This is a genomic window from Sutcliffiella horikoshii, assembly GCF_020524325.1.
Lineage (GTDB): Bacteria > Bacillota > Bacilli > Bacillales > Bacillaceae_I > Sutcliffiella_A > Sutcliffiella_A horikoshii_D.
Map to the genome: position 1 here is coordinate 1 of NZ_JAIVKY010000010.1, position 45,089 is coordinate 45,089.

The 45,089-nt window shown below is 40.7% G+C and carries 45 protein-coding genes; 31 read left to right on the forward strand and 14 right to left on the reverse strand.

The window, feature by feature from the left end; genetic code table 11:
* Positions 1-432 precede the first annotated feature (432 nt).
* Positions 433-1,644 (reverse strand): cytochrome P450, encoded by a 1,212-nt coding sequence (locus LC091_RS16365; protein ID WP_226683106.1) that lies wholly within the window; start codon positions 1,642-1,644, stop codon positions 433-435.
* 204 nt (positions 1,645-1,848) lie between these two features.
* Here LC091_RS16365 and LC091_RS16370 point away from each other — a divergent pair, with 204 nt between their 5' ends.
* Together LC091_RS16370 and LC091_RS16375 are read left to right on the forward strand one after the other, a co-directional pair.
* Entirely contained in the window at positions 1,849-3,030 is a 1,182-nt protein-coding gene (locus LC091_RS16370) for an FxLYD domain-containing protein (protein WP_226683107.1), read from the forward strand.
* Positions 3,031-3,070: 40 nt separating this feature from the next.
* Positions 3,071-4,201 carry a S1C family serine protease gene (locus LC091_RS16375; RefSeq protein WP_226683108.1) on the forward strand — a complete coding sequence of 377 codons (1,131 nt, stop codon included), beginning with the start codon at positions 3,071-3,073 and terminating at the stop codon, positions 4,199-4,201.
* A gap of 199 nt (positions 4,202-4,400) precedes the next feature.
* Here the strand turns inward: LC091_RS16375 and LC091_RS16380 are convergent, their stop codons facing one another.
* Positions 4,401-4,805 (reverse strand): C40 family peptidase, encoded by a 405-nt coding sequence (locus LC091_RS16380; RefSeq protein ID WP_226683109.1) that lies wholly within the window; start codon positions 4,803-4,805, stop codon positions 4,401-4,403.
* Between the two features lie 99 nt (positions 4,806-4,904).
* Here LC091_RS16380 and LC091_RS16385 point away from each other — a divergent pair, with 99 nt between their 5' ends.
* The gene (locus LC091_RS16385) at positions 4,905-5,684 is read left to right on the forward strand and encodes an arylamine N-acetyltransferase (RefSeq protein ID WP_226683110.1); all 780 of its coding nucleotides are present in this window, start codon (positions 4,905-4,907) and stop codon (positions 5,682-5,684) included.
* Positions 5,685-5,737: 53 nt separating this feature from the next.
* Here the strand turns inward: LC091_RS16385 and LC091_RS16390 are convergent, their stop codons facing one another.
* Entirely contained in the window at positions 5,738-6,466 is a 729-nt protein-coding gene (locus LC091_RS16390; RefSeq protein ID WP_226683111.1) for a TspO/MBR family protein, read from the reverse strand.
* 190 nt (positions 6,467-6,656) lie between these two features.
* Here LC091_RS16390 and LC091_RS16395 point away from each other — a divergent pair, with 190 nt between their 5' ends.
* The 3 genes from LC091_RS16395 (at position 6,657) to LC091_RS16405 (ending at position 10,501) form a co-directional block, all read left to right on the forward strand.
* Positions 6,657-7,985: a polysaccharide biosynthesis protein gene (locus tag LC091_RS16395; RefSeq protein ID WP_226683112.1), complete on the forward strand. Its 1,329-nt coding sequence runs from the start codon at positions 6,657-6,659 to the stop codon at positions 7,983-7,985.
* A 434-nt stretch (positions 7,986-8,419) separates the two neighbouring features.
* Complete coding sequence (locus LC091_RS16400) at positions 8,420-9,274, forward strand: YitT family protein (protein ID WP_226683113.1); 855 nt, start codon at positions 8,420-8,422, stop codon at positions 9,272-9,274.
* A gap of 135 nt (positions 9,275-9,409) precedes the next feature.
* Positions 9,410-10,501: a nitric oxide synthase oxygenase gene (locus LC091_RS16405; protein ID WP_226683114.1), complete on the forward strand. Its 1,092-nt coding sequence runs from the start codon at positions 9,410-9,412 to the stop codon at positions 10,499-10,501.
* A gap of 489 nt (positions 10,502-10,990) precedes the next feature.
* Here the strand turns inward: LC091_RS16405 and mreBH are convergent, their stop codons facing one another.
* A complete protein-coding gene (gene mreBH, locus LC091_RS16410) occupies positions 10,991-11,998 on the reverse strand; it encodes a rod-share determining protein MreBH (protein WP_060664306.1) in 1,008 nt (335 codons plus the stop codon).
* 214 nt (positions 11,999-12,212) lie between these two features.
* Between mreBH and LC091_RS16415 the strand changes: the two genes are divergently transcribed.
* Entirely contained in the window at positions 12,213-12,785 is a 573-nt protein-coding gene (locus tag LC091_RS16415; protein WP_226683115.1) for a hypothetical protein, read from the forward strand.
* Between the two features lie 33 nt (positions 12,786-12,818).
* On the opposite strand, the gene LC091_RS16420 is transcribed toward LC091_RS16415, so the two are convergent.
* Both LC091_RS16420 and LC091_RS16425 read right to left on the reverse strand, forming a co-directional pair.
* Positions 12,819-13,490: a class F sortase gene (locus LC091_RS16420; RefSeq protein ID WP_226683116.1), complete on the reverse strand. Its 672-nt coding sequence runs from the start codon at positions 13,488-13,490 to the stop codon at positions 12,819-12,821.
* Positions 13,474-14,274: a DUF4397 domain-containing protein gene (locus LC091_RS16425; protein WP_226683117.1), complete on the reverse strand. Its 801-nt coding sequence runs from the start codon at positions 14,272-14,274 to the stop codon at positions 13,474-13,476. The genes LC091_RS16420 and LC091_RS16425 overlap by 17 nt, the downstream gene beginning before the upstream one ends.
* Before the next feature lie 333 nt (positions 14,275-14,607).
* Here LC091_RS16425 and LC091_RS16430 point away from each other — a divergent pair, with 333 nt between their 5' ends.
* Entirely contained in the window at positions 14,608-14,925 is a 318-nt protein-coding gene (locus LC091_RS16430; protein ID WP_169290613.1) for a hypothetical protein, read from the forward strand.
* Positions 14,926-15,107: 182 nt separating this feature from the next.
* Complete coding sequence (locus LC091_RS16435; protein WP_223492304.1) at positions 15,108-15,557, forward strand: NUDIX domain-containing protein; 450 nt, start codon at positions 15,108-15,110, stop codon at positions 15,555-15,557.
* A 137-nt stretch (positions 15,558-15,694) separates the two neighbouring features.
* On the opposite strand, the gene LC091_RS16440 is transcribed toward LC091_RS16435, so the two are convergent.
* Complete coding sequence (locus LC091_RS16440; RefSeq protein ID WP_226683118.1) at positions 15,695-16,990, reverse strand: NCS2 family permease; 1,296 nt, start codon at positions 16,988-16,990, stop codon at positions 15,695-15,697.
* 171 nt (positions 16,991-17,161) lie between these two features.
* Between LC091_RS16440 and LC091_RS16445 the strand changes: the two genes are divergently transcribed.
* The 5 genes from LC091_RS16445 to LC091_RS20440 all read left to right on the forward strand — a co-directional run bounded on the left by LC091_RS16445 (position 17,162) and on the right by LC091_RS20440 (position 21,572).
* Entirely contained in the window at positions 17,162-17,554 is a 393-nt protein-coding gene (locus LC091_RS16445; RefSeq protein WP_226683119.1) for a DnaJ family domain-containing protein, read from the forward strand.
* A 371-nt stretch (positions 17,555-17,925) separates the two neighbouring features.
* Positions 17,926-18,603, forward strand: coding sequence for a response regulator transcription factor (locus LC091_RS16450; protein WP_226683120.1), 678 nt, complete (start codon positions 17,926-17,928; stop codon positions 18,601-18,603).
* On the forward strand, positions 18,600-20,027 hold the full coding sequence (locus tag LC091_RS16455) for a HAMP domain-containing sensor histidine kinase (protein WP_226683121.1): 1,428 nt from the start codon (positions 18,600-18,602) through the stop codon (positions 20,025-20,027). Before LC091_RS16450 ends, LC091_RS16455 begins: the two co-directional genes overlap by 4 nt.
* 103 nt (positions 20,028-20,130) lie before the next feature.
* The gene (locus LC091_RS16460; protein WP_226683122.1) at positions 20,131-21,372 is read left to right on the forward strand and encodes a S1C family serine protease; all 1,242 of its coding nucleotides are present in this window, start codon (positions 20,131-20,133) and stop codon (positions 21,370-21,372) included.
* Positions 21,373-21,437: 65 nt separating this feature from the next.
* Positions 21,438-21,572 (forward strand): hypothetical protein, encoded by a 135-nt coding sequence (locus tag LC091_RS20440; RefSeq protein WP_010191666.1) that lies wholly within the window; start codon positions 21,438-21,440, stop codon positions 21,570-21,572.
* A gap of 142 nt (positions 21,573-21,714) precedes the next feature.
* Here LC091_RS20440 and LC091_RS16465 read toward each other — a convergent pair whose 3' ends face one another.
* The 4 genes from LC091_RS16465 to LC091_RS16480 form a co-directional block, all read right to left on the reverse strand.
* Positions 21,715-21,879, reverse strand: coding sequence for a hypothetical protein (locus LC091_RS16465; RefSeq protein ID WP_226683123.1), 165 nt, complete (start codon positions 21,877-21,879; stop codon positions 21,715-21,717).
* Between the two features lie 451 nt (positions 21,880-22,330).
* Entirely contained in the window at positions 22,331-23,197 is an 867-nt protein-coding gene (locus LC091_RS16470; protein ID WP_226683124.1) for a metal-dependent hydrolase, read from the reverse strand.
* 88 nt (positions 23,198-23,285) lie between these two features.
* Complete coding sequence (locus LC091_RS16475; protein WP_168865934.1) at positions 23,286-23,453, reverse strand: hypothetical protein; 168 nt, start codon at positions 23,451-23,453, stop codon at positions 23,286-23,288.
* Between the two features lie 279 nt (positions 23,454-23,732).
* Positions 23,733-23,957, reverse strand: coding sequence for a DUF1128 domain-containing protein (locus LC091_RS16480; protein ID WP_010191662.1), 225 nt, complete (start codon positions 23,955-23,957; stop codon positions 23,733-23,735).
* A 192-nt stretch (positions 23,958-24,149) separates the two neighbouring features.
* Between LC091_RS16480 and LC091_RS16485 the strand changes: the two genes are divergently transcribed.
* Positions 24,150-24,506 (forward strand): YtxH domain-containing protein, encoded by a 357-nt coding sequence (locus LC091_RS16485; RefSeq protein ID WP_226683125.1) that lies wholly within the window; start codon positions 24,150-24,152, stop codon positions 24,504-24,506.
* A gap of 54 nt (positions 24,507-24,560) precedes the next feature.
* Positions 24,561-25,385 (forward strand): YihY/virulence factor BrkB family protein, encoded by an 825-nt coding sequence (locus LC091_RS16490; RefSeq protein ID WP_223492312.1) that lies wholly within the window; start codon positions 24,561-24,563, stop codon positions 25,383-25,385.
* Between the two features lie 233 nt (positions 25,386-25,618).
* Here the strand turns inward: LC091_RS16490 and LC091_RS16495 are convergent, their stop codons facing one another.
* On the reverse strand, positions 25,619-27,520 hold the full coding sequence (locus LC091_RS16495; RefSeq protein ID WP_226683126.1) for a heavy metal translocating P-type ATPase: 1,902 nt from the start codon (positions 27,518-27,520) through the stop codon (positions 25,619-25,621).
* A 268-nt stretch (positions 27,521-27,788) separates the two neighbouring features.
* On the opposite strand from LC091_RS16495, the gene LC091_RS16500 reads away from it, so the two are divergent.
* Positions 27,789-28,742 (forward strand): DMT family transporter, encoded by a 954-nt coding sequence (locus LC091_RS16500; protein WP_226683127.1) that lies wholly within the window; start codon positions 27,789-27,791, stop codon positions 28,740-28,742.
* Positions 28,743-28,770: 28 nt separating this feature from the next.
* Here the strand turns inward: LC091_RS16500 and LC091_RS16505 are convergent, their stop codons facing one another.
* Both LC091_RS16505 and LC091_RS16510 read right to left on the reverse strand, forming a co-directional pair.
* Complete coding sequence (locus LC091_RS16505) at positions 28,771-28,920, reverse strand: BH0509 family protein (protein WP_010191652.1); 150 nt, start codon at positions 28,918-28,920, stop codon at positions 28,771-28,773.
* Positions 28,921-29,084: 164 nt separating this feature from the next.
* The gene (locus LC091_RS16510) at positions 29,085-30,248 is read right to left on the reverse strand and encodes an MFS transporter (RefSeq protein ID WP_226683128.1); all 1,164 of its coding nucleotides are present in this window, start codon (positions 30,246-30,248) and stop codon (positions 29,085-29,087) included.
* A 150-nt stretch (positions 30,249-30,398) separates the two neighbouring features.
* On the opposite strand from LC091_RS16510, the gene LC091_RS16515 reads away from it, so the two are divergent.
* The 14 genes from LC091_RS16515 (at position 30,399) to anmK (ending at position 44,796) form a co-directional block, all read left to right on the forward strand.
* Positions 30,399-30,779: an OsmC family protein gene (locus tag LC091_RS16515; RefSeq protein WP_226683129.1), complete on the forward strand. Its 381-nt coding sequence runs from the start codon at positions 30,399-30,401 to the stop codon at positions 30,777-30,779.
* 531 nt (positions 30,780-31,310) lie between these two features.
* Positions 31,311-32,057 (forward strand): type I methionyl aminopeptidase, encoded by a 747-nt coding sequence (gene map / locus LC091_RS16520; RefSeq protein WP_226683130.1) that lies wholly within the window; start codon positions 31,311-31,313, stop codon positions 32,055-32,057.
* Positions 32,058-32,085: 28 nt separating this feature from the next.
* The gene (locus tag LC091_RS16525; protein ID WP_226683131.1) at positions 32,086-32,796 is read left to right on the forward strand and encodes a hypothetical protein; all 711 of its coding nucleotides are present in this window, start codon (positions 32,086-32,088) and stop codon (positions 32,794-32,796) included.
* 137 nt (positions 32,797-32,933) lie between these two features.
* The gene (locus LC091_RS16530) at positions 32,934-33,929 is read left to right on the forward strand and encodes an N-acetylglucosamine kinase (RefSeq protein ID WP_226683132.1); all 996 of its coding nucleotides are present in this window, start codon (positions 32,934-32,936) and stop codon (positions 33,927-33,929) included.
* A 6-nt stretch (positions 33,930-33,935) separates the two neighbouring features.
* Positions 33,936-34,787, forward strand: coding sequence for a MurR/RpiR family transcriptional regulator (locus LC091_RS16535; RefSeq protein WP_226683133.1), 852 nt, complete (start codon positions 33,936-33,938; stop codon positions 34,785-34,787).
* 33 nt (positions 34,788-34,820) lie between these two features.
* Positions 34,821-35,732, forward strand: coding sequence for an N-acetylmuramic acid 6-phosphate etherase (gene murQ / locus LC091_RS16540; protein ID WP_226683142.1), 912 nt, complete (start codon positions 34,821-34,823; stop codon positions 35,730-35,732).
* Positions 35,733-35,755: 23 nt separating this feature from the next.
* Positions 35,756-37,078 (forward strand): ABC transporter substrate-binding protein, encoded by a 1,323-nt coding sequence (locus LC091_RS16545; protein ID WP_226683134.1) that lies wholly within the window; start codon positions 35,756-35,758, stop codon positions 37,076-37,078.
* A 61-nt stretch (positions 37,079-37,139) separates the two neighbouring features.
* The gene (locus LC091_RS16550) at positions 37,140-38,060 is read left to right on the forward strand and encodes a carbohydrate ABC transporter permease (RefSeq protein WP_226683135.1); all 921 of its coding nucleotides are present in this window, start codon (positions 37,140-37,142) and stop codon (positions 38,058-38,060) included.
* Between the two features lie 108 nt (positions 38,061-38,168).
* Positions 38,169-38,972 (forward strand): carbohydrate ABC transporter permease, encoded by an 804-nt coding sequence (locus tag LC091_RS16555; protein WP_404819697.1) that lies wholly within the window; start codon positions 38,169-38,171, stop codon positions 38,970-38,972.
* A 9-nt stretch (positions 38,973-38,981) separates the two neighbouring features.
* Positions 38,982-40,091, forward strand: a complete 1,110-nt coding sequence (locus LC091_RS16560) for an ABC transporter ATP-binding protein (RefSeq protein WP_226683137.1) — start codon at positions 38,982-38,984, stop codon at positions 40,089-40,091.
* A gap of 49 nt (positions 40,092-40,140) precedes the next feature.
* On the forward strand, positions 40,141-40,815 hold the full coding sequence (locus LC091_RS16565) for a hypothetical protein (RefSeq protein WP_226683138.1): 675 nt from the start codon (positions 40,141-40,143) through the stop codon (positions 40,813-40,815).
* A gap of 9 nt (positions 40,816-40,824) precedes the next feature.
* Entirely contained in the window at positions 40,825-41,985 is a 1,161-nt protein-coding gene (locus LC091_RS16570) for an exo-beta-N-acetylmuramidase NamZ family protein (RefSeq protein WP_226683139.1), read from the forward strand.
* Between the two features lie 16 nt (positions 41,986-42,001).
* Positions 42,002-43,606 (forward strand): beta-N-acetylhexosaminidase, encoded by a 1,605-nt coding sequence (gene nagZ / locus LC091_RS16575; protein WP_226683140.1) that lies wholly within the window; start codon positions 42,002-42,004, stop codon positions 43,604-43,606.
* A 2-nt stretch (positions 43,607-43,608) separates the two neighbouring features.
* Positions 43,609-44,796: an anhydro-N-acetylmuramic acid kinase AnmK gene (anmK, locus tag LC091_RS16580; protein ID WP_226683141.1), complete on the forward strand. Its 1,188-nt coding sequence runs from the start codon at positions 43,609-43,611 to the stop codon at positions 44,794-44,796.
* The last annotated feature ends 293 nt before the right edge of the window (positions 44,797-45,089 follow it).

Consider the following 45,089-nt stretch of genomic DNA (forward strand, 5'->3'; position numbering starts at 1 on the left):
GGGCTTCGTCCAAAATTGGCCACAAGTGATGAACCAATTATTAATCAATGATAATCTTAAGGGAAGAGCTGTTAAGTACCTCGATTAAGAAAACTTACACAGTTTATTTGACACACCCTGGTTCGGACATTTACCTGCTCTCTTCGGACAATTTACCGATGGAAAAAAAGGGGTTCGGACAATTTACCGAGGTAGTTCGGTCAACTTTTACTATGGGCTTGGTCATTTGTTTTAGAGGTTCGGTCAAATTTAGAAAAACTTCGGTCAACAATCCGAAATCTTTGGTCAACTTTCCAAAAACTTCGGTCAACTTCTGAAAATCTTCGGACATTTGGAATCTTCCCGCATTCATTCCCAACAAAACCGAACGTCCTATCCAAAACTAAAAATCGGCAGCCACACGATGCGACTGCCGACATCCTATCAAAAAACCTATTCCACAACCCCACTAAACTTCAACGCCTCAAACCCTCGAAACACAATATTATTACGTCTAACAGGCTCTTCAAGTATTTCTACATCATGTACTCGTTTAAGAAGTACCTCCAATGCAATGACGGCTTCAAGTCTTGCAAGGGGTGCTCCTAAGCAAAAATGAGGTCCGGATGCGAAGGAAAGATGCTTCACATTTTCCCTAGAAACATTAAAAACATCAGGCGACTCATGAATGTTAGGATCACGGTTGGCTGCAGCGAGAGCGATAATTGCAGTTTGGGCCTTCTTTAGTTGTTGTCCGCTAAGCTCCATATCTTCTCCTACCCATCTTGAGGTAAGCAAAACGGGCGGATCGTAACGAAGTATTTCTTCAACCGCATTTCCAATCAAGGAAGGATCATCTAAGAGCTTTTTCATTTCATTACGGTGCTTAAGCAACAGGTGGTAGCCGTTTGTAATCAGATTTACTGTTGTTTCATGGCCAGCGATTAATAGCAATAGGCAAGTCGCCACAAGCTCATCTTCATTTAACTTGTCTCCAGAGTCGGAAACGGCTATAAGTCCGCTCAATAAATCCTCACCGGGGTTCACACGTTTTGCCGCAATGAGCTTACGCATATATTGGTCCGCTTCCTCTAAGGAAGGAGCAACCGCCTCTAAATCTGCTTGGGTCGTATTAAAATCAATGAATGTTACGAATGAATCCGACCAGACGCGGAATCGGTCTCGATCTTCTTTTGGCACGCCGATCAATTCTGTTATGACCATGACGGGCAGGGAATAAGCAAAGTCACGAATCAGTTCATGCTCCGCTTTCCCTTTTCTTGCATCCAAAAGATAGTTCGCCATTTCCACAATAGTCGGACGCAAGCGCTCGGTCATCCGCGGAGTGAACGCTTTATTCACAAGCCCGCGTAGCCTGGTATGGTTTGGTGCGTCTCGGAAAAGCATCATATTGCGATTTAGCATAACCACTGGCACTAATGTCTGTGGAATAGGAGGCATATTCTCCTCAGGCACTAGGTTTCTAATTTCTTTAATAAATCTGGAGTCTTTTAACACGGACTCTACTTCCTTGTATCCGGTAATTAACCATCCTTCCACATTGAAGAATGAAACCCATTGGATAGGATTCGTAGCTTGTGCTTGTTTGAACATCTCATATGGATTGTCTATAAATGCTTTTGCCACATCTGTTTGTACACTCATTAACGCCCCTCCTTAACTATCTGCTCTTCAATAATTCGCTAAAAAGTGAGGAAATCCTTGATGAAAATACAAAAAAGGAAAAAGTTTCTACCTTTTTTCTCCAGAAATACCGCCCTCATTTGACACTTATCTAGCAATCTATTGTAAAATGGTCTAATAACAATAATGAGGTTAATTACATAAAGTGATGGAGGCTTATATAGAATGTTTTGTCACAAATGTGGTAGGAAAGTGACATCTGATGCGAATTTCTGCTTTAATTGTGGAGCGAATTTGAAGGAAGATGTGGAGAATATAGAAGAGGAATGGTTGGAAGGTAGAGGAAAACATAAGAAAAAGCGTTATACATACATTCCATTTTTACCTCCCATTATTAGTTTAGTGCTGATAGCTGGAACCATTGGGTGGTATTACAATCATGAACAAAGTGTCAATGCAGAAGTGCTGGCGATAAAAAAAGAAGCAGAAGATTTGGCCCTGCAAGGGGAATATGACATGGCAAAGGCAGAGTTGGCCGGTGCCATGGAACTGAGACCTTCTTATCATGTGTTAAGAAACAATCTTGAAGTGGTGAAAATTGCAGAAGAGGTTAACGGGGAGTTAGAGGAAGTAAGAGAGCAGATCAAAACGAAAAAGTTTGAAGATGCCGAAAAAAATCTTACAAGGCTTCGTGAGAAAATCACGAGGTTAGATGGACCTTTGATCCAACCATTAAAAGAAGATGTGTCTGAAAAGGATGTCATGATTAAGGTTGGAAAAATAAATAATGAGTTAGACCAGCTAAAAACGGTAGATGAACTCTCAAGAAAGCTTGCCGTCATTTCTTCCATTCCTTCAGAAGAGGGGAAAGCGGTAAAGGAGCAAATCTTAAATCGCATCGTGCAGCTTACGGTGGAGGATGCAGAAGATAAAATGGAGCAAAAGCAGTTTACCAATGCGATGACGATAACAGACAGAGGGCTTCAATATGCTGTGAACGACAAGCGACTCCTGTCTCTAAAAGAAAAAATCGAGCAATCCCGTCAAGAATTTGAACAGGCGGAGTTTGAAAGAATAGAAAAGGCCATGGAAGCGGCGGCCAAAGAAGATTTGAAAAATAAGAACGCAGCCTTGGAAATCGTCGACTTTAAGGCAGAAGAGGATGAAGTCGGAGGCATGACCGTCACTGGTGAAGTAAAGAATATTGTGTCGGCAACCGTATCCTCCATTACCGTCTACTATAATATTTTAAGTAAAGATAAGACGGTATTAGATACCGGTTTTACCACCGTTTATCCGTTCAAATTGGAGCCAGGTAAAAAAGGGAAGTTTGAAGACTATTATTATGGTGTATTTGAAGATGTGACAGTGGAGATAGAAAACATTACTTGGGTTGTGGAAGAGTAGAAAAGCACTCGAAACGGCCAAACATTAAGAAGGTGTAGCAATGAATGTAAGATGGTTCATAAGTATCATCATGACGATCATTTTAATTGGTGGGGGAATCCTTGGTTATTTTCATATAAAAAATACGATCCCTGCTCAACTGACCGCTCCATCTAAATTGTATTTGGAGTCTGAAGTAGTAGAAAAGGAAAATGTCCCCCAAGCTTTAAAAGAAATAATATTTGAATCTCAAAAACTTGTGGTAAAAATTGAATTACCGGACGGATCGTTTGGATCTGGTTTTCTTTACAACGATAAAGGCGATGTTATTACCAATGCCCATGTTGTAGCGAATGCGAAAGATGTCAAAGTAACTTCCGCAGATTCTAAAGAACTAACAGGAGAAGTGATCGGCATCAGTATTGATACGGATATTGCTGTCGTGCGAGTTTCTGAATTGGAAGGTACCAAACCTTTCAAGCTAGCAAAAACTAGAAAAGCAGAGCTCGGTGATGATGTAATTGCTTTGGGGAGCCCTTTAGGTCTTCAAAATACAGTCACAACAGGGATCATTAGTGGTGTAGGACGTGAGTTTGAAATCGATTCTTTCAAGTATGAAGATGTGTTCCAAATTTCCGCACCAATTGCACCTGGTAACAGTGGCGGTCCGCTTATTGATACAAAAACTGGGGAAGTGGTGGGAATCAATTCCGCAACTATGGATCAAGGAGTGATTGGCTTCAGTATACCTTTAGTCAATGTCATGCCGATGATAGAAAGCTGGTCGGCGTCTCCCATGGAGTCACTGCCAAGGATTGGGGCTAACACAACCGGAAACAGTGCAGGTGAAACATCAACGAATGCCGATATTGCAGAATACCTCGTCAATTATTTTTACGAAAGCATCAATTATCGCGATTACGTGACGGCCTATTCGTTGCTCGGGAGCAGCTGGCAATCTAAAACGACTTATGAGGATTTTCGTGCAGGATATCTCGATTTCTTAACAATTGAGGTAGATGATTTGCTTACGAAGCAGAATGGGAATAACGTAGAAGTTATCACGGTCATTACTGCGCAGGAGCGTTCGGAAAAAGGAGTATCCTATAAAAAATTCAAGGTTACCTTTGAACTGGGGCTTGAGAATGATCAAATGAAAATACTCTCTGAGAAGCGGGAGAGTATGGAATAGAATGAAAAAAAGGCCAAGCGATTTTTGCTTTGGCTTTTTTGCTAGAGTTAGAAAGTATATAACTCGGTTAATTTCCGTTCCAGGCGCTTCGCTTTCCTGCGGGCGGTCCGTGAGCCTCCTCACAACGCTTCAGGGGTCTCACCTGTCTCTTCCTCCCGCGGGCGTCTGCGCGCCTACCACTCCAATCAACTGTGTAGTCTCATCCAACTACACGTCTTACCCCTATCAGTTTTTTTCGCCAATAGGGATCAAGGGAGGCGATTGATACTTTCTTTTCTATCCGGGATGTGTGTAAGATGGAATTATTCCCTATGAAAATTGCAACATGACCAATTTTGTGAATTTCTTTATGATTAGTACGCTTAGGGGTGGTGAAGAATACAAGATCTCCGCGTCTTACAGATGACAGTAGGACAGGTTTACCGATAAGATACTGCTGCCGGGAAGTTCTTGGCAAAATAATGCCATGCGCACCATATACATATTGAACAAATGAACTGCAATCAAACCTGTCTGTCCGTCCGGATTCTGCACCAAAAACGTATGGTGTTCCAAGGAATTCCTTGCCGGTTTTTATAATTCGTTTTGCCTTTTGGAGGGACATTCATGTCACCTACTTTCATCTATTGCTATATTAGTAGATGAAAGATAATAGAGAATTGCTTGGACAATCTAGTAGTTTTTTTACATAGGAGGTAGGAATATGAGTGTAAAAGATAGATTTCTGCATTACTTGGGAGTAGATGAGAAAGAGGCGGATCTTGCATTTTTAAATGAACTGATTGCTGCCCATCAGTCTAAGGTAAGATGGGAAACTTGGACAAAATTCCTTGATTTTGAAGAGAGGAAGATGAAGGATCTTTATTTGCCAAGTATTGAGGAGTATGTGGACAGAGTGATAAATACTGGAACAGGTGGAACCTGCTGGACTTTGGCGATTGGCTTTCATTATTTGTTGAAAGAGCTAGGTTTTAAAGTTGATTACTTGTATATGACGCCTGGCCATCTTTGTTTACAGGTGGAGTTAGATCAGCCCTATTATGTGGATGTTGGGTATTGTGCCCCGTTTTTTAAGGCGTTTCCATTGCATAGCTCGTTTGAAGTGTGTACAGATATGGAGATTTTCCGTTATCAGGTAAACGGGGATGAGGCTTTGGTGGAGCGTACACCGGGACCTACGAAGTCATTGGGTATGAAGCCTGTTACATTTGAGGAAATGATGGGTCCTTTACTTGATTCGCATAATTGGGAAGAGGGCTTTTCTTTTCATAGCCTGAGGATGTTTGGTTATATTGACGGGGTTCCTTATCAATTGCGCGAAAATGCAATAAGAAGATTTAAAGACCAAACGCATGTTGAGGAAGAGTTGACCGATGAGCAAATGCGCTATTGGATCGAGGAAAGGTTTGGGGCAGATTACGGTGTATACTTGCGGGCGAAGGAGATATATCGGAAGCGGAAAGGACCGAAAGAGAGTATATGACCATAAAAAGAACCTTTGTGCAACATCCAAAGGTTCTTTTTTAAATCTAGTACCTAATTTGACTTCTTTATTTTTCCTCCAAGCAACGTCATCACCAAGATCACAGCAGCCAAGGCATACGCAACATATGCGACATTGCTGTAATCTTCCATGTTTTTCACGCCAATTCCAATGAAGGCCCAGACGAAGACAAGCGGATATATCCAGTCAGCTTGAGAAATCCGAAACCATATAGCTAAAAGGGTTGCCACAACAAGCATGATGATCGTCCATGTCACATCTGATAAGCCAAATCCATTCCAGCCCTTTTCAACCAATACATAACTAATGTTTACAATGGTGGCGACACTGATCCATCCTAAATAAATAGAGAAGGTTGCTAAATCAAGCTTGCCAGGGTTAGATGCACGCATTTTCGTATAGAGTGCGATAAGTGTCAGTAACAAGCTAATCATCACCACTACTGTTGTCACCCAGAATCCGTAATGCCACAGTACCACCCATGCACTGTTTAACAAGCAGCTTAAGACAAAAAGGCCGCTCGTGTTCACATAAATCGGCAGATCTCTGCGTGATATCGGGAACTGGCGAATAATCCAAATGCCAAGCATTAGATAAATCAAACTCCAGATGGAAAATACATAGCCCGCAGGTTGAATAAGTACATTAATTCGATTTGCGATATCCCCTGTTGTAAGCCCGTTAATCGGTAAGGCATTGGCAAGATAATTTACAACTATGACCAAAATAAATGCAGCGATATTCAATAAAAGTCTCCACATTAGAAACACTCCTTTCTTCTCTCTACTATTACTATTCCTTTTGGCGAACTTACATAACCATCCCAATATGCAAGTGAAGCAGAATAAGTAGAAGGACTCACAACATTCCAGCCATATTTTCACAACTTGTCTCATAAAATAGGAAATGGATTTTCTAAGAGTGAGAGGTAGAGAGGGGACAATTTTGGTTATGAATAAATTTTTTAAAGGGACACTCCTTCTGGCAATTGCCGCCTTTCTGGGAGAGAGCATAGAATTTATCGTCAATATGGTACTGGCCAAGAATCTTGGGGAAGAGGGTATGGGGCTTTATATGTCTGTTCTGCCAGTCATTTTTCTGGTAATCGTCATCTCTAGTTTAGAGCTGCCAATATCTATATCCAAATTTGTCGCCGCCAAAGAAGAGAAGTATCATCAAAGCATGCTTCATCATGCCATGCGGCTGACTATTGTATTTACTATGATGGTGCTGTGCGTAGCAGCGGTCATCCTACCGTTTGTTCCTGTTTTCGAGCATTACCACCCGCTTGTTAAATGGTTGATTCTTATTCTGATTCCGGTAATTTCCTTCTCCTCTATAGCGAGAGGATATTTTATGGGACTTCAGCATATGGGCAAGATTGCCATCTCGAATTTTTTAAGGAAGATTGTGCAACTAAGCCTGCTTGTCCTTGTTTATCACTTCTTTCATTTTTCATTGGAAGTTTCCATTCTGATCGCTCTTTGCACATTGGTGGCAACAGAGCTGATTGTCTGTTTGTATCTTCTCTATATGTACAGGCTTCAGTATATCGAGCTAAAAACAAAGGCTGCCGCCCGGATCGATGGCAGAACAGTGAGAAAGAGCTTACTTGAAGTATCCATTCCTACAACGGGTATGCGTCTTTTTCATGCCGTGACAAATGCCATTCAACCGTTCCTAATTAAAATTGCGCTTGTAAAAGCAGGGCTCACTCATACGATTGCACTGGAGGAGTTCGGACTCCTTGCCGGGGTGGCATTAACCATTGGCTTTTTCCCTGGATTTATCGCACACTCATTGTTAATTGTCCTTATTCCGACGGTTTCCGAAGCCCATGCGAATCATGATTATCAAAAAATGCAGAAGCTGCTAAAGCAAGTGATGATTATCACGTTTATTTATGGCATTCCTATTGTGATGGTGTTTTACCACTTTGCGATTCCGCTGACGAATGTCTTTTTTGAAAATTCTCATGCTGCGTCATATGTTCAGCTGTTGTGGCCATTCTTTCTTTTCCACTTGTTTGTCTCGCCATTGCAAGCTTATTTAATTGGATTGGGGTTAATTAAGGATGCTTTTTTACATTCCATTTGGTCAACCTGTATTTCTTTTCTGTTAATGTTTCTACTCGGTTCGCTTCCCAACTTGCAGATGAATGGGGTAATCCTTGGCATGAATACCGGGATGGTTTTGCTGACATTGATGCATTATTTTACCGTCTGTAACAAAATACATGTAACGCTATGGTTAAAACGGATAGAATCACCTTCAGTTTAATGAAGCCACAATAAAAGTCTCTGATGTAATGTGTTGTTTAGACACCTCTGTTGATTTCCGCAAATGGCTTCGCTTTCCTAGGGGCGGTGCTTGAGCCTCATCGCATTCGCTGCGGGGTCTCAAGCTACCGCTATCTCCCTCAGGACAAGGAAGGCTCCGGCAGCAATACATCGCACGAAGAAAATGCGTAGCATTTTCGAGGAGTCTTCGCCTTTTGCTCCCATCCACAGCTAGAAATCACTAATTACATGAGATGTCAGTTTATTAGTGGCTTGTATTTAAGCATGAAGATATTTTTAAACAAACGTTTGTTTCACGTGAAAAGAATTAATCCGCTTTCAATTGTGCAACTTCTTGCTTATGTGTTTACATGCCTGTCCTAGGTCTTTATAATCCCAACTAGACTGTTAAAATCAAGAGGGAGGCTGACCGGTATGAACAAACACTTGAAAACACTTTTATTCTTGCACGTAGGTCCTCTTTTTGTTGCGATACATGTACATTTTTTTCTATCACCAAATAGCTTGGCGACAGGGGGAGTCAGTGGACTTTCCATCATCTTGAACGACGTATTTCCGATGTTATCGATCGGTGTCTTAATGTTGATCGTGAATTTAGTCTTATTTATTGTGGGCTTTTTACTACTTGGATTCGGATTTGGGGCAAAAACGATTTATGCGAGTGTCATGCTATCTGTAATGGTATGGCTTTTAGAGGCTCTGTTTCCAATCAGTGGGCCAATCAGTGAGGACATCTTGATTCAATTGATTATCGGCCAATGTATTGCGGCACTGGGAATGGCGCTTGTGTTTAATCAGCGGGCATCCACAGGGGGAACCGATATTATTGCGTTAATTTTAAATAAATATTTTTCTGTGGATATGGGCCGTGGAGTATTATTGGCAGATATCTTTATCGCTTTATCTTCCATTCTGGTGTTCGGACCCGAAGTTGGGATGTATGCGGTATTCGGCGTTATTTTAAATGGATTGGTTATTGATTATGTGCTTCAACAGGTGAACGAAATGCGTGAAGTCGTGATTATCAGCAGTGAAAGTGATCAAATCCGCTCCTATATTGTTGGACAGTTAGGACGTGGAGCAACTATACACTATGCAAAAGGTGCCTTTACTTCTGACGAAAAAGAGGTAATCACCACCATCTTGAACAAAAAAGACTTCTCTAAATTGAAAAAGTTCATTGGAGCAACGGACGAACAAGCATTTATTACTGTCCATAATATGAAAGAGATATTAGGGCAGAACTTTAAACAATTAGTGACGAAATGATTAACTGGGACAGGTCCCTCGACCCAAATAAGGGTGAGGGACCTGTCCCTATTTATTACCAACACCTAAAAAGTTTCTTTTCCAGTGCCAAAAAGCTTACAATAAGAAGAGGGAAATTCATTTGAGGTGGACATATTGTTAGAAAAAAAGGAAGTTCTTTTAAAAAAAGCAGAGGAATTTATCCTGCAGTGTTATCAGGAATTGGGGAAGTCCGAGGACGAAATGACTGTCAGGCTGCAGATGATAAAAGATGAAATAGACCTATATGGTTATTATGAGCATACATACGAAGAATTGGCACATGGCTCGAAAATGGCATGGCGCAACAGCAACCGTTGCATAGGCAGACTATTTTGGAATTCGTTACATGTGATAGACCGTCGTCACTTAGAAGACGAAAAGGATATTGCAGAATCATTATTACATCACATTGAATTTGCAACGAACCATGGCAAAATAAAGCCAACTATCACTGTTTTCCGTCAACAAAAAGAAGAAGGGAAGCAGATGCGAATCTGGAACCATCAACTTTTGCGGTACGCTGGTTATGAGACCGATTACGGAGTTATTGGGGATCCGGCATCCATCGACTTCACGAGAAAGTGTCAGGAATTAGGATGGGAAGGTACAAAAACCCATTTTGATATATTGCCTTTAATAGTGCAGGTTGATGGAGCGGAGCCAAAACTATTTGATATACCAGAGAACATAGTGCTTGAAGTGCCGATTGTTCATCCTACCATACCTGCGTTTGTTGATTTAGGGTTGAAATGGTATGGCACGCCATTGATTTCCGATATGCGATTAGAGATTGGTGGTATCCATTACACTGCTGCCCCATTTAACGGCTGGTATATGGAAACAGAGATTGGTGCGAGGAATTTTGCGGATGCTGATCGGTATAATATGCTCCCGAAAGTTGCATCACTTATGAACTTTGATACGAGTACGAATGCGACGATGTGGAAGGACAAAGCGCTGATAGAGTTGAATTTAGCGGTGGTTCACTCCTTTAAGGAACGTGGAGTCAGCATTGTTGATCATCATACTGCTGCGACGCAGTTCAAACTTTTTGAGGAGCGGGAAGCGGAAAGTTGCCGGCATGTAACAGGGGAGTGGGCATGGTTGATTCCGCCTGTGTCGCCTGCTGCAACGCATATCTTTCATAAGTCATATGAGAACAAAATCGTGTTGCCGAACTATTTTTACCAGGATAAATTGTATTGAATTTGGTCTCTTCCCGCGGATGGGGAGGGGCTTTTTATTTAGATTAGGAAATATTATATTACGGTTGATTTCCGTTCCAGGCGCTTCGCTTGCCTGCGGGCGGTCCGTGAGCCTCCTCACTTCGTTGCGGGGTCTCACCTGTCCCTTCCTCCCGCGGGCGTCTACGCGCCTTCCACTACAATCAACTAGGTTATATCATTTGCTTTAGGGTTTGTGAAAAATCATCTAACGGAGTTAACTGAAAAAGCACTAACATCTCGTTCATGTAATTTCCAGCTGTGGATTGGAGCAAATGGCGGAGCCTCCAGCGGGGGAGTAACGGTAGCTTGAGACCCCACAGCGCAGCGAGGAGCCTCAAGCACCGTCCCGCGGAAAGCGAAGCCATTTGCGGAAAGGAACAGCGTTGGTTATCCAAACAAACAACTTTATATAACAAACAAAAACCGAGCCCCTGAGATAGGAGCTCGGTTTTTTGTGTTTATTTTTTAATCAAGTAGCAGCCTTTTGCAGCTTATGAATAACAGTCAATGATTTTCCTGTACCGATCGCAACAGACTCCAATGGGTTTGGTGCCACATATACAGGAACAACAATTTCATTGCTCAACCATTCTTGCATCCCGTTCAACAGAGCGCCACCACCAGTGATGATAACCCCTCTGTCTACGATGTCCCCACTTAGTTCCGGAGGGCAATCTTCAAGCGTTGCACGGATTGCTTCAAGGATGTGCAATAAAGATTCTTTGATCGCTTTTTGAATTTCAGTAGAGTGCAATTCGATCGTTTTTGGTAGACCTGTTACAAGGTCACGACCGCGGATTTCCATCGTGATTTCTTCGTGGTCCACTAATGCATAACCAATTGTCATTTTGATTTGCTCAGCAGTACGCTCACCAATCAACAGGTTGTAGTTTTTGCGTACATGATGCACGATATCGTCATCAAATTGGTCTCCACCTACACGGATTGAGTTACAAGAAACTACGCCACCGTAAGAGATGATGGCAACCTCTGTTGTACCGCCACCGATGTCCACTACCACGTTAGCCACAGGCTCGTCTACTGGTAGATCTGCACCGATTGCAGCCGCTACAGGCTCTTCAATCAAATGAACGTGTTTTGCACCACAGTTTTTTACCGCGTCTTGAATAGCACGACGCTCAACCGACGTAGAGCCAGATGGTGTACATACAACTACACTAGGCTTACGAATGGAGAAGCCCATTGCTTTGCCAGCTTTTTTCATGATTTGCTTTAGCATGCTTGTCGTGATGTCGAAATCTGCGATAACGCCATCCTTCAATGGTCGAACTGCCACGATTCTTCCTGGAGTCTTACCAATCATGTTTTTCGCTTCTGTACCAACAGCAAGCACGGCCTTAGTTTCTAAATCAATTGCTACAACGGACGGTTCATTGAACACAATCCCTTTACTTTTACTATAAACCAGCGTATTCGCTGTACCTAAGTCGATCCCAATTTCAGTTGTTGAAAACATAATCCATTCACCCAATCTTTTTAGTTAGTTAGTTTAGGTCTCTTATATACTTTCTACGAAGAATGTCGTTTTGTGGGGGTGAATGTACTAGAATAATATGGTAATATATTTAAACGGAAGGTAAGATGTTCATACTTTATAATACTATTAGAAACTCGTGGATTTTACTGGATAGTTATGTTATATTCTAGAAAAAAACGGGGATATACTGCCTATGATTTTTCATAATGAGCATAAGGAAATAGAAGAATTAGAAGAAGAGGGCTTTTGGGATGTTAATCCTAGAACGGTTACTTTCTTCTTAGCGGCGTTGGCCTTAATTGTTGCGATCATTACTTTTCTAAGCTTTTATGATGGATGGAAAGTAAAGAGTCAGGAAGAAGTAGCCACTTATGTTAATGAAATGAATCAATTTTTGACAAAAAGTAAGCAATATTCCGATTCTGTAGAAGACTCTCTTAAGAATGGGACAGCTACAATGTTTACTAAAAAAGATGAACAGGAATTTCGTACCCTTATGGATACAGCGGGCAAGTTGCCTTTCCCATCGAAGTGGAAAGAGCATCAAGAAGCAGCAGCGGGGCTAATTTCTGCTAGATTTATGTTTTTCTATCACTATCAGCAGGATATACGGCTGGGTGAGGAGGACATGGAAAAAAAGTTGTCCGAGCTTGAAAAACTTGAAAAGGAAGAAAAAGAAGTGCTCCTATCTTCGTTCGATGCTTCAGGTATTCCCTATCATGAAACAGAAGAGGGCAAGATTACTTTCTCCATTAAAACCTACTAAGAAACCTGAAGTTCTCTCTTTTATTGAGAGGCTTCAGGTTTCTTTTAATTCTGTATAAATCACAAGCCGTTCTTGATGATTGTTTGTTTTGCGATCATAAAGACCGGTACAGGTAATCAAATTCAGTTGTTGATTATTTGTCGGTCCAAATATCGTACGTATTGGAGCTTGATCGTATGGATAAGCTTCCTTCCCTGTGACAACAAAGGTCAAGGTTTGGTCACCATCCTCCACAATAACCTCATCACCAATCTCCAAGTCTTTTAAGTAGAAGAAAATGGCAGGACCAGTATAGTCGTCAACATGTGCCGCCAATACTGCATTTCCTTTTGCGCCAGGTTTTGTTCCCGGTTCAAACCATGCGACAGTTTCTCCGTCCTCGGGAACAGCCATGGCACCTGATTCATCCAATCCATAAGGTTTCACACTTGCATCCACGTTTATAGCAGGAATTGTGAGCCTCGTAGGAATGATGCCCTTTGGAGGAGGAGTCATTTCTGATTTGTTAGAATCAGCTTGATTTTCCTCATCAGATTTGGTGTTATTCTCATCTACTTGTGAAGCTATTTCTTCCTCCGGAGCATTGACAGTCTCCGGAGGAAGATTTGTATCAGCTTCATTCATTGTAATAGGTGAACATGCTGTGGAGAAGATTAGTAAGCCTCCCAACAGACCTAATAGTTTCTTATTATTTTTGTGCCGCAAAGCGACGCACTCCAACAGCCGCTGCTCCAACTACTAGAAGACCAGCAATTAAAGCCCAAGAGTTGATACCGTTAGATTGTGAAGCACCACCCATACCTGTTTGAGGCATTTCGCTTGGCATCATCGTGTTATCTTCTAATACTAATACTTCGATATTGTCTACTGTGTTGATTGCATATACAGAGTAAACTTTGTTTTCCTCAAGCATTGTACCAGACAAGTCTAATACTTGCTCTCCACCATCAGCTGTGCGAACTTCCAAATCATATGTTCCAGCATCAAGTGTCATGTAATCTGTTACTGCTTTGAATTCTGCTCCAGAGAATACGTCATCTCCGCCAATTAAGCCAACATTTACTGCAGGTGCGTCAGGTGAGAAGTGACCTACACGAATTTTAGATTGACCTTCCGCAACCATGTTGTCATCAGTAGTAACAGATAGTTCAAGGTTTTCCACTGTATTAATTGCTGCAACTGTATAAGACATTCCAGCTTCGATCGTTAAGTCGGTAGCGATGACAGGATCTGCTTCACCCATTGTTCCAGCTGCATAGATTTCCACTTTGTGCGTACCAGCTGGTAAGTTCATGTAATCAGTAGCTGCTTTAAATTCTGCATTTTCAACTGTTGCTTCGCCATTTACATAAACATCAACTGCTGGAGCATCAGGTGAAGCGTGGATGATGCGGACCATTGCGTGGTCATTTGCACTTGCAAAGCTTCCTAATACTGAGAATGCCAAAATACTTGCGATACCTGCAATTAATAAACGTAACTTTTTCAATCAAATCTCTCCCTTTTGTATAATTTATGTACAAGTGATGTTCACCACCTGTATAACAAATATATACCACATTACTTTGAATTAAAACTAATAATATGCTCTTGAATGTGCTCTATTAAAAAATGAATTTGTTTTATGAGTGAGGAGTGCGGGTATAAAATGACTATAAAACAAGGAGGCGATAAAATGAGTAAACTATTTAAAAGAGTATTTGTTGCGGTGTTGCCGATATTGGTGAAAGAAGGATTTCGTTATTATAAAGAAAGAAAAAGTTCATCCACCAGCAGCACCAAAAGTGCGTAAGGTATTGGTGTGAGAAAGGAGGGAATCACATTGGATAAGTTTACTTATTATGTAACAATGGAAACAGGTCAGATTCACCGGGAACCTTTTGACGATCAGGTTAAATATTATGAAGTGCTTGCAACACAGGAAGAAATTCATGAAATTGAAAGACTTTTTGAGGAGTTGCATACGACAGAATATAGTCCAGATGCGTTCAAAAGCCCGCTAAATGAAAAAAGCACTCAAGAGCATCGGGATAAACAACAATTAATACTTGATAAAATACTTGTAGCCATCTATGAATTGGGTACAGAAGTGACCAAAGAAGAGATTCGCACAATGAATGGAATGAACCAGCGTGTTTAAAAGACGCTGGTTTTTTTATGGGGGTAGAGTGTAAGATTGGTAGCTTCTGACCACAAATAAGAACATTATGGAATAAATTATCTGGAGGAAAGACCTATTTTTGGCTATGGCTCGGGCTTTCCGTTGAAAGTGGCGTGCGACCGCGTTAGACTAGGTAAAAAAGCAGTGTTAGGAGTATTCCTATGATGAATAAACAAAAACAGATTAGTATGTATCCTGCCGTGGCAGTGATCATCTTTGATGAGCAAAAAAGAATCTTATTACAAAAGCGAGCGGATGTTGGATTGTGGACGATTCCAGCCGGACATGTGGAACCAGGTGAGACGGTGGAGGAAGCAGCTGTACGAGAGGTTTATCAAGATACAGGACTGGTCGTCGATCCATACCGCCTGATTGGCGTTTACTCTGACCCAGAATCACAAACTTTTGAATACCCGGATGGGCGATTAGTCCAGTTTGTGACATCGTATTTTGAAGCGGAGATAACAGGAGGGACTACCACTAAAAAGGACCCTGCCCTCATTGAGCTCGAGTTCTTTGCGCCAAACAAACTGCCACATGACCTCTTGCCTATGCACCCAAGATGGCTAGTCGACGCTTTCTCTGACAGACCTGAAGCATTTGTAAGGTGAAGGGTAAGTAAGATAGAGGCAATTATGTATAACCATTTATTATTCGACGCGAACTGAAAAAATCCTTGAGGGGTCTGACCCCCTCAAGGATTTTTTTCTAACTATATATCAATTAAAGTTGATATCATTCAAAATCATTAATGCACATTTGTTAAGAACGTCAGGAAGAAGAGTGCCGCGATCACGTATAGTGGAGCGGAGACTTCTTTTGCTTTGCCTAGTAAGAGCTTCATTAGCGGGTAGGCAATGAAGCCGAATGCGATGCCGTCTGCGATAGAGTAAGAGAATGGAATCATTACAATTACTAGAAAAGCAGGGAATCCTTCTGATAGGTCTTGGAAGTCGATTTGCTTCACAGATTGAAGCATCAGTACACCAATGATAATTAAGATTGGTGAAATCGCACTGCCAGGAATTATTTTAATGAAAGGAATCGCAAACATGGAAAGCAAGAATAGGCTTCCTGTCGTTATTGCTGTTACACCGGTTCTTCCGCCAGCAGCAATACCTGCTGCCGTTTCCACTGTTGAAACGGTAGGGCTGGTACCGAAAAGCCCACTTGTTAAAATGGAGATTCCGTTTGCCTGGAAGGAACGTTTGAACTTTTCAGGGCGATTGATCATTCCCAGGTGTCCGTTGATAAGCCCGATGTTCTCAAACAAGAGAACCATCGTTAAAGAGAAGACAGCCACTAAGAACGTGAACTCTCCAATCTTTGTAAATGAAACGGCACCAAATAAGGAAAGATAGCTATCCAACGGTAAAGCACTTCCACCAACATCAGAGAAGTTTACCACTCCCAAAGCAGCTGCGATAACCGTACCAGCAACAATACTAATTAAAAAGTTTGCTGGGACATTTCGCATAAACAATGTTACGGCTAAAATCACCGTCAGGATCGTGGCAATCACATAAGGACTAGAAACATCTCCAAGTGATAATAAAGAGTTTTCGCCTTTTACAATAAGTCCGCCTTTTTCCAAACCAATCAAGGTCAAGAATAACCCTAACCCAACCGTAATCGCATGCTTTAAAGAGCTTGGAATCGCCTCGAGTAGCACTTGTGCAAGTTTTGTAAACGAAATGATTGTTACAATCACACCAGAAACCACTACGACGCCCAATGCTTCTTGCCAGGTTAATCCCATAGAATGAACCAACGTATAGGTGAACATTGCGTTGATCCCCATACCAGGAACAAGGATGATCGGCGCATTCGCCCAAAATCCCATCAGCCAACAACCTACAACACATGTGAGGATGGTGGCGATGATTCCGGCTTCAATTGGAATACCTGCTTCTGCAAGAATCGTTGCATTAACAGCAATAATGTACACAATGGTAAAGAATGAAATCATTCCGGCCATCAATTCACGCTTTAAAGTCGTCTCATGACCAGCCAGATCAAATGAATTCTTCATCCATTGAAGCATAGTAAAACACCTTATTCAGTTTCCCTCTCCCACCCGGCCGCACAGGACCCACAAACAAGTATTATAACTCGCAATCATTCATCCGACAATAGAAAATTAAAAAGTATATTTGTAAGAATGTTCAGAAAAAACACGCGCTTTTTTTAGGAGAAATGGGGTAAACTGGTAGTAATGAATAGGAAAAGGGTGAGTGCGGTGGACTTTTTTCGACTAACAGATGAAAAAATTAGAAAAGCTTATGAAGATGGAGAGTTTGAAAACCTGCCTGGTTACGGTAAACGACTCGAACTCGAAGATTTATCAAATGTCCCTCCTGAGATGAGAATGGCATACAAAATGATGAAGAACGCGGGGATGATGGAAGAACAGCAGGTTCGAACAGAGATTGAGTATTTAGAAGACCTTATCGATGGAGTGCACAGTGACATGGAAGAAGCCAGGTTGAACCAAAGGCTAACAGAGAAACAGCTACGATTACAGCAACTAGTCCAAAAGAAGAAAAAAGACGCCAATTCAGCGGTTTTCAAAGACTATCAGAACCAAATCTTGAAAAGGTTCGATTAAACTTAAGGAAAAAGGACGGATCCCCCAGAATAGATGTGGATCTGTCCTTTTTATGTGGGCATTTTTTAGTATATTCATTCAGATGGCAGGTATATCCATTGTAAAAGTGATATATCCATTGCAAAACCAGTATATCCATTGTAAAACTGATATAACCATTGCAAAAGTGATATATCAACTGTAAAACCGATATATCCATCGTAACAAAATATCTAACTTTACATAGAAGTTACACGAACATTACACTTTCAATTCTCATCAAATTCTCATCCCACGAGCACCAATATTTAGGTAGTATTAAAGAGAGACTTAAAATAAGGCAACTCGTCTAAAATAAATCTAGAACCCACACGTAAGGTGGAGGTGCAACCATGTGCAAAGTATTAATAATAGAAGACGAGAAGAATCTTGCTCGCTTTATTGAGCTAGAGCTACAATATGAAGGTTTTGAAGTGGCAGCATCCTATGATGGGAGAGAAGGTCTTGACCTTGCACTAAAAGAAGATTGGGATATTATCTTGTTAGATTTAATGCTCCCTGGACTTAGTGGGATGGAGGTTTGCCGAAGAATCCGTGCAGCTAAAGAAACACCTATCATTATGCTGACTGCAAGGGATAGTGTGATGGACAAAGTATCAGGTCTTGATAGTGGTGCGGATGATTATATGTCCAAGCCGTTTGCTATTGAGGAGCTTTTAGCAAGGATCCGTGCACTTTTTCGCCGCATGGAAGGGAAGAGGGAAGAGGAGAATAATATCCTGTCCTTTAGGGAGCTAAAAGTAGACCTGGATGCAAGAACCGTCATGAGGGCGGAAGAACAGATAGATCTGACAAAGAGGGAATTTGACCTGCTTGTGATTTTCATGACCAATATTAACAGGGTGCTGACAAGAGAGCTTTTACTAGACAAGGTATGGGAACTTGGGTCTTATGCGGAAACAAATGTTGTCGATGTTTATGTCCGATATTTGCGCAATAAGATTGATAAACCAAGTGAAGAAAGCTACATCCAAACAGTAAGAGGGACAGGTTACGTGATGAGAAAATGAATCAATTTCAAAGGTATGTAAAACAACTGCCAATCAGGTGGAAAATAACTATATGGTCCTCCTTGGTATTATTCGTTCTTTTCGTAGCATACAACTCTGTTCAATATTATGTGATGAGGACTTGGATGATTGAACAAGAAGAACGCAATATACAGGAAAAGATGAAAGAGATTCAGGCATATTTCTCAGAGCAACCTTTTTTTGTAGGTAGGACGGAAATAGTAAACAGCAGCGGTTTTATCGAGAAAGTAAATGAAACCAATGAACTTATCCGTGTCATTGATAAAGATGGAGCTCTGCTGGTTGCCGTTGCAACAAATCTCCCACGAGAATTACTTATCACTCCAGTAGAAAGCAAAAACCTGGAACATGTGAAAGTAAATGGAAAACATTATCTCATTCATCGAAAACCTGTGATTACCAATGGATTTATTGGGTACATAGAAATAATAAGAGACTTAAAGAATTATGAACGGCTTCGAGGATTGATTTTCCTTGTCACCTGGTCTGCCGGTGCCGGAGCGATTCTATTGAGTGGAGTCGGTGGTATGCTTATTGCCAAACAACTCCTTGCACCGATTCAAGCGCTCACAGATACGATGAAGCGAATTAAGATGCGCGGATTTAAGGAACGTGTACCTCAGGATAAAAATCAAAAGGATGAAATAGCAGATTTGTCTAATGTTTTTAATGAAATGATGGATGATGTGGAGATTTCTTTCCAAAAACAAAAACAATTTGTAGAGGATGCCTCCCATGAATTGAGAACGCCAATATCCATTTTAGAGGGACATCTTAAACTGCTCAACCGATGGGGTAAAAATGATCCTGAGGTACTAGAAGAATCATTAAAGGCATCAGAACAGGAAGTAGAAAGGCTCAAAATGCTCGTCTATGAACTGCTGGAACTCACCCGCTTGGAATCCGACCGGCTGGAATTAGCTGAGGACTTCATTGAGCCTGTCCATGTTGTGGAAGATGTTGTGAAGAAATTCACTTTGCTCTATCCTTCTCTGACATTTAAGTATGAAAACACCTTGAATAGTGAAATGAAAGTGGCGATTGCAGAAAGACATTTGGAACAGGTGCTTATCATCCTACTTGATAACGCCGTGAAATATTCTAACGGATCCACTACTGTTGAAATCGTTACAGAACAAATCCAGAATCAATTTGCTTTATCCATTAAAGATTACGGCATTGGTATTCCAAAAGAGGATTTAGAAAAAGTCTTTGATCGATTTTATAGAGTGGATAAGGCACGGAGCAGAGAAAAAGGTGGTCAAGGTCTCGGTCTGTCTATAGCTAAGAGAATGGTAACTAATTACAGAGGCACCATTACAGCGGATAGTATTGAAGGAGAATGGACGGAAATTACGGTAACGCTAAATGGTGTATTAGAAGAAGAAACACAACAAGAGTAGCACACAAAAAAATTCTCATCATATTCTCATTTTTCTTTAAGATTACTTTCATCCTTATAGGGTTAAATAGAAGTAGATAAAAAATTGATGAGGTGAATTAAATATGGGTTATTATGACGAGCATGTAACTCAAAAGAGAACTAGGAAAGAAAAGAGCTTCGGAAAAGTAGTGTTTGCAGCTGTGACTGGAGGAGTTATCGGAGCGCTTGGAATTGTAGCTATGTTACCAGTCCTATTAGATTGGGGATTTTACATGGATAACAATGAAGCGGGTGCTTCTGAAACAGCACCAATGAGTGTAGAAACCAACTCGGTTGTTCAAACAGACCAGGTGGAATACGAAAAAATACAAACAAATATAACAAATGCGGTAGAAAACGTTTCTGAAGCTGTAGTTGGGGTAGTTAATATACAAAGAGGCGGAAATTCCCTATTCGACCCACGTGGTGCGCAAGGAGATCAGGAGGCAGGAACCGGCTCGGGTGTTGTTTACAAGAAGGAGAACGGTAAAGCCTATATTGTAACTAACGCTCATGTTATTGACGGAGCTTCTAAAGTGGAAGTAAGTCTTGTAGATGGAACAAGAGTAGAAGCTGAAGTCGTAGGTAGTGACGCTTTAACGGATTTAGCCGTACTAACGGTGGACGAAGCAAACATTAAACAAGTTGCAAAATTCGGTGATTCTGATGCAATCACACTTGGTGAACCGGTCATTGCTATTGGAAATCCATTAGGACTTGAATTCTTTGGATCTGTTACTCAAGGAATCATAAGTGGAAAAGAGCGGATTATACCCGTTGATATAGATCAAAATGGCCAACCTGACTGGGAAGCAGATGTTATTCAAACGGATGCTGCCATTAACCCAGGTAACAGTGGTGGAGCACTTGTTAATCTTCGTGGTGAAGTTATAGGTATCAACTCCATGAAAATAGCTCAATCAAGAGTTGAAGGTATAGGATTTGCCATTCCAATCCGTGCTGTTCAACCTATCATTGAGGATCTTGAAAAACATAAAGAAGTACAAAGACCATTTATGGGAGTCGGCTTAGCGTCACTTTCGGATGTTCCTCTTGAAGCACAAAGGTCTACTTTAAAGCTTCCTGAAGAAGTGAAAAGTGGAATTGTCGTGACAGGAGTAGAACCAACTTCCCCTGCAGATAAGGCTGGTCTTAAACAATACGATGTTATCGTAAAACTTGATGATCAAGAAATAAAGGACGCACTTGGTTTAAGAAAATTCCTTTATAGCCAAAAGAATATCGGTGACATGATGAAAGTTACCTATTATCGTGATGGTAAATTGGAAGAAACAGAAATGAAACTAGTTAAGCAGATGTTCTAGTATGAGATGAAATAAATTATGTATGTGTGAAAGTCCAATAATCTAACGAATAGAGGGATGAAAACATGCAAAAGACTGTAGAAAAAGCGAAAAAAGGGATCGACGTCAGAAAAATCGTTGATAAGTATAAAGCTAAAGGAATTAAGGTAGAAGTTGTAAAACCAAGGTTAGATCTAATTAAAGGCTTAAGCCCACAATAACTATATATACTCCCCCTTAAATATATATAGGCGACCTGTTATCAAGTTTGGTAACTCGTCGCCTTTTGTGTTTTATGCCATATTTTTTAGACAAACTAAAAAACCGGACATGAGTCACGGTTTTCAAAGGGGGGAGTTCTATTTATTTCGTAATTAATTCTTGAACCATGTATTTCTGATAGACGTGAATAATTTCTTCGTCATCCATTCCTAGAACTTCTTCACGCAGGTGGCCTTTGTTAGTCAATGTTTGTTCTACACTTTCACGTTCCATGTCCGTTAAAAAGTATCTCTTTGAAACTATCATCTACTAGCACCTCGTTTGTTTTTTAGTATTTAATGATAGTATTCCCAGTTTAGTAGAATAATATACATTAATACTAAAAAAAAATGAAAAGTTTTTTTGTTGCTAAAACACCGCTGTTGATTTCCGGAAATGGCTTCGCTTTCCTAGGGGGCTCACGTGAGCATCCTGGGAAAGCCTGACGCCACTGAAAAAGTCTATAAATTTAGATGTAGTTTAGACACCGCTGTTGATTTCCGAAAAAGGCTTCGCTTTCCTAGGGGCCTGCTGGAGCATCCTCGGCTACGCCTGCGGGGTCTCCACCTAGCGCTATCTCCCTCAGGAGTCTCCGCTTTTTTCTCCAATCAACAGCTACGAATCATCATAAAACGCAGGAGTCTCGCGTCTTTCACTCCAACCAACAAGGCGAAATTGTTAATACATTGCATTTACTAATTTTCTTAATAAGTCAGCATCATTGCTTTTCTATATATTCAAATAGAAAGGATTGGCCGTTTCGGTAGAATCTTGGGTCGTAGATGCCGAGTCTTTCTTTGTCATCGACAATGACGACGAATGGAGACCACTCGTATAAGGTTTTTGCTTCTGGCACTTGGGCAAATAATGTGTCCAAGTCGGCTGCTTCTGCTGATTTTAAGGTGTATTGCAATGTAGGACTAGTGAAAAGTGCATCGTCAAAGATTTCCACTGTATGTTCGTTTTTCCCTATCACAGAAAAATGCCAAGGTAGGAAACTTGCAGACAATGCTACTTGCTCGTATTTATCTTCGTATTGCTTGTATAACATATAACCTTGGCTTGTTTGTATGGCAACATGGGCAATAATCAATATCCATACCAAACGATATAGGAGATGTCTCTCTTTATTCCAAAGCTTTCTGGCGAAAAAAGCGATCGCAATAATTGTCCAGATGACAAAGTCCACAATTGGGATGGTGCCAAAGGTTACTCTTATAGAGGAGAATGGTTCTAGATAGCCGGTTCCCCATGCATTAAACAAGTCTGCTGTGTTATGTATGAATACAGCAATAAGCGGAACCCAGAAAAAGCGCCAATCTTTTCTTTTTAAAAACCAAATACTGAGTAAAAAGAAGAGCAAAGCCCATATCGGAACCATAAATAACGAGTGAGTTATTCCTCTGTGCCACATTTGGTACATGCCTTCTGTGTCCCAGAGGCTGGAAATGACATCACTGTCCGGGATTTGGCTTGCCCCGACAGCTGAGACAAACATTGCAATCTTAGTCTTTTTATAATCTTGGCGTTTATCTACTGCGCCATAAATGGTCATCCCAAAAAGTGTGTGGGTAATGGTATCCACGGTAAGCCACCTCATTATATGTCTATTGTAATTTCATTTTACCTTATGAACAGTAAATAAAAAAAGAAACAACCTTCTTGAGGCTGTTTCATTTTGCGTTTATGGATTCATTTTCTTCTGTCGGTTCTGGAGGCAGAGGATCGATTTCGATGGCGTCTTTTTTGTTAAGTCCTTGTGAGACATTATAGAGAAAGATGCCCATCAGTAAGAATAATAATAAGACAAATCCTATGGTTGCTGCGTAAAGAAAAACCATGCTTATCCCCCCTCTGTACACTTATATGCAGATGGAGAAGGGGCTAGTACTATGATTGTTAAAGGGTTGAATGTTAATTTTTGAGATTTTCAGCTGTTGATTGGAACAAATGCCGAAGACTCCTGCGGGGGAGTAGCGGCAATGTTGAGACCCCGCAACGAAGTGAGGAGGCTCAAGGTCGCCCCGCGGAAAGCGAAGGCATTTGTGGAAATCAACAGCGGCGTTTAACAAAGTATATAATAAAAAACACCTACCGAAGTAAGTGTTTTGTAAGTCGTATTATTGTTTACGCAGGTTGCCGAGTTCTTCTGCGATTGCTTGCATTTCGTTGGGGCTAAATGATGGTTTTCTCATGACAAGTTCATAAATGTCCTTTAGCTCTTCGTACATCTCTTCATCAAAGTGTGAGGGCTTGATGGCACCAAGGTTTAATACTTTTAGTTTTCCTTTAATTGCTTCGATCATATATTCTACATTTTCAGTTGATTTTTCTGTTAAGTTCATTTGAACCGTCCTTTCGTACAGAAGCTTTTCTTTATTTTATCATGAATAGAGAAAAAACAGTATCTTCTTCTGGAAACTGGGGTATTAAACCATTACAAGAGTCGTGAAAGTTTCGAATTATGTTTATAATAAGGGTAAGTATGACGGAAGATGAAAAAAAAGAAAAACTAAATGGATAGGAGAGAGGTTAATATGGGGAACAGAAATAAATTAGTCGATGGTATGTTGATTGGGGCACTTATTGGAGGGGCCATTTCTTTATTTGATAAAAATACAAGAACCACTGTCATACATAATGGTAAGTGTGTTGGTGGAAAATTAAAGTATGCGATACAGCATCCACAAGAAATTGCTGATTCAGTACGGCTTCAAATTGAATCTGTTAAAACAACAGTGGAAGATGTGACTAATGATATTGATTACCTCCGTTCTAAAGTGAATGAGTTAAAAGAAACGACACCGCAGATGCTTGAGATAATTTCTGAAACAAAAGAGGTCATAACCAAGCATTTGGATTCAGCAGAGCGCAAAAATAAAAACTTGTCGTAAGGTGGACTTGCTCACAATAGAATAGAGTAAATGAGTCGTTCTGGAGGAGAGTGAATGGGAATTTTACGTTTTGGAAAACAGCTGTTTCATCGCCTGGACCGGAATGAAGCATTGGGAATGTCAGCAGAGTTAGCGTACTTTTTCTTATTATCTCTTTTTCCGTTTCTTATTTTTTTACTTACGTTGATTGCCTATGTTCCAATTACACAAGATGATGTATTGGGAGTTATTCACCAATATGCTCCTGGAGACACGATGCTTCTTATTGAGTCGAATGTCGTACGAATACTAAATGAACAACGCGGTGATTTATTGTCATTTGGTATCATCGCGACCATTTGGTTTGCTTCAAATGGAATCAATGCGATTGTCCGAGCATTCAATAGGGCTTTTGATGTGAATGAGAACAGGCATTTCTTTATTGTTAGGGGCACGGCAATCTTGTTGACCCTTGCGATGGTATTTGTCATTATTGTGGCGCTTTTATTACCTGTTTTCGGTAGGGAAATCGGTTTGTTTATTTTTTCTTCTTACGGTCTGTCGGAAGAATTTATCACCATTTGGAATACCATTAGGTGGGGAGTAAGTTTTGTCATTTTGTTTTTTGTTTTTACCTGTTTGTATTTGGCTGCACCTAACATCAGGTTGCATTTGAAAGATGTACTTGCAGGTTCTTTTTTTGCAACGATCGGCTGGATGTCCGTGTCTGTGTTGTTTTCCTATTATGTGAGCAACTTCGGGAACTATACAGCGATGTATGGAAGTCTTGGAGGAATCATCGTGTTGCTTGTGTGGTTTTACCTTTCAGGCCTGATGATCATCATTGGTGGGGAAATCAATGCGATTCTTTTACAATGGAAAAAGAGCTTTGTGCGATAAAAAATTCCCAGAAAACTTTTTTAAGTAAAAGGGAAATCTATTATTGAAAGATACTCTAACCATATAGGAGGGACCTTTCATGACAAAGCATACGAAAAAAGATGGCGGTACAAAACAAAACTCCAAGCACAAACCGAAGAACAAAACTTCAGGTAGTGCAAATGGACAAAATGGATACCACTAGATAGCAAAAAGCAGCGAGGCATGTGCCCGCTGCTTTTTAGATGGTGAATTTATCGCAATAATCTTAACCCGTTTAAGATGACAAGTATGGTACTTCCTTCATGGCCTATTACTCCGAAAGGAAGGTCGATGAATTGAAGGAAGTTAGAACTGATTAAAAGCATAATAACAGTTATGGAGAAAATAACATTTTGTTTAATAATCTTGTTCATCCGCTTTGAAAGTTTGATGGCTTCGGCAATTTTAACAAGGTCATTTTTCATCAAAACGACGTCAGCGGTTTCTAGTGCCACATCTGTTCCTTCACCCATGGCTATGCCCACATTTGCTGTTGCGAGTGCGGGAGCATCATTTATCCCGTCACCAACCATGCCGACAATATTATATTCTTCTTTTAGTTTCTTTACCGTTTCTACTTTAGTCTCCGGCAAGCATTCTGCGACATATTTTCCGATAGCGGCCTGTTTTGCAATGGCAGCAGCTGTGCGATCGCTATCACCCGTAATCATGATGGTTTGAACCTGTAGGGCTTGCAGTTGTTGGATGGCTTCTACGGTTTCTTTACGTATAACATCTTTCAACGCAAGGATGCCGACAATTCCTGTTTCGTCTCTTACGTAAACAACCGTCTTGCCTTCATTTGTAAAGGTTTCTGCAGCGCCATTCCCAAATACCTTGGCAGCATCTGTACCAACAAAGTCTGCCTTTCCGACAAGGTATTCATTTTCATGTAGACTGCCTTTTACTCCCCAACCAGCCTTGTCATCCAAATGATCTGGACGTTGCAGCGGTTTAGCGATATTCTTTTTGGCATATGCAGTGATAGCTTGTGCCAGTGGGTGGTTGGAATAGCTTTCAATAGAGCCGACAATATATAAGAATTCCTCTTGTGAAATGTTTTCACGTACGACAACATCTGTTACTTCTGGTTTTCCTTTGGTTAGCGTACCTGTTTTATCAAACGCAATGGCTTGCAGATGGCTTAAGTTTTCTAGGTGAACGCCTCCTTTAAATAAAATTCCTTTGCGTGCCCCATTGGAGATGGCCGACAATGTTGCTGGCATAATGGAAGCAACAAGTGCACAAGGGGAAGCAACAACTAGTAAAATCATTGCTCTATAAAATGTTTCGTTCCAACTCCATCCCAACAGAAAATGGGGGAGGACCATCATGATGGCCACAACGCCAAGGACAATTTTTACATATGGCCCTTCAAAACGCTCTAGAAACTGTTGAGAAGGTGACTTTTCACTTTGTGCATTTTGGACAAGATTAATAATTTTTTGGAACAAAGTTTCTGTAGAAAGTTTGGTAACTTCCACTACAATGGAGCCGTTCACATTCATCGTTCCCGCATAGACCCCATCACCTTGTTTTTTCTCAAGGGGGATTGATTCGCCAGTGATAGCAGCTTCATCGATTGCGGATTCCCCTCTGACAATGTTTCCGTCAGTAGGGATGCGCTCGCCAGGTTTAACAAGTACGTGATCACCAATAGCGAGTTGGGAAATATGCACTCTTACTTCCATGTCATCCTTTATTCTTAATGCTTCCTCAGGTTGAATGTCCATTAGTGCGGAGATTTCTTTTTGACTCCGATTCAAGGTGTAAGTTTCCAGGGCGCCACTTAAAGCGAAAATAAAGATAAGGATAGCGCCCTCCATCCAATACCCAATGATGGCGGCACCAATGGCCGCAATAATCATCAGCATTTCGACATTCAATTCTTTTTCTTCTATAGTATCTTGAATGCCTTCTTTAGCTTTAAAATAACCTCCAATTAAAAAAGCAAGTATGAATATGGGGACCGCAGCCGTCTGTATATCAAGCTTTAACAGGACCCAGCCTGTAAAAATAAGAATCCCTGAGATAATAGCAAAAATAAGTTCAATATGAGTGGTGAACTTGTTAAAAAGTGAATCTTTCTGTAGGTTTTCTGTCATTTTTTTCATGCAATCGACCTCCTAATTGAGAAAAATAATCAACATCATTAGCCTTATTAAATGACGAAAGCTGCCATCTATCGTGATAGCAGCTACACTTTATAAGGAGTATCTCTTAATGAGAGTAGTTATCAATAAATTATATTAATTATTATCTAGTTATTATTATAGATTATTATCTGAAAGATATCCAGTATTTTTTCTTTTCCAAGACTATACAGTATGTACCGTGTGATTCTTCTGTGTATAATGTAGCTTGGAGAGAAGGTGAATAGCCGTGACGGCTGAAAAATTTTTCACAAGCAAGCTTGGTATCATTGCAGCGGCGATGTTTGCAACATTTCTGTGGGGCAGTGCTTTTCCTGCAATAAAATTAAGTTATACAGCTTTAGATATAGGAGCGAATGAATACGACAAGCAACTTTTGTTTGCCGGCTATCGATTTTTCCTCGCTGGAGTCATGATCTTTATATTTTTTACCCTATTCAAACAATCGTTAAAACTGAGAAGAGCGACAATCGTTCCATTGGCACAGTTAGGGCTTGTACAGACTTTCTTGCAATATTTATTGTTTTACTTTGGATTAAGCTATTCAACCGGCATGCAGGGAGCTGTTATTGCTGGAACAGCTTCGTTTTTTCAAATCCTGTTTGCGCATTTTTTATATGCTGACGATTCATTGTCTGTACGAAAATGGCTTGGAATTGCCCTCGGCTTTGGAGGAGTGTTGATTGTTAATTTACCAAAAGCAGGGGCAGGTTTTCAATTTGGAATAGGAGAATTATTGTTGTTGCTGGCCATGATGGCTTCTGCCTATGGAAACATCATGGCAAAAGAACGCGCGGCGTCGATGGATGTTTCCTATTTGACGGCTTATCAAATGTTGTTCGGGTCAGTAGGACTGATTGTCGTTGGTGGAGCGAGTGCAGGGTTTCTTCCGTTTGAGTTTAGTGGTTATACGCTGTTACTTGTGGTGTATCTTGCATTTTTATCTGCAGCAGGATTTATATTGTGGAACAATGTAATGAAATATAACAAGGTGGGCAAGGTGTCCATGTACTTGTTCCTTGTCCCTGTATTTGGTGTCCTGTTATCTGGTGTTTTTTTAGACGAGGTTATGCACTATACAATTTTGATTGGTTTAATGCTAGTGGTTGTAGGCATTATTATTGTTAATGGACAGAAGGCATCTGATAAGACAGCAAAAGAAAAACTGCAATCTTCCGCTTGATAGAGGAGGATTGCAGTTTTTTGTTTGTTTAAAGACTCTGATGGATCATCATTTGCTCGTATACATTATTGTATAAGTGCTCGATGTCTGCATCCGTCATAAAAGCTAACGATTCACGATCCGCCTTCTTCATCACTTCAATAAAGTTAATCATGTTTTTACGTTCTTGTCTGCTCATATTACTTTCTCCTCCTTTGTATTAGTACAGTGTATGTTCGATTGATATTATTATATAACAGAATATTTAGAAATGGAACAACTTTTTGAAAGTTTTTTAAAAATGGGAGTTTTAATTAAAAACAGGCGAACCCAGAAGCTGGATTCGCCTGTTTTTTTCTTTTTTTACCCTTTCACCGCAACCAATCCGCGCTCTCCAAAAGAGTATGTTAACAGAAATATTACAAACAGCAAAAAGCTGATGATGTGGAAAAAGCTGATGTCTGAAAAGTATTGAATAAAAAGTCCTCCAAAGAATGGACCTCCCAGACTTCCAATACTAAAGGCTATTCCGCACATAAGGTTACCAGTTGGGAGCAGGTTTTTTGGCATCAGGTCGGTCATGTAGCTGATACCGAGCGAGAAGGTAGATCCGACAAGCATTCCTGCGATAAAGATGCATACTGCTAATGCGATGAAAGTTCCTTCAAGGAAACTCGCCGTCACAAAACTTAAGCACCCAAGAGAGAGAATCACCAATAAGATGTTCCGACGACCAAATTTATCGCTCAGTATCCCAAGAGGCAGCTGAAAGACAATTCCACCAATCGCGAAGGATGCAAGTAATACAGAAACATTTCCGACTTCAATACCTGTTCGCAAAGCATAAATGGGGAAACTACCATTCAGTGAAGCTTCCAAAAAGCCGTAGCCTAAAGGCGGCAGGAACGCAATCCATCCGTATTTCCAAGCTTTACGAAAACGTTTGATGGTCTCGAAGAAGGAGTTTACTCCAAGTTCTTGGTCCGGATGCTCATTTTTTAGGAAAAATAAGAACAACCAGCCTATCAAACAAAGAATGGAAGAAACGATAAAAGGTAGGGCCTGATTAATTTCGACCAGTGGAGTCATTAATGGTCCGGTCGCAAAGCCTATTCCAAAAAACACCCCGTAGAGAGATATATTTCGGCCACGTACATTTTCAGCAGAAAACGAGGTGATCCAAGTTTGTGTTGCAAAGTGCAAGGCGTGGTCCCCAATTCCAATCAGCAACCGCAAAATAAACCAGAACCAAAAGCTTTGCCATAATGGAAAAAGGGCTAGAGACACAACAACTAGAAAACCACCGACCAATATAACAGGACGATAGCCGTATTTACGTAAAGGCTGTTCCATAAAAGGCGATGCAAGTAAGATTCCAATATATAAAGCAGTAGCGTTCAATCCATTCAAAGTGGAGGAGACGCCACTATTTTCAAGTATAACAGCTATTAATGGTAACAGCATTCCTTGGCTAAAGCCGGAAACTGCTACAATGGAAACAAGGATCCAAAAACGAAAACGATTCATAAGATGCAACCTCGAAATTTAAGTATTTTTACCATCCCTAATTCTACATAACTTATGACCATATTGGAATGGATAATATTTAGCAAACAAAAAACTGGCAGGAATATTTGCCGATTTGCTATTCTATAGAAAGAAGGAGATGACAGCCAAATGGAATTCAAAATGAAAGAAGTCGGATTTACAACGAATCTAGAATACGGTGAACTACATGTAGCAGGGGATGAGCAGTATGGTTTCCGTCCATATCAGTTGATGGTATCTTCCATTGCCGTCTGCAGTGGAGGCGTGCTGAAGAGCATACTAAAGAAAAAACGTCTAGAGATTGAAGACATAGCGATAAAAGCGGATGTTACACGAAATGAAAAAGAAGCAAACCGAATTGAGAAGATACATATTCATTACACGATTAAAGGTACGGACCTAGTGGAGAGCAAAATTGAGTCTGCCATTGAGCTTGCTAGCAAAAACTGCCCTATGGTTCAATCTGTTAAGGGCAGCATTGAAATTGAAGAGACATTTGAATTGGTTTAATATTTTTTGAAGCACTGTCCAGTGAGTTGGATGGTGCTTTTTAGTTTGTGTGAATGGGAATTGCCCTTACTAGAAGTGGTTTTAGGTAATTGGCTTCCTCATTAAGGGAAGATCTAAAAAATTGAGCTGATTTTGCCCGAAAATCAACAAAAACCCCCACTTTTATGCACCTCAAAATTGGTTCGGTCAATTTGCCCAGTGGTTCGGACACTTTTATCGTGCTATAGCAGGGGGTTCGGACATTTGAGGGTGGGGGTTCGGTCAACTTTTCTCCACCTTCGGCCACCCCAAAATTTCGTTCGGACATTTACCGTCAATCTTCGGTCAACTCTGCCAAATCTTTGGTCAAAATCGCAGAAACTTCGGTCAAAAATCTAAAATCTTCGGACATTTAGAATTCCGAAATAAATAGAAGGCCCCAAAAACTATCCCAAAACACTTTACCACAAGTATTTTCATAAACTAACTATCATCTTTAAAAAAGGAAAATTTTATAATATATAGAATACAAACAGATAAGGGTGCAAAACAATGATAATTCTAAAATCGGAAAGAGAAATTGAAGCAATGGCAAAGGCGGGGAAACTTTTAGCTGCCTGTCACAGACGATTGGCGAAGATGATCAGACCCGGTGTTACCACCATGCAAATTGATAAATATGTGGATGCCTTTTTAAAAAAGAATGGCGCTAAATCGGAGCAATACGGTTACAAGGGGTATCAGTTTGCTACTTGTGCCTCCATTAATGATGAGATTTGTCACGGATTCCCGAGGGATACTCCGTTAAAAAAAGGAGATCTTGTTACGATTGATATGGTAGTTAATTTAAACGGTGCACTCGCAGATTCGGCCTGGACCTATGCCGTCGGTGACGTAAGTGAGGCGGCGCAGAACCTGATGAATGTGACGAAGAACTCCCTATATATTGGAATGGAACAGGCTGTTATCGGAAACAGGCTTGGTGATATCGGTCATGCCATTCAAACCTATGTAGAAGGAGAGGGATATTCCATTGTCCGTGATTTTACCGGACATGGCATTGGTAAAAACATTCATGAAGAGCCGCAAGTCTTTCATTTTGGCTCACCTGGGCGTGGTGTTCGTCTAAAAGAAGGAATGGTTATTACCATTGAACCGATGGTAAACGAAGGAACTTGGCGAAGTAAGATGGATGATAATCGATGGACGGCGAGGACAGTAGACGGAAAGCTTTCTGCACAATATGAACATACTATTGCCATCACAAAAAATGGGCCGGTTATATTGACAGAGCAATAGAAAGAGGAGGAAAAAGTTGATAAGGAAAATGAATGATTTAACCACCTATGAGTGGATAGAAGAAGAAACAGTCAGCATAGACCCCATAAACTGGAATGGCGGCAGGGTGTGCAATCTAATTCCTAATCGTTATACCCACTATTGTAAAATCATGAATTCGACTTTTTACCGAGACCGAGGCATTACAGATGAGACGCTTCTCTGGAACCAGATTCCTCCGAATGAAGAGGTGACAATTGATTTGGGTGAAGGGATCACCCTCAAGGAGCTCGCTAAAAAGTATGACATCACATTTGACAATAAGATCAGCACCAAGGCGATTGAAAGGAAGCTGGGAGGTTATCCAAGATATTTGATTTTTCCAGATGAAGGTCGTATAAATATGGATGTGCTAAAGGAAATGACCCAGGTATTGGCACCCTTTAATGAACATAAATCATGTTATTTCTTTTATAACATCCTGAAACTTATTGGTAGGATTCCTGAAGAAGAAGTGGAAAACGGACATCTGTATACTGGCAAACTCAAAGATATATTCACTATTTACAACAAGGGGGAAATGGACGGCCTGGCATCCCCTACATATTGGTGGCCTGAAGACCGCAGCTGGTTCATATCCACTGACTATGACCTTGATTTCACTATTTTCGGTGGAGGTAAACAGCTTTTCAACGCATTAATGTCCAATGAAAAATTAGAATGTATAGAAGTGGATTTGGACACACGAGTTGATAACTAAAAACCATTCAAAACCACTCACCCCGAGTGGTTTTTTAGAACCATTTTTGAAATTTAGTTTCAAAATTAAAAATAATCGTTGACACTAAATATCAGAAATTTTATACTTAAGTTATTAAAAGTGTTAGGGGAAAGACAATGATTATAGGCATTGATGGGGGAGGCACCAAGACTACAGGAGTGGCTGTAGACGACAGTGGAAAGATCACTGCATTTAAAACGGTAGGTCCTTCTAATCCCAATAGTTCGTCAGAGGAAACAGTTCGTCATGAAATCAATGAATTGTTTTCTGTTTTAACAAAAAGGAAAGCGCTTACAGAGGAAGATGTTGTTTTTGCAGGAATATCAGGTGTCGAAAGTGGCGGAAAAAAAGAGTGGTTCATCAAGTTGTTGAGAGAGTTCACAGGTCCGCTTGCCAACATTTTCGTTGATAACGATGCTGTGACAGCACTTTATTCGGAAACAAAAGGCCAACCAGGAATTGTATGTATCAGCGGAACAGGTTCTATCGCCTTCGGTATTAATGAAAGCCAAAAACGTGGCCGCGTGGGTGGCTGGGGTTTTCTTATTGGCGATGGGTATAGTGGATTTGCATTAGGAAAAAGGGCGTTGGAACATATTTTTTCTGAATTTGATTGTGGTGAGTTACCTGAAGAGATGGCAACTCTGATTCTCAAAAAATTTAATGTGAAAACAGTACCGGAACTGATACCCAACATGTATGAGTTGGGGAAAAGTCGGGACCGAGTTGCCTCCATTGCTAAAATCGTGATAGAGCTTTCCGATACAGGTGATGAAAAAGCTACCAAATTCCTACATGAAGCAGCAGATTCCATGTTCAAAGATATTACTTTACTATTTCATAAGTTATATGAGCACGAAGGGGACCACACGCAAATTCCTATCGTGTTAACAGGCGGAATCAATCAGCATGCAAAGTTGATAATAAACTATCTAAAAGAAAAAGGATTGAAAGAGCGTTCGCCGTTTTCTTTCAAGTTGGCAGCCCAACATCCTGTGGCAGGTGCTATCTATGCTGCTCATAAGGAAACGGGAAAAAGCATCACTCCAATCTTTATAAAAAGGTTGGAAGAAGAGTTAACAATACGGATGAAAACGGAAGTAAAAGGATGATAGAAAATGAATGGTGGACTATTACGCTTACGTGAAGCGTTATCAACAATTAATCCGGCGGAGAGAAATGCCGCTACTTTTATACTTGAACACCCTGAGGAAGTTTGCACATTATCTGTAAAGGAATTAGCTGATAAAAGCAATTCTAGTCAAGCGGCTATTATTAGACTTTGTAAGAAAATCGGCTTGGACGGATATAAAGAATTAAAGCTGCGCATCGCGGGAGATGTTACAAGCATCTCGTCTAACAGCCAAGAAGCATATCATGAGTTTAGATATAACGCAGATATTCCGACATTTATGAAAACCATTACCGAAAACAATATTAAATCTTTACGCGACACATTGGAATTACTTGATAAAGAGGAAGTAACCAAAGCAGTCGAGTTGTTACATAAAGCACATCGAATAGACTTCTACGGAGTGGCTGCCTCACAACTCATCGCACAGGATGCTCAACAGAAATTCATGCGGATAAACAAACTTTGCACTGCATACAGTGACTCCCATCTTCAACTAACTTCTGCTACAACGATGACCAAGGCTGATGTAGCGGTTGGGATTTCTTATTCGGGAGAAACAATACAGACGATTGAAGCTATCAGGGAAGCGAAAAAGGCAGGAGCTGTAACAATCGCCATAACGAAATACGGTACAAACACGTTAAAAGAGATTTCGGATATTAATTTATCCATCTCTTCCATGGAATCATCCATTCGAAGTGCGGCAACTTCATCTAGAATCTCGCAATTGAATGTAATAGACATATTATTCACAGCAGTTGCTGCGATGGACTTTGAACAATCAGTCGAATATCTGAAAAAATCCAGAGAAACAATCAATAAGACTTACAGATAATAAGAGTTACATAAAAAAAAGGTGATGGTGATGATGGGATTAGAAAATTTGCAAGATTTAGTGACGGAGCAGCAGAACTTGAAAACATTAAAGATCGATCGTAAATCTACGGAAGAAATTCTCGAAGTCATCAATGAGGAAGACCAAACAGTACCTTTTCATATTAAAAGGGAAATCCCAAGCATTGCTGCGGTGGTGGATCAAGTGGTGAAATCCTTTGAAGTGGGAGGTCGGCTCTTCTATGTTGGTGCAGGGACGTCCGGTAGAATCGGAATCCTGGATGCATCCGAATGTCCTCCGACTTTTGGAACCCCCTCAGAAATGGTAAAGGCGATTATTGCAGGCGGAGAATCGGCCATTTTTAAAGCGGTGGAGGGTGCAGAAGACAGTGAAGAACTTGGTGCCTCTGACATACATAACAACGGTGTCAGGCTTCATGATGTGGTAATTGGAATTACGGCGAGCGGAAGAGCACCTTATGTGATTGGTGCGCTAAAGGAAGCGAAGAAACTTGGTGCAAGTACAGTTTCCTTCACCTGCACAAAGGATTCTGCCCTTAATAAAGTAGCAGATTACAAGATTAATATAGAGGTTGGCCCTGAAGTAATTACGGGATCCACAAGAATGAAAGCTGGTACCACCCAAAAGCTGGTTCTAAATATGATCACAACTACTTCCATGGTGAAACTAGGAAAAGTTTATAACAACTTGATGGTGGATGTTCAACCGTTGAATAAAAAACTGGTGGATCGTGCAAAAAGGATTATCCAAAATGTAACCGGCTGCTCGTTTGAGGAAGCTAGTGAGCTTTTTGATCAATCAGAGGGTAATCCGAAAATCGCTATTATTATTTACACCTGCCAAGTCAGTAAAGACAAAGCGGCAGAGTTATTAAAAGACGCAAATGGATTCGTTTATAAGGCTATAAAGGCTTATAATAAATAAAAATTTTCAAGGGGGAATTGGTTTTGAAAAGGGGTTTAAGTTTAATGATGGTCATGTTGCTTGTAGCTGCCGTGGTTCTTGGTTGCTCCAACAATTCATCGACATCATCCGATGGAAAAGACGTTGTAACAGTTTGGACATATCCTGTTCATGGTGAATATGAAGCAGAATTAGAAGAGTTAATTGCTTCATTCGAAAAAGAAAATGAAGATATTAAAGTAGAATATGAAGTACTAAGCTGGGCGGAAGGTCCACAGAAGTTTGATATTGCTTTGAACTCTGGTAATCCACCGGATGTTTATTTTGGCAAACCACAAGGTAAATATGTGGATTCCGGTTTGATTGTAAACCTTAATGACAAGTTAAATGTTTCTCAAGATGACTATAATGAAGTTGCTTTAGACTATATGAAAATTGAAGATAACCTATATGGATTGCCAATTTACATGTTCTTACATGTATGGGGTGGAAACAAACAAATGTTAGAAGCAGCCGGCGTTGACTATGAAAAGATCCAACAAGAAGGCTGGACTTGGGATGAGTTTGAAGAACTAGCATCTAAAGGTGTTGGCAAGAAAGACTCTGGTGAAGACACTTACGGGTTTGTATTCCAAGGAAACAACGAAGAACTTCTTGTTCATTTAGCGATGAACAATGGTCTTCCAAGCCGTTATAATGCGGATGGAACGACTTGGAATGACGATAAAATCTTAGACACGATGAAATATATTTCGAACTTGGTTGATTCTGGCATTATGCCAAAAGAAACAGCTGCAGTTGATCCTGCAAAACGTATGGAACTGTTCTATAACCACCAAGCAATGTTCTTTGGGCGCGCTATCCCTTACTTCGACCCTGTAGTAGAAGCTCATAATGAAGAAATCAAAGCAGGGAAAATTGAAGGAGAGGAAGTAGATTTCGTTCTATTGCCAATCCCTCATAACGAAGGGGAAGAGCAAGTATCATTTGGTGGATCTGAAGGATACATGTTATTCACTCAAAAGAATGCTAAAGAAGAACACTTGAATAATAGCGTAAAAGTATTAGAACACCTAACAAGTGCAGAAGCTGGTAAAGCTGCAGCAGCATTGGCATTGCCACAAGTTCATAAAGATGCTGAAGGCAAGTTTGAAATGCCATTGGCGCCTTATAATGAAACGGCTGCGGAAGTTCTAGCTTCTAAAGTTTTACCACCAGCAAACGCAAGTGCTGAGATGGCAGCAAAAGATGATCGCTTCCGTACAGAGGTAGTCATCCCAACATTCCAAGGTCTACTAAGCGGTGAATTGACTCCTGAAGAGGCGTTAGAAACCTTTAAGACCAAAGGTGAGGAAATCTTTAAGTAAGGTAGAAGGAAAAGAGGAGGGGGTAACGCTCTTCCTCTTTTATTTATAAGGAGGTGTAGACATGTCAGCGAAACCAGCAGCAACTGCAACAACCAATAAATTTAATTTCTCCCAGTTTATAAAAGATTATGGATGGTGTTATGCCTTCATAGCTGTTCCTATCATCCTCTTTCTAATGTTTACACTATTTCCAGTAGGATACGCCTTTATTATGAGTTTTCAAAACTATCATGTGTTAGGTTCCACTTGGGTAGGGTTGGAAAACTATCAAACGATGGTGAATGATGATATTTTTTGGAAAGCAATGTGGAATACATTTATTTTCACAGTAGGTACAGTTCCGGTGAATGTGGCCATCACTCTATTCTTGGCAGTGTTAATCTTTCCACGTGCCAAAAAGGCTCAAACTTTCTTCAAAGCGTCGTTATATCTTCCAACGGTAGCTTCTGGGGTAACCATCGCGTTAGTGTGGTTCTGGATTTATGATCCAACCACTGCAGGACTTTTCAATATGTTTCTAGGTCTTTTTGGTATCGATAACATCATGTGGCTCGGGCAGAGTAGTACAGCATTATTTTCTATCATGCTAATGTCTTATCTTACAGGACATGGCGCCGGTATTATTCTTTACCTCGCAGCACTTGGAGGGATTCCCAAATCTCTTTATGAGGCCGCAGATATCGATCATGCGTCTGAGTGGTCGAAATTCAGAAACATCACCTGGCCATTATTAAAGCCTACTACTTTATACCTTTTAGTAACAGGCATCATTATGAGTTTCCAAGTGTTCATGAGTATCTATCTTATGACTCAGGGTGGTCCTAACTTTGCGACTACCACTATTGCTTATCTAATTTACACACACGCATTCGAATATTATAAATTTGGTTTGGCCGCGGCAGAATCATTTGTGCTTGGAGCGGTGATCATTGTGGCATCTGTCATCCAATTCAAAGTCATGTCATCTGATGTGGAATTTTAGGAAAGGAGGAAACATCTTTTGGAAACGACAACAGTAAGCAATCAAAATTATGCAGATATTGCCTTGAAAAAAGAAAAAGCAAGAAATCGTAAAAAGAAGATTTATAGTGTGATCAGTTACAGCATCCTTATTTTATGGGTCATTATCACGATCATTCCCCTTTATTGGATGTTAATTTCCTCCTTCCGGGATACGACTGTCAGTGTCTCCTTTAAACCTGAATGGTTTCCGTCCGAAGTGACACTTGCGACATATGTTCGATTTTTGACAGAAACAGATGCAATGCGTTGGTTATTTAATAGTATTTTTGTATCATCCGTCTTAACGTTATCAAATGTTGTTTTCTCTTCTCTAGCAGGGTACGCATTTGCGAAACTACGATTCCCAGGAAGAAATACTATTTTCTGGTTACTGCTAGGTACGATGATGATTCCCGCACAGGTAACACTAATTCCGGTTTATATCATGATCGTAAATGTATTCGGGCTGGTAGATACATATTTAGCCATTATGCTCCCGATGTTTACCGTAGTGGGCAACATCTTCTTGATGAAACAGTATATGTCTACACTTCCGACCACTCTCATTCAAGCTGCCCGTATCGACGGATGCAGTGAGATTGGTATATTCAGAAAGATTATTTTACCGATATCTAAGCCTGGTGTGGCTGTGTTAGCAATTTTCACGTTTGTGTCTACCTGGAATGAATTCTTTTGGCCGTTCCTTGTTACGCAGTCCAGTTCCATGAGAACGATACAAGTTGGATTGGCTAGCTTTAAATTCCAAGATGCAACAGATTATGGGGCAATGATGGCAGGATCGATGCTCGCTGCACTGCCGATGTTCATATTGTTCTTTGCATTACAGCGTTACTTCTTACAAGGAATTACAATAGGTGCAGTGAAAGGATAGGTGGAAGAAATGGCAAGTATCATTATGGAAAACATCACAAAAACCTTCGTGGACGAAAAGCGTGGCGGAACCTTCACTGCTGTAAATGATGCCAGCTTTGAGATAAAAGATAAAGAGTTCCTCGTATTTGTAGGACCATCCGGATGTGGAAAGACGACTTCCCTCCGCATGATCGCAGGACTTGAAAGACAAACTTCAGGAAATATTTACATTGGAGATAAAGTAGTAAACAATATGCACCCAAAAGATAGAGATATTGCAATGGTGTTCCAAGATTATGCGCTATATCCCCATATGACCATCGAACAGAATCTCGAATTTGGATTAAAAAACATGAAGGTATCCAAAGAAGAAATTAAAAAGAAGGTTCAATATGCTTCCAGAATTCTGGGACTTGATGAGATGCTTGATAGAAAACCAAAAGAATTGAGTGGAGGACAACGACAACGTGTGGCTGTTGGTAGAGCCATTGTCCGAGACCCGAAAGTGTTCCTTTTTGACGAACCTTTATCCAACTTGGATGCCAAATTGCGTGTGCAAATGCGTATCGAGTTGGCAGAATTACATCAGAGATTAGGCGCAACAATTGTATATGTTACACATGATCAGGTGGAAGCAATGACACTTGGAGAACGGATTGTCGTTATGAATAAAGGGGAAGTCCAACAGATAGCTTCACCGAGAGAATTGTATCGTAACCCCGCAAACATGTTTGTGGCAGGTTTCATCGGTTCCCCTCCAATGAACTTTTTCGATGCTGTGCTTGAAACGGTATCTACCCTCAGAATTGGTGACATTACCTTCACTATTCCAGAAGGACTTGTAAAACAATATTCAGATTATGTCGGGAAGAAAGTAATACTTGGTTTACGACCGGAAGATATTTATGATGAAGAGTTTGCGTTTACCGTTCCAACCAACAATAAAGCGGCCATAAAAGTTAAGGCAATGGAACATCTAGGTGGAGAAAACCTTGTGTACTTCTCGATTGGAGAACGAATGATTACCGCAAAAGTACATGGTGAGAGTTTTGTCCGACCTGGAGAAGCGAAAAATTATGTATTCAACTTAGATAAAATGCATTTATTTGATCCTACAACAGAGAAAAGAATATTCTAATAAGCTTTAACGATTACAACTAAGAAAAGATTTTAAAGGAGAGAGTGTAATGGATGGATTAACACAAATTATAAGAGTCACAGGGAGAGAATATTATAAACATATAGTTTCTATGGTCATGATCAGCCTTATAATGGTGACGGTACTTAGTCCATCCTTCTTTCTTATTAAACTGCCATTTTCTATTGTATACGTGATGATCGTAGTGGGGCCTTTGTTTGTGGGGGCTGCCTGGGCGGTTCAACAGTTATTGCTTGATAGAAGCACATCTGTCATTAAGAGTTTCTTTCAGGGAATAAAGAAATATTTTCTTCCAAGCATCGGGTATAGCTTATTTTTATCCTTTTTCGTCATCATCATTGCTGCTTCTTGGTGGCATTACAACCAAGTGGGTGGAACGTTTGCTTTTGCATTAGCGTGCTTTCAAACCTATTTCTGCGGCATGGTTTTCTTAAGTCAGATTTATACCGTTCCTTTATTGGTGAAATTCGAGTATTCATTAAAGGATAGTATATTTACGAGTGTAAAACTTCTAGTGAAAAATCCTTTGTATACCATTCTATCGTTCTTCCAGATCTTATCGGTCTTTGCTTTATTGTTATTAACTGTCGTGGGCCTTTTTATTATTTTCCCTGCCCTTGCGACACTTTTCAATAATATTGTAACAAGTACTGTCATTGCTACAGAAGAAAATATGGATAGTTGGGAAACGGTAAATATTTAGGAGGGAAACATGGCTAAAGTCTTATATGGAATCGACCGTTTTGTAGATGAAAAACCAGATATGTGGAGTGGAAAACGAATTGGACTTGTTACGAATCAAACAGGAATCACTTCTGATTTCCGCTCTACTATCGATGTGTTGAATGAGATGGAAGGAATAACCCTTCATAAACTATTTGCATGTGAACATGGCGTAAGAGGAGATGTTCAGGCAGGAGTGCATGTAGAAGATTTTATTGATGAAAAGACAGGGTTGCCTGTTTTTAGCTTATACGGACCATCCAAAAAGGTATCTACAGAGTTGTTAGAAGATGTAGATGCCATTTTTTTTGATATTCAAGATGTAGGAGTAAGATTTTATACATATTTAGCGACAGTTAAGTACATCATGGAGGCCTGTCAGCAGACTGGAACGGCGTTTGTGGTAATGGACCGTCCTAATCCCATTGCACTGCTTATGTCAGGAAATATCCTGGAGTCAGAGTTTGTTTCATTTGTCGGCCCTCATTCCTTGCCGGTTTGTCTTGGTTTGACGATAGGGGAATATGCAAGGTTGATTCAAAAGGAGTTATACCCGGAGGTTGAGTTGCATGTTTACGAGGTGGAAAACTGGAATCGGAGCATGTGGGGCGATCAATGGCAACAGCAATGGATTCCGCCATCCCCAAACATTCCGCACTTTTCCACAACTATGTATTATCCCGTTACATGCTTTATCGAGGGGACGAATCTTTCGGAAGGAAGGGGAACAACCAAGCCGTTTGAATGGATTGGTGCGCCATGGTTTAAGCCGGAAGAGATGATTAAGCATTTTGCAGATAAAAACCTGGCAGGTGTAGAGCTTATTCCAGCTTATTTTACGCCAAACATGAGTAAGCATGCTGGTGAACTTTGTAAAGGAGTGCAACTTTTGGTTACAGATCGCGACTCTTTAGAAGTTTCCAAAGCAGCATATGAGTTTTTGCATTCTATCTTTTCCGTTCATGAAGAGGCAACGTGGCTAGAACCATTTAAAGAGGGCATGCCCCCCTTTGCTGACCTATTGTGGGGAACGGAAAAAGTCCGGATGGGAATCGACGCCCTTTTACCTTATGAGGTGGTAGCAAAAAGCTGGGACAAAGGTTTAGATGATTGGAAGAAGCGAATAGATTCCATATTACTTTATGATTGATAGAGGAGGACTTGGAATGAAGACAATTCACGAGATGACATTGCAGGAAAAAGTAGGTCAATTGTTTGTTGCAGGCTTTCACGGTACTACCCCTTCTGAGGAGATAGTGAAACTAATAAAAGATTATCACATTAGTGGAGTCATTTATTTTGCAAGAAATGTGGAAGATCCTAAACAAGTTCAAGCGCTTTCTAAAGGATTACAGAAAGCTGCAAAGGTTGTGGGAACAGCTCCACTCTTTATTTCCATTGATCAGGAAGGCGGAATGGTTGCCCGAATAACAGAGGGTGTGACGTTAAGCCCTGGCAACATGGCACTTGGCGCAGGTAGAGATGAAGAGACAGTTTACCAGCTAGGAAAAGTAGTGGGGAAGGAACTCCGCTTGCTTGGGATAAACATGAATTATGCGCCGTGCATCGATGTGAACAACAATCCTTTAAACCCTGTCATCGGTGTTCGTTCTTATGGCGAGAGTGCAGAGTTTGTTGCAAAGATGGGGGTACAAGCGGTGAAGGGATTGCAGGATGCCAATGTTTCCGCTGTTGTAAAACATTTTCCCGGGCATGGAGACACTAGTGTGGACTCCCATTTAGACCTCCCTGTGGTTCATCATGATTTAGAGAGATTAAAAGAGTTGGAACTGGTTCCTTTTAATGAAGCGTTTAAGCAAGGAGTGGATGCAGTTATGATCGCCCACGTTGCATTTCCTTCTATTGATCCAGAGAAAGTACCTTCCACTTTATCTCGAAAGGTGGTAACGGATTTATTACGTAATGATATGGGCTATGAAGGCGTGGTTATGACAGATTGCATGGAGATGAACGCAATTATTGATTACTACGGCATAGAGGAAGCTGCTATCTTGGCAGTCGAGGCGGGAATCGATCAAGTCCTTATCAGTCATACATTTGAGCGCCAGACAAGGGCGATAGAAGCGGTTATAAAAGCAGTGGAGTCGGGTCGTATCTCATTACAGTACATTGACGAAGCGGTGGAGAGGGTTCTTACATTGAAGGAAGCACGTAATCTTCAGGAAGAGAGTGCTGAATGGGCGGATTGTCAAGGTGAAATCGGTTCTGTTGATCATACAGAACTTGCACAAAAAGCCAGTGAGGCGAGCATTACTTTGGTTAGGGAAAATGAGAGGATAATCCCACTTCAACCGGAAGAAAAGATCCTTTTGATATCTGTAGATCCTTATGTTACTTCAGGAGCAGATGATACTTTATATTCAGAGGTCACCATCGGTAGCTTTTTAGAGGAAAAGTTGCCAAATCTAACAGAAGTTATTGTTTCTGTCACTCCAGAGGATGAAGTGGTAGAAGAGTTGATTTTAGTAGCTTCTGGTGTGGATAAAATAATGGTTGCCACATATCAAGCCGTTCAGCACGTTTCTCAGGCGGATCTTGTTCGAAGACTTGTTACGAAATATGGGGATAAAGTAGCCGTCATTGCACTAAGAAGTCCATATGATGTGGATAAGTTCCCAGAGGTATCCACCTATATCCTTACTTATGAAAGCAGGAAGCTTGCCCTTCAATCGGTTAGTAAATTCCTTTTAGGCGAAATAAAAGCAATAGGGAAACTGCCTATCACACTTGGAACAGCAAGGGTAAATTAACCATGCTACAAAAACTATTAAACGTTACAAGTAAACCAGAACGGATCGGTATCGGCATCATGTCTGGAACATCTGTGGATGGTGTGGATGTTGCGATCATTTCTGTAAGAGGCAGTGGCGAAAAGCTGAGTTATCAACAACTTGCCTTTGATACGGTGGATATTCCTGAAGCGTTGAGGAGTGAGATTTTTAAACAGTTTAATCCTGCTGAGAGCTCTGTGGATAAACTGTGCAGTCTTAACTTTGAACTTGGGCAGTTATTTTCCATAGCTGCGCGTTCGGTTGTGGAAAATGCAGGTTTGCGCTTGGAGGATATTGACTTCATTGGGTCTCATGGTCAAACGATCTATCATATACCTGTAGATCAGCAAGATAGGGGCTTAGTAAAATCGACCATGCAGATTGGAGAAGCATCTGTACTTGCAGAGGTTTTTAAATGCCCTGTTGTTTCTGATTTCAGGGTGCGCGATATGGCTGCAGGTGGGGAAGGTGCACCATTAGTTCCTTATGTTGATCATTTACTTTTTCGGTCAGATAGGGAGAATATCGCCTTGCAGAACATTGGAGGAATAGGGAATGTGACCTATCTCCCTAAAGGTGGTTCTGCTTCAGATGTGATCGCGTTTGATACAGGACCGGGGAATATGATTATGGATGAGACGATGAATATTTTGACGGAAGGTAGGTTTCTTTTTGATAAGAATGGAGAGCTTGCGGCAAAAGGTACAGTCAACGAAGAAGTGTTAAATGAGTTGATGGCACATCCTTATTTTACGTTGCCTGTACCTAAAAGTACGGGTAGGGAGTTGTTCGGGGCCGCCTTTACTAGAGAGCTAGTTGATAGAATGCTTGGGAAGAGACTTTCTTCCGAAGATATTTTGGCAACGGTCACGATGTTTACAGCTATGACTATTGTAGATCAATTCGATCGATTCCTGCCTGTTGGAGGTGGAGTTGACACTCTTGTTGTCAGTGGGGGAGGGGCTTATAATGCCACTCTTCTTGAGTTCCTGAAGGAGTTAGGTGATTTTACTGTGAAAACGCAGGAGGATCTTGGATTTTCCAGCGAGTCTAAAGAGGCGGTTGCTTTTGCTATATTGGCAAATGAGACATTATTCGGTTTGCCTAATAATGTACCTACTGCTACTGGTGCGGCTAAGCAGGTGGTGCTTGGGAAGTTGACGGTTTGAGAATTGTGAAAAGCAGCAGGGAGTTGAGTTGAAGACTTCTCTCGAGCGAAAATTAAAAGGAAGAGGTCATAATGAAGACATCTCTGACTGTGAAAATCGAAAAGAGAAGTCTTCATCGGTGTTATGAAGACATCTATGACTGTGAAAATCGAAAAGAGATGTCTTCATCGGTGTTATGAAGACATCTCTGACTGTGAAAATCGAAAAGAGAAGTCTTCATCCGAGTTATGAAGACATCTCTGACTGTGAAAATCGAAAAGAGAAGTCTTCATCCGAGTTATGAAAACATCTAT

What these genes read in the sequence shown, in the direction of transcription:
- LC091_RS16365 (WP_226683106.1), bottom strand. Translation starts at nt 1,644, where the DNA reads ATGAGTGTACAAACAGATGTGGCAAAAGCATTTATAGACAATCCATAT.
- LC091_RS16370 (WP_226683107.1), top strand. Translation starts at nt 1,849, where the DNA reads ATGTTTTGTCACAAATGTGGTAGGAAAGTGACATCTGATGCGAATTTC.
- LC091_RS16375 (WP_226683108.1), top strand. Translation starts at nt 3,071, where the DNA reads ATGAATGTAAGATGGTTCATAAGTATCATCATGACGATCATTTTAATT.
- LC091_RS16380 (WP_226683109.1), bottom strand. Translation starts at nt 4,805, where the DNA reads ATGTCCCTCCAAAAGGCAAAACGAATTATAAAAACCGGCAAGGAATTC.
- LC091_RS16385 (WP_226683110.1), top strand. Translation starts at nt 4,905, where the DNA reads ATGAGTGTAAAAGATAGATTTCTGCATTACTTGGGAGTAGATGAGAAA.
- LC091_RS16390 (WP_226683111.1), bottom strand. Translation starts at nt 6,466, where the DNA reads ATGTGGAGACTTTTATTGAATATCGCTGCATTTATTTTGGTCATAGTT.
- LC091_RS16395 (WP_226683112.1), top strand. Translation starts at nt 6,657, where the DNA reads ATGAATAAATTTTTTAAAGGGACACTCCTTCTGGCAATTGCCGCCTTT.
- LC091_RS16400 (WP_226683113.1), top strand. Translation starts at nt 8,420, where the DNA reads ATGAACAAACACTTGAAAACACTTTTATTCTTGCACGTAGGTCCTCTT.
- mreBH (WP_060664306.1), bottom strand. Translation starts at nt 11,998, where the DNA reads ATGTTTTCAACAACTGAAATTGGGATCGACTTAGGTACAGCGAATACG.
- LC091_RS16415 (WP_226683115.1), top strand. Translation starts at nt 12,213, where the DNA reads ATGATTTTTCATAATGAGCATAAGGAAATAGAAGAATTAGAAGAAGAG.
- LC091_RS16435 (WP_223492304.1), top strand. Translation starts at nt 15,108, where the DNA reads ATGATGAATAAACAAAAACAGATTAGTATGTATCCTGCCGTGGCAGTG.
- LC091_RS16440 (WP_226683118.1), bottom strand. Translation starts at nt 16,990, where the DNA reads ATGCTTCAATGGATGAAGAATTCATTTGATCTGGCTGGTCATGAGACG.
- LC091_RS16445 (WP_226683119.1), top strand. Translation starts at nt 17,162, where the DNA reads ATGAATAGGAAAAGGGTGAGTGCGGTGGACTTTTTTCGACTAACAGAT.
- LC091_RS16450 (WP_226683120.1), top strand. Translation starts at nt 17,926, where the DNA reads ATGTGCAAAGTATTAATAATAGAAGACGAGAAGAATCTTGCTCGCTTT.
- LC091_RS16455 (WP_226683121.1), top strand. Translation starts at nt 18,600, where the DNA reads ATGAATCAATTTCAAAGGTATGTAAAACAACTGCCAATCAGGTGGAAA.
- LC091_RS16460 (WP_226683122.1), top strand. Translation starts at nt 20,131, where the DNA reads ATGGGTTATTATGACGAGCATGTAACTCAAAAGAGAACTAGGAAAGAA.
- LC091_RS20440 (WP_010191666.1), top strand. Translation starts at nt 21,438, where the DNA reads ATGCAAAAGACTGTAGAAAAAGCGAAAAAAGGGATCGACGTCAGAAAA.
- LC091_RS16465 (WP_226683123.1), bottom strand. Translation starts at nt 21,879, where the DNA reads ATGATAGTTTCAAAGAGATACTTTTTAACGGACATGGAACGTGAAAGT.
- LC091_RS16475 (WP_168865934.1), bottom strand. Translation starts at nt 23,453, where the DNA reads ATGGTTTTTCTTTACGCAGCAACCATAGGATTTGTCTTATTATTATTC.
- LC091_RS16480 (WP_010191662.1), bottom strand. Translation starts at nt 23,957, where the DNA reads ATGAACTTAACAGAAAAATCAACTGAAAATGTAGAATATATGATCGAA.
- LC091_RS16485 (WP_226683125.1), top strand. Translation starts at nt 24,150, where the DNA reads ATGGGGAACAGAAATAAATTAGTCGATGGTATGTTGATTGGGGCACTT.
- LC091_RS16490 (WP_223492312.1), top strand. Translation starts at nt 24,561, where the DNA reads ATGGGAATTTTACGTTTTGGAAAACAGCTGTTTCATCGCCTGGACCGG.
- LC091_RS16495 (WP_226683126.1), bottom strand. Translation starts at nt 27,520, where the DNA reads ATGAAAAAAATGACAGAAAACCTACAGAAAGATTCACTTTTTAACAAG.
- LC091_RS16505 (WP_010191652.1), bottom strand. Translation starts at nt 28,920, where the DNA reads ATGAGCAGACAAGAACGTAAAAACATGATTAACTTTATTGAAGTGATG.
- LC091_RS16510 (WP_226683128.1), bottom strand. Translation starts at nt 30,248, where the DNA reads ATGAATCGTTTTCGTTTTTGGATCCTTGTTTCCATTGTAGCAGTTTCC.
- LC091_RS16515 (WP_226683129.1), top strand. Translation starts at nt 30,399, where the DNA reads ATGGAATTCAAAATGAAAGAAGTCGGATTTACAACGAATCTAGAATAC.
- map (WP_226683130.1), top strand. Translation starts at nt 31,311, where the DNA reads ATGATAATTCTAAAATCGGAAAGAGAAATTGAAGCAATGGCAAAGGCG.
- LC091_RS16525 (WP_226683131.1), top strand. Translation starts at nt 32,086, where the DNA reads ATGAATGATTTAACCACCTATGAGTGGATAGAAGAAGAAACAGTCAGC.
- LC091_RS16530 (WP_226683132.1), top strand. Translation starts at nt 32,934, where the DNA reads ATGATTATAGGCATTGATGGGGGAGGCACCAAGACTACAGGAGTGGCT.
- LC091_RS16535 (WP_226683133.1), top strand. Translation starts at nt 33,936, where the DNA reads ATGAATGGTGGACTATTACGCTTACGTGAAGCGTTATCAACAATTAAT.
- murQ (WP_226683142.1), top strand. Translation starts at nt 34,821, where the DNA reads ATGGGATTAGAAAATTTGCAAGATTTAGTGACGGAGCAGCAGAACTTG.
- LC091_RS16550 (WP_226683135.1), top strand. Translation starts at nt 37,140, where the DNA reads ATGTCAGCGAAACCAGCAGCAACTGCAACAACCAATAAATTTAATTTC.
- LC091_RS16560 (WP_226683137.1), top strand. Translation starts at nt 38,982, where the DNA reads ATGGCAAGTATCATTATGGAAAACATCACAAAAACCTTCGTGGACGAA.
- LC091_RS16565 (WP_226683138.1), top strand. Translation starts at nt 40,141, where the DNA reads ATGGATGGATTAACACAAATTATAAGAGTCACAGGGAGAGAATATTAT.
- LC091_RS16570 (WP_226683139.1), top strand. Translation starts at nt 40,825, where the DNA reads ATGGCTAAAGTCTTATATGGAATCGACCGTTTTGTAGATGAAAAACCA.
- nagZ (WP_226683140.1), top strand. Translation starts at nt 42,002, where the DNA reads ATGAAGACAATTCACGAGATGACATTGCAGGAAAAAGTAGGTCAATTG.
- anmK (WP_226683141.1), top strand. Translation starts at nt 43,609, where the DNA reads ATGCTACAAAAACTATTAAACGTTACAAGTAAACCAGAACGGATCGGT.